Raw genomic sequence first — 57,671 nt, forward strand, 5'->3', positions numbered from 1 at the left:
ACACTGTGTTGACGCTTGTTTCACGCTCGTCCTTTACTCGATAACGCTCTCGGTCCCGTTGCTCCAGGATCTGCTGATCCAGCGCCTCCAGTACCTGCTTCATCGCACGAGCGAATTCCTCCTGCATTTTCCGGAAAATCCATTGCTCAATCTCTTTCATCGTCGGCATTATTGTGGTAAAGTGGCTCACAGGAGCTTCCTCCTTCTTGGTGTGTTGTGCGTCAAACATCACTTTACCAAGGGAGAAGCTCTTTTTCTATATCCGCTTTTTCCAATTCCTACACCCACAGAGATTTTACACTATCTCCATAATAAGACTGCAGCAGCGGGATCAATCCCAGTGGATTCTTCCGCAGATCCTTGGCGCTAAAGAAGATGCTGCCGCTGATTTCAGGAATCTGCCGGTTGTATTCGAGCTGATTGATGATTTCCTGCGCGGTGGACCAGCCGATCTCCGGCGTTCCCAGCTTATACGGCGCATGACCGATGTACAGTTTCACGTTCGTCCCTCTTACCTCCCCGGCCCACCAATCGGCAAGCAGGTCATAACGAACCTCCTTGCGCGTCATGCTCCAGTACAGTTGGGGAGCGACATAATCGATCCACTCATTCTTAATCCAGGTCCGAACGTCGGCATAGGTGCTGTCGTATGCCGTAACGCTGGCTTTCGTATCCGAGCCGGTCAAATCGGTTGACTTGTTCCGCCAAACTCCGTAAGGGCTGATGCCAAAAGAAACATTCGGCTTAGACGCTTCAATCCGTTGGCCTAATTTCTGAACGAACTGATTGATATTGTCCCGGCGCCAGTCGCCTTTCGTGGCTATTTTCTTGGAGTTGTAAGACTTAAATGCAGCATCATCCGAGAACTTCTTCGAGGCCGTCTCCCCGGTCGGATAGAAATAATCGTCCAAATGAACTCCGTCAATATCGTATCCGTTCACAACTTCCATAATCGCTTTAATCACATGTTCACGGGCTTCCGGAATCCCCGGATTAATATACAGCTTGCCGTCAAACTTCACGATCCATTCCGGATGTTGGTTGGCGACATGATTCGCCGGAAGCTTGCTGGCATCACTGCCTGTGCTGGCACGGAACGGATTGAACCAAGCGTGGAATTCCATGCCGCGGCGGTGCGTCTCTTCAATCAGGAACTGGAGTGGGTCGTATCCCGGATCCTTGCCGGCGGTTCCCGTCAAATAAGAGGACCACGGCACCAGGGACGACGGATAAATCGCGTCCGCAGACGGCCGCACCTGAACGAACACTGCGTTCATTCCCATCGCTTGCACTTCGTCTAACAGTTGGACGTATTCGGCTTTCTGGGCATCTACCTTGCCGTACGAGCTTTTGCTCGGCCAGTCGAGATTAGAAACCGTGGATACCCAAACACCGCGCAACCCATTCGATGTATCCACAACCGGCGGCTGAGGCAGATCGGTTTGCGGGTCCTCCCCGCCTTCACCTGGTTCCGGCTGAGTTACTTCGGAGCCGCTCGACAGTGTGATCGTACGGGTCTGCTGATTCCAATTCACAGAAATGCCAAGTTGTTCGCTGACAAAACGCAACGGCACCATCGTCCGGCCGGAGCTGATTTCCACAGAAGCTTCCAGGTTGATCGTGCTCCCGTCAACTTGGACTGCAGGAGAACCTAACGTCAGCACGAGGGTAGTGCCGTCTTTTTGAATCGTCGCGGTTTTATCAACTTGGGACCAGGCTACCTGGGCTCCCAGGTTCTCACTGATCACCCGAAGCGGAACCATGGTGACATTCGCCCCAGGCTTAATGTATGGCGAAGCATCGGTGGATAACACCTCACCATCTAAAACAATCCGAATGTCGGTTGCGGCTGCGGCCGCCGGCGTATTCCCGGAATAAGGCCATAAGATGAGCAACACTAGAATAGGAATAAACCATTTGCAAAATTTCATCAGTATCCTCCACATCATCGTTATGTACGGACGAACCGTGCTACTTTCTTAAACGTCATGCGGAGGTCAAGAGTTGCGCTCTTCGGACAAAAAGAAAGAAGCATCTGCCTTCTCTGAAAAGACAGATGCTTCTTCTAGGATTCGTTGATCAGTTCCTGATGGACCTTCTCCAGGTCGCGAATTCGATTGCTGTCCCGTTTGAAATATTCCACAAGCGTCGCAATACGCGTGATCGAATCCCAGCTCAAATGATGTTCGATTCCTTCAACGTCTTTATAGATGTTCTCGTGATCAACGCCGATCATCCCAAGAAACTCCTCCAGCAAGTGATGCCGGTCTACGAGCCGTTTCCCGATTTTCTTCCCTTTATTGGTCAGGACAAGGCCCCGATATTTCTCGTAGATCAAGTATTCATCCTTGTCCAATTTCTGAATCATCTTCGTAACGGAGGAAGGATGAACCTCCAAACCTTCCGCGATATCGGACACGCGGGCGTATCCTTTCTCGTCGATCAGTTTGTAAATACGCTCCAAATAATCTTCCATACTGGGCGTTGGCATCTATCGATTCCCTCTTTTCCATGAGTTGACGCGGACAAACCTGTACGCATGTTAAACATTACTCTGTTAATGATACATGTTATGATTGTCCGTTGGCAAGTGCGCATCGGCACACTTTCCTTCGTCTTCCCCTAGAACTTCAACCATTCAGGCGTAATTTGCTGCAACCAAATCGTGATTTGCGCCATACGGTTTGTGAACAGCAATACGCCCATCAGCAGCATCAGCGCGCCGCCGATCTTCATCATTATGGCAGAATAACGGAGAATCCATTTGGTTGATCCGATAAAGAACGCCAAGATAAAAAAAGGCAAGGCAAACCCAAGAGTATAGGCGGTGATCAGTCCAATCCAGGTTCCCGGCTCCGTAACGGCTAAGGCGATAATCGCCGCCAGAATCGGGCCAACGCAGGGCGACCAGCCCGCGGAGAAGCCGATGCCAAAAATAAACGAACCGATGTATCCGGCCGGTTTGAATTTCAAATTCATCTTCCGTTCCCTGAGTAAAAACTGCGGCTGGAAGATCCCCATCAGAAACAAACCCATACAAATGATCAAAATGGCGGATAATTGCCGAATGAGCCCGCGATATTGATTAAAAAATTCGCCAAACAGTCCAGCGCCAAAGCCCAATGTATAGAACACAACAGAGAAGCCGAGGATGAACGCCAGCGTATGCGTCATCGTCCGGAAGCGAACGTCCCGTTTGCTTTGCTCCGTCTTCAATTGCTGCACGGACATCCCGGTAATATAGGACAGGTAAGACGGATATAAAGGCAGGCAGCAAGGCGAAATAAAGGAAGCAACCCCCGCGCCGAAGGCAATCCCGAGATGGATGTCAGCCATAAGTACCCCCTATGTACCCTTGCGGGCTAGGCAGAAAATCCCCGTTTGCCCAGCAAAGTAAGTATCAGCATGCAGATCAGCAGCAATACAATCGTCGCACCCGGAGCCAAATTCCAGACCCCCGCCACAATCAACCCGGCGATCACCGCGATTTCCGCAATGACGACGGAGAATATCACGGACATTTTAAAGCTGCGGGCGATGAGCAGGCTGCAGGCCGCAGGAATCGTCAGCAGCGCCGAAACGAGCAAGGCGCCAACGATTTTGATGGCGGTGCTGATGACGAGTGCCGTCATCACCGTCAGCAGCAGATTCAACAGCTTCACCGGAATCCCGCTTACTGAAGCGGCATCTTCTTCAAAAGTTAGCAGGAAAAATTCCTTGAAAAAGGCAACGACAACGATCACCACCACCAGGGTGACGCCAAAAGTTACATATAAATCTGTTGTATCCAGCGTATAAATGCTGCCAAACAGATAGCTGACCACATCCGTATTGTAACCCATCCCCAGCGTAAAGAACAGAGAGGCTAGTGCAACCCCGCCTGACATGATAATAGCAATCGACAGTTCGGCATAACCTCGGTACGCTTTACGCAGCTTTTCAATTGCAAACGAGGCGACGACCGCAAAAGCAAGGCCAACCCCCACGGGGTAGACCCCAAGCAAGAACCCTAACGCCACCCCGGCGATGGTCACATGAGCCAGCGTATCACCAATCATCGAAAGACGACGCAGCACCAGAAAGATTCCGATCAAAGGTGCGGTCAACCCGATCAGCAGGCCGCCGGCCAGCGCTCTTTGAAAAAAATCAGCGGACAATATCTCCAAAATAAACAACTCCTAAACCAACGAATGCTGCAGATCCGGGATCGCGCAGTCCTGCTCGTGCGAGTGGCGCACGTAAAATTTAATTGCCCCGCATTGCTTGCGGGGTTCCTGCCCCAGCTTCCCTTCAATCATGCCGATATCATGGGAGACCATCAGAAACGTCATGTGATGGTGGGCGTGCATATGAAAAATCAATTCAAAAAAGTCGGCTTGCGTCTGGGCGTCAATGCCGACAGTAGGTTCGTCCAAAACGAGCAAATCGGGCTTGTTCACAAGCGCCCGCGCCAAAAATACCCGTTGCTGTTGGCCGCCGGACAGCTGACCGATGCGCTTATGCTGGATATCCCCGATCCGCATCACTTCCAGCGCATCATCACACATCCGCTGATCCTCACGACCAATTCGGCGGAACAGCTTCCTGTTATTGTAGAGACCGGACAACACCACTTCGCGTACCGTCGCCGGAAACAGAGGATTGAAGGCGTTCTTCTGCGGCACATAGCCGATCCGCCCCCAATCGCGGAAGCGCCGGATCGGCTCGCCGAACAAGCGAATTTCCCCTTCGGTAGGCTGCAGCAGACCCACCATCATCCGCAGCAGTGTGGTCTTCCCCGCCCCGTTGGAACCAATCACGCCAACAAAATCCCGCTCGCGAACCGCAAAGCTGAAGTCGGAGATCACTTGTTGTTCCTGGTACGCGAAGGAAACGTGGTCAAGCTCGATTACACTATCATGACAAACGGCATCCTGTGCCGTAGTTGCGTCGGATTTCATTTATTTAGCGTCCTTCCGGTACATATAGTTTCTTCTTATTGTAGAGCTTGAATCAGATTTTGCAAATTTTTCTCCATCAACGTAAAGTAATTATCGCCAGCTTGGGCTTGGGCTTTCGTCAAGCCTTCAACCGGATTAAGGACCAGCGTCTCCACACCGGCTTCAGAAGCCAGCGTTTTGGCCAATTTATCCGAGACAAGCTCTTCGAAAAAGATATAACGAATGCCCTTCTCCTTCACCAGCTTTGACAAGGCCACTAAATCTTGAGCCCGCGGCTCAGCCTCCGGCGACAGCCCCATAATCGCATGTTGGGTTAATCCATAGTCCCGGCACAAATAGCCAAAAGCTTGGTGAGAAACAACGATTTCCTTCTTCGGCAATGAGGATAGCTGCTCCATAAACTTAGCATCTAGCGCCTGCAGCTGACTCAGCAGCTCCTGATACCGCGACTCATAAGCCGCTTGGTGCTGCGGATCGACCTCAATATAGCTGTTCTTAATATTCTCGGCCATGATCATCGCCGATTTCGGACTGACCCAGGTGTGCGGATCTACATGGTGAGGCTCCGTTTCCTCATCATGGTCCGAGTGTGCTTCCCCATGTTCGGCTTCCTCGCCATGCCCGTGACCATCATCGCCCTCGGCTTCGATCAAATCAATGCCATGGCTGATCTCCACCGTTTTCACTTTGGCATCGGCACCTAAGCCTTTCAGAAAGTTCGGGACCCAGCCCTCCAACCCTGCGCCGTTATACAAAAACAGCTGAGCTTTCGATGCATTTAAAATATCCTGACTGCGCGGCGTCCAATCATGCGGCTCAACGCCGGTCGGCAGCAAGTTGATGACATTCGCTTCTTCGCCGCCAATCGCCTTGGCAAATTCATAGATCGGATAAAAGCTAGTGATTACGTTCACCTTGCCCTCAACGATTGTCCCGCTGCTTCCGTTCTTCCCGCAGCCAGCTAGAACCAGCAGGAGCGTAAGCAACATTGCCGCTGCGACGAAGCCTCGCTTGAATCTATGTATAAACATCATGACTCCCTCTCTTAATCGTAATGATTACCAACAAGGATTATAGGGCCCTCCTCTTGGAATGTCAACCTCTATTATTCTTCCTATAAGTTGTGCACAACAAACAAAACCGCCAGAGGAAGGTTCCTCTGGCGGCCTGGATGACTTGCGGTGAGCATACCGCAAGTCATCGCTTATCCGTCTGATTATTTTACGATCGCACCGTTTGGCATCGTATCCGGCACCGTGGCCAGCGTTAGCTGATCACCTTGCGAAGCGGCAAGGATCATGCCCTGCGACAGCTCGCCGCGCAGCTTCACCGGCTTCAGGTTCGTCACGCAAATCACTTTGCGTCCAACCAGCTCCTCCGGCTTATAGAACTTGGCGATACCGGACACAACCTGGCGCTGCTCATAGCCCAGATCCAGCTGCAGCTTCAGCAGCTTGTCGGCCTTCGGCACCGGCTCGCAGGCAAGCACCTGCGCAACCCGCAGCTCAACCTTCGCGAAATCGTCAATGCCGATTTCGTCCTTCGGCTCCGGCTTCTCCACTGCCGGTGCCGGCGTCGACGCCGAAGCGGCAGCCGGGGCGGCAGCCGGGGCGGCAGCCTCAGCCGCCGGCGTACCCCCGGTCATCGAGTTCGAAATAAACTCGATTTCCTGCTCTGAGTCGAGCCGCGGGAAGATCGGCTCGCCTTTGACGAGCTTCGTTCCGGCCGGGATCAGGCCAAACGTCTTGGCGCTCTCCCAGGTCGTCAGCTCCCCGGGAGCGATGCCGAGCTGCGCCCAGATCTTCGCCGGCGCCTGTGTCAGGAACGGCTGCAGCAGGATCGAGGCGATGCGCAGCGACTCGGCCAGATGCGCCATGACCGAAGCGAGCTCGCCTTTCTTCGCTTCATCTTTGGCCAGCACCCACGGCTGCGTCTCATCGATGTATTTGTTCGTTCGGCTGATAAACGCCCCAATATGGGTGAGCGCCACGGAGAACCCCATGTTCTCCATAACCTCCTCTACCTTGCGGACCGTATCCAGCGCCGCTTGCTCCAGCTCCGCATCAAACGCCGTGGCGTTTGGCTCATAAGCCGGCACCTCGCCGCCAAAATACTTCTCTACCATCGCCACGGTACGGTTCAGCAAGTTACCAAGGTCATTAGCCAGATCGGAGTTCACCCGCTGTACGAAGCTTTCCGGCGTAAACGAACCGTCCGAACCGAACGGCACCTCACGCAGCAAATAATACCGGGTAGCATCAAGCCCGTAACGGTCGATCAGCACGTTTGGATCCACGACGTTGCCCTTGGATTTGGACATTTTCCCGCCCTTCATCAAGAGCCAGCCATGGCCAAACACCTTCTTCGGCAGCGGCAGCCCCAGCGCCATCAGCATAATCGGCCAGTAAATCGTATGGAAGCGCACGATTTCTTTCCCCACGAGATGAACGTCTGCCGGCCAATACCGCTCAAACAGCTCTTGATTGTCCGTGCCGTAACCAAGGGCCGTGATGTAGTTGGACAACGCATCGATCCACACGTACACGACATGCTTCGGATCGCCTTTGACCTTCACGCCCCAGTCGAACGTTGTGCGCGAGACGGCCAAATCCTCCAGCCCCGGCTTGATGAAGTTGTTGATCATCTCATTCTTGCGGGACTCCGGCTGAATGAAGTCGGGGTTTTCCTCATAGAACTTCAGCAAACGATCCACATACTTGCTCATCCGGAAGAAATAACACTCTTCCTTCACCAGCTCTACCGCATGGCCGCTCTCCGGGCTTTTCCCGCCGATCACTTCGCCTTTTTCATTGCGGATGACATCCACCAGCTGCGATTCCGTATAATACGTCTCGTCAGGAATGCTGTACCAGCCTTCATATTCCCCTTTGTAAATATCCCCTTGCTTCAGCAAACGGTCAAAAATCGCCTCCACGACCTGCTTATGCCGCGGCTCCGTTGTGCGGATAAAGTCATCGTAGGAAATGTCCAGCTTCTCCCACAGCTGCTTGATCCCCGCCACGATCCCGTCTACGAACTGCTGCGGGGTTTGGCCTTTTTCCTTCGCTTTCTGCTCGATCTTCTGTCCGTGCTCATCCGTCCCCGTCAAATAGCGGACATCAAAGCCGCGCAGCCGCTTGTACCGCGCCATGGCATCCCCCGCCACCGTCGTATAGGCATGGCCGATATGCAGCTTATCGCTTGGATAATAGATCGGCGACGTAATGTAAAATGTTGGTTTGTTGGACATCGCGATTCATCTCCTTTTATTTCATGACAAATACAACAAAAAAACTCCCGCCCCATATGGGGCGGGAGAGTTCTCACGCGTTACCACCCAATTTCCCCGCTCCTTCACAGGCTGCGGGCTCCGTTGGTCGAAATTCGACCGTCCGTTAACGCCGGACTCTACGCCATCTCCTTACCGAAGCGCTGCGCATAAAGCGCACGCTGCTCGGCTCAAAGACGGTTCCTCCCGGACCATATTCCAAAGACGCTCCAGACCGGTTTGCAGCTCCCCCGGCTCTCTGTGGCTGGATCCAATCCTTGTACTCATCCGTTCACTGGAAAGTATTGAGGTTGAGGTTGTTCATTTCAAACTTTATATTAAAAAAATTTCCAAACCGTGTCAAGCCGCGCTGGAGTTGGTCTCGCACAAATGCGATTAGGCCTGTCCGCCGCTCAGCGGAGGCGTGCCTTGCTCTCCCCCGCGCTTCTTCTCTACCTTAGGGGGAACCGGATCATAACCGCCCGGATGAAACGGCTGGCATTTCACGATCCGTTTGGCCGCCAGCCAAGACCCTTTCAGCGGGCCATGGACCTCAATCGCCTCCAAAGCATATGCCGAGCAGGTCGGATAAAACCTGCAGGTTGGCGGCTTGAGCGGCGAAATAAACTTGCGGTACACGTGGATCGGCGCCTGAAACGTTTTGCGGACGAGCCCCATCTCAGTGCACCTCGTGTTGCTCCGGCGCGGCATCCTGCGGCTTGCCGTCCGGCCGGCAATTTTTGCAATACCCAAATACCTCAAACTTATGCTTCACAACCTGGAACTGCTCCGGCGCATCGGTCAGCGGCATCGGGCAGAAATGAATCGGATACGTCTTCTCACATTGCAAGCAGATCATATGATGGTGATGATGCCCTTCACTGCTGCAGCTGGCTCGGAACTTCAAACCGTCCTCAAATACGACCTGCTCCAACACCCCCAGCTCCTCCATCACCCGGAGGTTCCGGTACACGGTATCAAAGCTAAGGCCGCTGTATTCCTTACCCATATATTCATAGACGTCCTTAGGGGTCAAATACCCGTCCCGCTCAGCGAACAGTTTGGCCAAGCTTTTGCGTTGGTCGGTAATCCGCAGTCCCCGGCTGGACATCACTTTTATAATCTCCTCGGTCGACAGCATGTGACATTCCTCCCGTCTGCACCTTCGTTCCATGCGTCTCTTCTAATAATGCCCCAAATTCACAGCAGCGTCAATTCGACGGGATCCAACTCCGCGAAACGTAAAAAAGCCCCTTTGCCTTAAAGAAGGCAAAAGAGCGTTAGCGTCTATCTCAACTGTTCAAAATAAACCGGTTCCACTTCTGCTGCCAAGCGACGTCGGACCAAAAGGGATGATGAGGAGCGCAATTGGAGCAGAGCACCATGCCCCAAAAGCCGTGCTCCATCCCTTTTCGTATGGCGTATTCCGCAATAGCTTTGCCGATCGGACCTTCCTCAAATTGGGCGAACAGCGGCGTATAGCCGACATATCCTTCGCCTATAACAACCGGAATGTCGTGCTTCTCTGCCCAATCCGCGGTTTCCTGAAACCGTTCGTCCACCTTCTGCAGCATCGCCTGCTTATGTGCGCCGTAATGCTCATACAAGTATAAATCCCATTTCACCGGGTCGCACCAGTCATGGACGTACATCAGCTTTAGTCCGACCGGATTTTCATGCATTCGCCATTCCTCGCCGACGGGCAGCCGGTAGTCCTCGAACGGCGGAGCGTCATCTCTTAGTAAAGATTGCACCAAAGCATTGGGAAATTCGAGATCCGGGTTACGGATCCCCGTCTCCTCCATCAACTGCTGCAGTACACCGTTAATATACATGTGAAAATGGGCAACCTGCTCGTTATCCGGAACACAGTCTTTGGAATAGGGCTCGTTCAGCGTGTAGCAGCCGGTGATCCGAAGATCGGCATGCTGTTCCTGTAAATAGGCAAGTGCCTCCTCCACATAGGACTTCGTATAGCGGATCAGCTTGCCTAGCTGCCGGGACGAGATGCCCGCCTCCAACGCCATCTGACTCAACCGTCCAAACTCGATCTCGTTGTGCAGTTCCACGTAAGCGATACGGTCTCCGAGTCCGGCTGATTTGACGAAATGAATTAACTGATCCATCGACCGAGCCAAAGCCATGAATCGCTCCTGCGGCGGAATCGCCTGCAGCGCTTCAAATAGCTCCGGTGTTCTCAAGAAGCTGGGGCTCTGTTGATACTCCCAAGAAGAGAGGATGATAAACATGTCGTATTGCTTCGCCAGACGAAACAGATTTAATAAATGCTGATGACCGTCGATTTCCGCGCCGCCTTTGCAGTTATACCAGCGTGTCCTCACTCCCACTTGACCAAGATTGGAGAAGGCTAATCGGCCAGGACGCGGGCCGTCTGCCGTAAATAGCAGGAATGGCATCGCACAGATTCGAATCGTATTGTAGCCCCTTTCCACCGCCTCCTTGAAGCACTGCTCCAGATCGTGAAACGGTTCCCCCGGCATCGTCATCGTATACCAAGAGAAATCCCACATCGTAATCGTTAGTTTGCGGGGAAGATGCGCGCTGATCTTGTTCATGCGATTCACCTCTTAAAACCTCTTAAATTTAGAAGCTTGATTTCGGCGGTTCCGTTTAGCTCTTATCCTTTCACGGCCCCTGAAGTAATCCCTTTAATGAATGAGCGGCTGCCAAACAGGAAGATGATGAGAACAGGCAAAGTCGACAACCCCAGCGCCGCCATCCGAGCGCCATAATCGGTCCGGTGGACAAATCCTAACGTTGAAACAAACAGCGGGATCGTATAGTTTTCACTGTTATTGATCGTCACTAACGGCAGCAAGTAGTTGTTCCATGACCAAAGAAACACCAGCGTCGACAACGTAGCCAGTCCCGGCTTAACTAACGGAATAACGATGTTAAAGAAGATCCGCGGCTCCGAGGCCCCGTCAATTCTCGCGCACTCGATGACTTCATTGGGTACCGTATCCTTGATAAACTGCACCATGAAAAAGGCGCCAAACGACCATGCGCTCCAAACCAGAATGACGGAGAGAAGCGTGTTGCCAAACCCCAGTGTACGCATCTCGATAACGTAACCGATCAACCCAACCTGGCTGGGGACCATCATCGTAATGATAATGAAATAGCGAAGAAAATTCCTCAACTTAAATTGGTATTTAGCGACCGCATAACCGATCATCGTAGCCGTGAAGACACCGATAACCACTGCGGACACCGAAACGATCATACTGTTCAAGTAAACCTGCACGAAGTTGGTCTTAAACACAGTTTTCAAGTTCTCCAACAAATAGTCGGAAGGAATCAACGGCAAGCCTTTGAAAATATCTTCAGAATAATACGTCGACATCATCAACATCACATAAAAAGGGAACAGCGATACGAGGGTAACTATGCTGAGAAACCCCCATTTTACGACCTTCATTCCTGGTCCCCCTTCCCCATGGAGATCTTATAGCTGACGATGGAGAACACAACGATCAGCATGAACAACGCATAAGCGATCGTCGCACCATATCCAAAACGAACATTCATAAACGAATCGTTGACGAACTTCCAAATGATCGTCAGCGCCGCGTTGTCTGGACCGCCGACCTGGCTCGCCGTCCAGCCGCCGTACAGCAGCTTCGGCTCGTCAAACAACTGCAGGCTTCCGATAATCGAAGTGACAATGAGGAACACAGAGATATTTCGGAGCAGCGGCAGCGTGATGCGCGTAAAGGTATGAAATGCTGTAGCTCCATCCACCTTCGCTGCCTCGTAGACATCTTGGGAAATGGCCGTCATCCCCGCCAAATAGATCGCGATAAAGTAACCTAAATTTCGCCACACGATCATAATCGCAATGATGATTCGGGACAGCCAGGGGTCCTGTAACCAGTAAATCCCTTCCTGAAGCAAGCCCATCTTTACGAATAAGGCGTTGATGATCCCAGTCTGCCAGTCGAACATAAAAGAGAAAATAAAGCCAATAGCAACAGGCGTCGTAATATATGGCAGAAAGTTCGCCGTTTGAAACAGCATTCGCCCTTTGACCATGTTAAAAATGAGATAAGCCAACAGCATGCCGGTAAAGATCAAGGTCGGTAACGACATCAGCATGATGACAACCGTGTTGAAAATCGATTTGTAAAACAACGGATCTTTTGTAAACAGCGTCACATAGTTGGTGAAACCAACAAACCGTTTCTCGCTGACACCATTCCACTCGTGAAAACTGAGGAAAAACGAATAGATGACCGGATAAAACTGAAACGCCAAGTACAAAAGCACGAACGGAAGCGAAAACAAGTAGGGCCACAGCCGAAGACCAAGCCGCTTCCTCGGCTTGCTGTTAACGACCGTTTGGGCATTCATCCTAGTAGGTCCCCCTTTCAGGAATCGATTGGGGTGAGAAACAGGATGTTCTCTCACCCCGGCGATTCTCCCGATTAGTTAATCGTTGCCTCAGGGGCCTGATTTTTGACGGCTTCCTTGAATTGCTCCAGAGCGACGTCTACACCGATGCTCGTATCCTTCATCCATAGCGGGAATAACGAGTTAAATGCCGTCTGCACAATCGAATCATATTTCGTTTGGGTCGACCCCGTCACTTCTGGCACGATATCGTCGTAGAACGTCAAGCTCAGGTTTTGATTAAAGAACTGATCGAGCTCCGTTCCGGCTTCAAGCCAATCGCGATGCTCATCGAAGAAGCTCTTGATCCCCGGCATATTTCCCAGCTTCTTGTAATTCGTCTCCATTCCTTCAGAGGACAAATAACAGAAGTAAATGTAAGCCCAAGCCGCTTCCTTGTTCTTGCTGTTCTTATAGACGCTGACAGAAGTTCCTCCGTACGTAAAGCCGCCTTCCGGCGCGGCCATCAAGCCCCATCGCCCGATGCCGTCTGGATCATTAGCCTGCACATTCCATTTGGGACTCCACGGCGCCATCGGGTAGAAAATATTATCGCCTTTTGCAAACGACGCGTTCCATCCCGGGGTATACCCCTCGTATTTACCAAGAATCCCGGCATCTCGCATGGCGAACAGCTTTTCGAACGGTACCTTCATTCGCTCCGTTAACTCAATTGTGGATCCATTGATGTATGGCTGTTCGGTCTGCCCTTTCAACACGCGGTAAGCGTCGTCGAAACTGGCGATCATCGTCACCGCACCACCGCTCTTTTCTTTGACTTCAATTCCTTTTTGGATGAAGGCATTCCAATCCGGCAACAGCGTAGACAATTCGTTTGGATCGTCGGTGCCCAGGTATTCCTTGGCCAGATCTCTCCGGTATCCGAGTCCAGCCGGTGTAATCGATTGATCGACGCCCACCAGCTCGCCTTTGGTATTCGAAAGAAGCGGCGGTAAATAATCGAGCAGTTGGTCCTTGGAGAAGTGATAAGGAGCTTGCTCTAGATTGTCGAGCACATCAAGATCAAACAACTGTCCGCGGAAGTTCATTTCGCCCAATATGACATCAGGCACCTCGGAGCCGGATGCAATCCCGCTTTGCAGCTTCTGCATGTAGTCGTTATTGTTAACGACGGTGTACTTCACTTTGACATTCGGGAAGACTTTGTTAAATTCCGGCACCATCGTGGTCAGGAAGGCTTCATCCCAGTCCCATACGACGATTTCACCTTCGATGTTTGTGGGGATCCCGCCGAGCGTCGGAGCTTCCCCTTCGGCGTTGGCGGAAGTGCCACCTGAATTCGACGACGGCTCACTTGTGTTCCGATTGGCGGCAGAATCGTTCTTCGCACAACCCGCCAATATCGCCGTGATCATCATCGCCAACACCAAGAGCGTCACCCAACTCTTTTTCAGACGTCTGTTCTTCAAATTAACCCCTCCCACATTCTTTTTGTATCCGCTTACAGTGCGATCTTATCATCGCTGGCAATGGGGTTAAAATCTCACAACCCGGTTATTTTACGCATAAATCGGCTGTCTTCCGCAGTGGAGTCCCCGTCCTCAATCGTGAAAGGGAGACGTATCCGCACTTCCGTTCCTTCGCCCGGAAAGCTCTTGATCTTGAGGCTGGCCGGCGGACCATAATGAAAATTCAATCGTTCACGAATATTAGAAAGTCCGATTCCTGTGGAGCCATTCTGGATGGGGGGGACCTTTAGGTCTTTGCGGATACCGATACCATTGTCGATGACAGATACCTCGATAAACCGATCCGATCTTCGAGCAGAGATCCTAATCCAACCGTCCCGTTCGGAGGGGAAAATCCCATGATATAGCGCGTTTTCAATAAGCGGCTGCAGCATCATCCTGAGGACCATGCAGGGCAGCAGCTCCTCTTGAATGTCCCATTCGATCCGAAACCGTCCGGGATAACGGCAGTCCTGGATGGCGGCGTATTTTTTCACCAATTCGATTTCATCCTCCAGGGTCGTGAACCAGGCATCATCGCCGATTTTGATCGTGTTTTGCAAAAGATAGATTAATGAGGCGGTCATGTCGGCCACCTCCTTCGTTCGCCCAGCATGGGCTAAATAAATCACAGTGTTTAACGTGTTATATATAAAATGGGGGTTCATCTGGGACAACAACAGCTGGATCTGCATGTTCCGTTTTTCCTTCTGTTCCTGCACATGCGATTCGATCAATGATTTCAAATCCTTCATCATTCGGTTAAATCCAAGCCCCAGCAGTTCCATTTCATCTCCGCTCCGGATCTGCAATTCAGTGTTCAAATCGCCTGCGGACACTCGTTTCATCGCTCGAACCAGCTTCGAGATCGGCCGGGTCAGTTGCACGAGCAGAGGAAGCAGAATCATCATCACCACGATGAGGCTTACCGCCACAATCAGCGTGTAAAAAAGCAACAACTTGTTAATCCGCTCGTACAAGCGTGATTTGGAGATCACCGCAACTTGTTGCCATCTCTCCCCTACGGTATCGTCAACAATTTCGATATATTTTCCCCCTTGCGAATCGCTATCGGTCCAAGGTGTCACTTCAGGGTTGCTGTCGAACAATGGAACGCCGTTTTGATTTAATAGAAGCAGTCGTTCAAAATCTTTGTTGCTCTGTTCAAATAAGCTCGCGAGATCTTTTTGATTGAAATCCAGCACAAGGTAATACCGTTCGTCACCATCGTCCTTAAAGTTCCTGTAATCCACAACATAACTAATCACCTGCTGCCGACGGTTGAGAAAAATAAAATCATGGGGATCGGAAAAACGCGATTCGCTGCGCCCCATCCGGTAAGCGGCAAACCAAGCCTGATTCAGATACTCTTTATAGTAGCTGTCATACCCTTGGTAATTAGAAAACACCTCGCCGTCCGGCCGAATAATCATCACATTTAGCAAGCTGGAATTCATCACGGGAAACAGCTTCAGCTTCTCTCGAACCTTATTTTTCTTGAAGTAACTTTGCTCGTACGTATCGTATGGATCCTTGACCATCAACGCATTCATCTCGGAGTCGCTGATGATATATTCCGCGGTTTCACGTAATTGCTCTTGCATCCGATTGATGAATGAAGACGTCTGTTCCAGCTTCGTCGTATTATCTCGAACGGCTTGTTCCCGCATAATATCCTTAACATACGAATAAGTGACCCAACTGCTGATGAGTAAGGACGAGGACAGGATCAGAGCGCATACGGCAATAATTTTGGTGCGGATCCGAGCACGCATTTTAAATCCGGATAAGTTACTCATGGTGAACTTGCTTCCTTTCCGAATACTCCAGCGGATGCTGTCCAGTCACTCGTTGAAACACTTTACTGAAATAATGGCTGTTGCGGTATCCCACTTTTTCCGCCACCTCATACAGCTTGTATTGTCCTGTCGCCAAACAACGCTTGGCTTTCTCCATGCGGACCTCCGTTATATAGTCCAGGATTGTACGGCCGGTTTCGTTTTTGAAGCAATGTCGCAAATGATCGCCGCTGATGGCAAGATGCTCAGCAATTTGTTCGGCGCTTAAATCTTTGGCATAATGTCGGTGAATATATTGGATCGCTTTCCTGACCTTCACTGAATAGACATCCCCGTGCTCGTCCTCCATCACCGCTCGGAACTGGTTTTTAAACCAACGCGCAATGCCGGTCACCGATGTCCACTCATCCGAGCCTTCAATCTCCCTGTATGGTTCATCGCGAAAGGGCGGCTTTCCCTTGCTCGTGCGAAGCTGATCCAGCTCCTTGGACAATTCGTTGCAAACGATTCGCAATTTATCAAGGCGGGCCATTTTCTTGACACGGGTAAACATGTTGTCGATCTCCTCTTCAATTTCGGCAAGGCGATGCGCCTCAACACCATGATGGAGTTGCTGGGTCCACGCTGCCCAATCGGTCTCTATGGCCTCCAATGCAAAGACAGTGTCTTCCTTGTCTTCGGTAAACATAATCACGCTGTCCATCCCGGTAAAAATACGCAGATCCAACGCCTTCTCCGCCCACGTCGCAGCAGCAAACAGCTCAGTTACCTCCTGAAACACGGTTGAGCACGCAGCAGATACCGTTCTCCCACTAGAAGCAATCTGCTCGGAAAACCTTTGTTTCAAATGCGTGCTCCTCTGAAAAAGTTCCTCATGCTGTTGTCTCCGGCTAACCATCCCGTCAAATCCAAGCAAAACCCCAATCCGGGTTCCTCCCGCCGCAATGGTCGTAAACGTCTCAATCCAGCGGTATTCCGCTCGGTCCATAGCCTCCCATGACATTTGAATCCCCGCATCTTGTGGAACTACAGGCCGCCCCACAACCGGATAAGGGGTATCCAACTCGATAGCGATGTACACATATTGGGATCCAAACAAGGCCATATAATTAGCAAGCGCTTTCAATTCTTCGTGAGAAAGTTCTTTGCCTGCCTTCACCTGCTCAAGCAATGTCTTGCTCATTTTTCTTTGCATGGCCTTATCCTTATTGATCGTATCCTTCAGCTTCTCCAGCTCCAGCGTTAAGGTCTCCGGCGTTAATTCGTGCTTGACCCAGTAATCATGGACACCAATCCGCAGCGATTGCTTAACATATTCGAATTCCTTATAGGAGGTAAGAATTACGATCTTGGCTTGACTGCCGGCTTCCACCAGCCTCTCGCTTAGGATCAAGCCATCCATGCCAGGCATCCGAATATCCACAAAAATGAGATCCGGTTTCAGCTTAGCCGCCAATTCCAACCCCTTCCGCGGATGAACAGTTTCTCCGGTCACCTTAAACCCCAGCTCTTCCCAACGAATTAAACGCTTCAAGTGTTCGATGGCCAATATTTCATCATCGACGATCATCACCTTCAGATGGTTCACAGTTACCCCCTCCTTCTTCCCTGCTTTCTTTCAACTTACAGGAGAACGCGAATTCACACAATTGATTTCATTCTCAATTTGATGGAGAATCTTCCGATTTTGGACGAAAAAAAACACGGCGCTTCCGCGCCGTGCCTTAAAGTTCAGTTCGTGTTTATTCGCTTTTCTTCTCCGGCAATTGTTGGAACAGCAGGTTAACGGACAAGTTGCTGCCCGGAGCTGCCGTGAACACCAGATCTACGGTTTGCTCGCGCTCGCCGGTCCGGAACAGCACCGCGTTCTCGTTAGGTGCGCTGAGCGAGCCGGAAGAAGGTAAGCCTACAATATCTCCGTTGACCATAATTGAGCCCATATAATGACCGCCGCGCGGGTTAAACGTGATCAGCGTGTTTGGCGCAACGCGGTAGAGCTTAACCTTGTACAAGACGCCAAAGTTTCCAGCGTTCATGCGATATTCCCCGGTAGGACCGTCCCATCCAATCAAGAACGGATCGCTGGAATTGTCGCCGATAAGCAAACGGGATGGCGTATTGCCAATCAGGTCGGTCACTACAATATTGCGCGTAGCTTCCGTATAAGTACCACGGTTATGGATGTCAGGTTTTAAGACGCTGAGATAAGGCAACGTCTTAAATGGATCTTGATCCTGACCGACCATAATGACGGTGTAATTTAAGGTATGGTCGCTGTACAAATCCGCAAACAGGGAGATGACATCCCCTTGCTTCATCGCCGTCGCGCTCAGCTCGTTCAGGATGATCTTGCTTTCCCCTGGAGCAAACCAAGTATCCTTGTATTTGCTGCCGGTTTGCATCGATTCGTAATAGCGCGCAACCGAAGCTTTCCCCGCAGCCGTTGCATAATTGCTTGGGCCGCCAAAGCCTAAATTGCTCTGAGTCAAACGGGTCGTCTCGCTATTGTTGTTCGTCGCGATGACGTACATTTTCACCGGCATCCCGGTCGAGTTGGCGTGATGGATCATGAAACGTGTATTCCCAATCGCCGATTCCTTATACAGAATCCCTTTAGAATATACCGTTTCCGGGCTGTTGCTGCGGATCAATGTGACCGCATCCGATGTGAATGCGTATCGGATCCGCTCCCAGCTTGGGACCTGGGTTCCGTCGAACGTATATTCTTCCCCAACCGGAATGAACAGCTTGTTAAATTCGTCCCGCGTGTAGAGCGTCTCGTTCGTAATCGTAATCGTCTTCTCGACGGTCGAATACAAGCCAAATTTATTGACAACCTTCAGGCGGATCGTCATTTGACCTGGAGTAAAGAACGCCAGTTCTTTATTTTCCCAAATCCGCTCGGTGATGCCAACTTCATCCGTACTTAGATCTGTATACGTAATTAATTCACCCATTTTATAGGTGTCTTTGTCCGTCGTAAAGTTAGCCACCGGTGGAGTATGCGGCTTGTCTACATGAATGGTCAGCGTAAACGGATTACTCCATTGGCCGCTGGAATCCTGCACCCGGTAAGTCACCGTATAATCCCCCGGCGTCATGAAGATATCCTGGCGTCCAATCCATTCCTCGTTCACGATCGGAAGCCCGATAGGCGAGGTCGCATTGGTGATGTATTGAACCTGGGTTTCGCCCGCAATCACTTCATTGTTGCCGATACTAAACGAAGCAACCGGCAGTGTGTTCAGATTCACGATCACTCGTTTGCCTGCCGCATCATAGGAATACGAGATGTTTAACGCCTTCGTGATCGCCGTTAACGGCACCATGAAGTTGTTTTCCACAGAATAGGATTTCCCCCGCATCGTCTGCGTCACACCGTTAACTTTATAATAAGTCGTATTCAGCTTAAAGCGCAGTTCGTCGTTCCCCCGCTTAATGATCGTTTCTTTTGTTGTATTGTCAAAAGACAGCTGGAATCCGGCACGCTCCACAATTGCCCGGATCGATATGTAAGATACGCCGTCCTTCACTTCCATTGGATATGGGGCAAGGTATTCTTTCCCGTTCTGATACATCTTATTGCTGTTCACCATTAGAATCAGTTGACCGGAGTTACTTTGGCTCATGCTTGGGTCTGCAGGCGGCGTCACCGGACTAGTTGGCGGGATCATCTCATCCCCGGTTTCCGTCCCTTCCTGCCCGTCTTCTGGAACCGTATCCCCCATCGTTCCATCGGTTGTCCCTTGATCTGCAGGCAGATCGCCAGGCTGTACCCCATCGTTTGTTGTCCCGTTCACATCTAGCTGTTGCATTTCGGCCGAAGGTTCCAGACCGTTTCCTTGCCCGATTTCCTCTGCGCTGGCTGGAAGCACCATAGCTACTTGCGATGCAACCAACATCGTGGTGATCAACAATCTCTTAAATTTCATGCCTAAACTCCCTTACTCTCCCATTTTGTGTTTCTCCCTTTAACTCACACTGTATTAAACGCATAGATAAAAGAAAAGTTGCTGACAATTAAAAACAATATATTCGCAAAATATCCACAAACTCCGTCGCTCGTTGCCCGATTTTACTTATTTTTGACAAATCCCCGTAAAAAACGCCCGGAAATCACTCCCGGGCGTTTCTATGAGAAGATGGACTAATCCTGATTTAAGCTGACGGGCAATACTCCCTGCGGCTGCAGCTCACCGACCAGCACCTTGGCTACGGCATCCAACGAAAACGGACGATTTTCATATAAGCAGAGATAGGTCTCAATCTCAGGAAAGGCGTTCAAGTCATAAGGATTTCGCGTAGATATGACGATCAGACGTTTGCCCGGGAGCTGCTGAAGGCGCTGGACGAGCTTCTGCTGGCCTTCAGGAATCTCTCCCTCCGCTGTGTAGGTCGCCACAACGATTTGGTCGACCTCTTCACTTTGTTCCAGCACCGCGGCAATCTCTTCTTCGCTGGGCTGTGTGCCAATGACCGTCATGCTCACCTGAGCATGAAGCGGCCGCAGCGCGTCCGCCAGCGTATATTGATGCACCGCTGGCTCATCGACCTCGGTGCGGTGCCGCAGCTCCGGCCAGACGACCAGCACCGGCTGGTCGCTCTTGAGCGGCAAGCGGCCCGCTCCCTTCACGAGCGTCACGCTGCGCTCAGCCGCTCGGCGCAGCAGCGCAGCGCTCTCCGCCTCCGGCGTCAGCGGCGCTGTCGTCGCGGTTGCAGCGGCTGCCGCCTGCGCCGCACTGCCGATCCGCTTCGCCTTGAGCGCCAAGATGCGCTCGAGCGAGCGGTCAAGGCGCGCCTCGCTGATCCGGCCGCTGCGCACCGCTTCGGCCACCCGCTCGATCGCCGCACGCTGTTCAGCCAGCGTATGGCTCACGAGCACGAGGTCCGCGCCGGCTTCAATCGCTTGCACCGCACCCTCGGCGATGCCATAATGTCCCGCGATAGCCTGCATCTCCAGGCAATCGGTGACGATCAGCCCGCCGTAGCCCAGCTCCTCTCGCAGCAAGCCGGTCAGCACCCGATGCGACAATGTGGCTGGCGTCCCTTCCGGCTCAAACGCCGGAAAGATCACATGCGCCGTCATGATCGCATCCACGCCCTCGGCAATCGCCTCCCGGAACGGGACCAGCTCAACCTGGTACAGCCGCTCCTTCCCGTGCGGGACGCTGGCTAAGCCGCGGTGGGAATCCACGGCTGTATCCCCGTGGCCGGGGAAGTGCTTCGCCGTCGCGATCACGCCTTCGGCTTGATAGCCGCGAACCGCCGCGGCGCCATGCACGGCCACCTGGTCCGGCCGCTCCCCAAACGAGCGGACGCCGATCACGGGATTGGCCGGATTGTTATTGACGTCGACGCACGGCGCAAAGTTGAAGTTGATGCCGAGCTGCAGCATCTCCTTGGCTGCAAGCCGCGCCACTTCCTCCGTGAGCGCAGGGTCATTCGCCGCCCCAAGCGCCATATTGCCGGGAATCCGGCTCATCCCTTCATGATCCAGCCGAGCGACCATCCCGCCTTCCTGATCGATCGAGATAAACAGCGGAAGCTCCGGTTTGCTGCGCGGCAAGCTTTGCAAGCTCCGCGACAGCTCAGCGAGCTGCTCCACTGAAGCAATGTTCCGGCGGAAATATACGACGCCGCCCACATGGTACTGCTGCACCAGCGTCCGAATCTGTTCGTCCGGCACCAAGCTATGGAATCCACAAATAAATAACTGCCCGACTTTCTCCTCTAACGTCCATGCGGTTAAGTCCACGAGCCGTCCTCCTTGTTGAATTCTCCATTTCGTTTTAAGATACGTTTGATTCCTTCTGTCGGTAATCCGACGGCGTCATGCCGGTGTACTTCTGAAAGACCTTTGTGAAATATCGCCGTTCCTGATAACCGATGGAGCTGCCGATTTGAGCGATCGAACGTTCACTGGTCCGAAGCAGGCATTTCGCCATTTCCATTCGCTGTTTGGTCAAATACTCAACAAATGTTTCGCCAAAATGATTCTTAAAGAGCAAGCAAAAGTAACTGCTGCTAATGCCCAGATAGTCGGCGATGTCTTCAATTCCAAAGTCACGGCCGAGATGGTTCTGGATATAATTTTGTGCAGACATCATCAGCAGTTCCGAGGACTTCTTCGCGGACAGGGAGCTGCGCGCATGCTCGATGAGCGAAACGATAATGGACAGCAGCTCCTTCAAACTCATCGGCTCCCGCAGCCGCTTCCATAACCCTTCTTCCTGTTCCCCTGGGAGCATCTGCAGCTCGCGCATTTCACGCAGCAAATGGATTAGCAAATAGTGCATCAGCTTCTCCGCCGCACACGCCTGCCGTTCATCCAGACCTCCGATATACGATTTCAATTCCCCGGCAATGCGTTCCAAGACCTCGCCGCTCCCATTGCGCAATCCGGTTCCCAGCTGCTCGATCCAGCCCCATTGCACTTCCATCGCGTCCTGATCCGGAGCAAAATCGTCCGTTGGCAGCGCATCCGCCTTCACGAAACCTTCCTGCGCCGCTCCCAAAATCAACCGATGCTGCAAGCGATGGTACACCAGCGATATTTCCTGCAAACCATGAGGTCCTGCCGCCATGCACATCCGAACAGGAAGCTCCTCCTTGCTGCGAATGAGCTGTCGGATCCGCTCAAAGCCCGGCATCAGCGTCTCCTCGTCAACCGTCCGATCCGCTGAAGGGGACGGGAACACGAGGCACCATTCCCCCTCCCGGATCTGCAGCACAGTTAAGCTTGGCAAAACTTCGCCAAATACATCCTTCAGCGCATGCTTGATGTGCAGATTCCACGCTTTTCGTTCATGGAGCGTCCAGGCGATGGATCGGTGCGAATAACCTTCCAGATCCAAGAGCAGCATGGCGTAACGCCGCTTCGCTTCACCGGCGTCCTCGTCGTCCCACAACAGCCCTTCCGCATCTGTCTCCTGTCCGAGCAAGGAATGTAATAGGAAGTTTTCATTGGCCAGATCAACCACCTGGTTCATCCGCTGCTCCTTGTTCAGGTTTTTGCGCTTCTCGCGAATCTGTTTGGCGATCCCCCGAACCGTCTCCTCCAGCTCAAAATAATTGATCGGCTTGCAAATATAATCCTTCACGCCGTAACGTATTGCAGTTCGAGCATACTCAAATTCCTGATACCCGGTCAACAGCAAAATTTCGCAAGGAATCTCCCGCTCCCGGAGCTCCTGCAGCAGTTGAATGCCGTCCATCACCGGCATGCGGATATCGCTTAAGATCAAGTCGGGACGATGCTGCGAAGCCATCTCTAACGCTTCCTTACCGTTCTTGGCCAACAAAACAACTTCAAACCCCATTTCCTCCCAAGGCAAAACCTTCGACAAGTTCGTGAGTATATGAATTTCGTCGTCAACCAGCAACGCTTTTAATTTCATCGTGATCCCCCGCCTCATATCTTGGTATCACACATTGAATCGTCGTCCCGTACCCGGGCTGCGAGCAAATAAACAATCCGTATCTGCTGCCATACTGAAATCTCAGCCGATCCGACACGCTGCGAAGTCCCAAGCCCCGACGTTCATGGTTCGGGTAGGGTGTCAAGGACCGATATGCCGGATCGTCCAAATCCGCATATTGAATCTTCGCCAACTGCTCATTGGTCATCCCAATTCCGTTATCTTCAACCCGCAGCAGAATGCGATCTTCCTCCATTTTCCCCGTGACCGTGATCCTGCCTTTATAATCGATGCCCTCAAACCCGTGCTGAATACTGTTCTCCACAAGCGGCTGCAGCGTAAGCTTCAACAGCAGGCAGTTCATCATTTCGTCCGGAATATCGATCGAATATTCGAACAACTCCTCGAATCGGAACTTCTGAATTTCCAAATAGCTGCGCAAATGCTCGATTTCAAGGCTGAGCTTGATCTCTTCTTTGTCTTGAATGCTAATCCGTAAAATATTCGCCAGCCGTAGCACCATTTCGCTGACCTTGCGCCCTTCGTTTTGGACGGCAAGCACGTTAATCGACTCCAACGTATTAAATAAGAAATGCGGCTTAATCTGAGCCTGCAACACGCGCAGCTCGGCATTGGCCTTCAGCCGTTGCTCCCGTTTCACTTGCTCAAACAGCTCATTGATTTTATCCATCTGGTTGTTGAAGCCCTTCTGCAGCAGAAGCAGCTCATCATCGCCCTTCTCGTCTACCCGAGCTTTCAGGTCGCCGCTCTCCACCTTGCGCATGAATCGGACAATCACACCGATGGTCCCTGTGATCCGATTCATAAAGATCAAATTAAATAACATCGCCGTCAGCAAGCACACACAAATAATGGCAACAAACCATTTGGCAAAGGTCGTAACCTCCTGCGACAAATAACTCCAGGATGTAACCGAAACGAGGCTCCACGGATAATCCTGTAATTTATAAATGGAGATGACGCTCTCTTGGTTGTTAAATTTCCCTTTAAAACTCCGATACCTCTCGTCGCTTTCCCATTTCAATTTCTTTGGCAGATACGCCTTGATTTGCTGGCCATCCAACTCCAAATGATAATCGTACAGAATCAGTCCTTTGTCATTCACCAGCATAAACCGGGTATCGCGCATCTGACTGCCCAGCTTCAGGTTCTGAAAAATCTTCTCAAACTCCCAATTCTTGATCTGCACCACCAGCACGCCAACCCGCTCCAGGTTGCTAAGCTCTTTGATTAGGCGGATTTGCGTAAACACGTTGTCCGATCCGGTTAATTCCGGATATTCGTGGGGAGCGATCCATTTCGGCTGGCCGTTCAGGGCCATCACTTCGTTATATAAAGGATGCTCCTTGAATTTTTCATAGGGCAGCGTCTCGAAATTTTCCTTATTAAAGATCGCGATGACATTGGATTTCCGGCCTCCATGGATGTTGTACAAAAACGCGTAGTCAATGGCCGGATGGCTGTACAGCAGAGAACGGAAATTTCGCTGATTGGCGTTCAGCTCCAGCTGGGTCGTGGCCGTCAAATCCTGGGAATCCGGATCCTTGGCGGATAAAGCAGCTTGAAAAACCCCTTTGGCAATCCCGTTATCCGTGACGTTATCCATCTCCTGAAAGACGTTCTTAATGCTGTAGCCGATGGCCTTCAGCGAATATTCCGCCTGCTGGCTGTATTTCTTCTCAATCGAATTAAACGTAATCCAAAACGTGATAATGCCTAATATAAACAATGGAATGATGACTAACCCCAAAAAGGCGGTAAACAGCTTAATGCGCAAATTCATCGGCGGCAGCTCCCAATTGGTAAGACTAACCCTATTCTACCACGCCACGATCTAACCTTTAACGCTGCCAGCCGTAACGCCTTCAATTATTTTTTCTTGAAGCACTGCATAGATGATCATGACCGGCAGTACGCTGAACACGATGCCAGCTGACATCTGCGCGTAGTTGGTGTTGTACGCATCACGGAATCCGACCATCCCAACCGGGAGCGTGCGAAGTTCATCCTTGGACAGGAAATAGTTTGCCAGCAAAAACTCGTTCCAGTTGCCGAGGAAGTTAATGATAAACACGGTCACGATTGCCGGCACCGTTAGCGGCAGCATCACGCGAAAGAACACCCCCGCAGAGCCTAATCCGTCCATAACGGCAGCTTCTTCAATTTCACCCGGGATCGAGCGCATAAACGCCGCTAGAATAATGACCGAAAACGGAATCGCGTTCGCCACATAAGGCAAAATCAAGGCCATGTGCGTGTCGAGAACGTTCAGGTTCCGCATCATGCTGTAGATCGGCAGCAGCAGCGAGTTGTTGGGGATCAGCATCCCCAGCAGGATGAGCTGGAATACGACCGCACTGAGCCGGTTGAACCGCATGCGGGTCACGGCAAAGGCCAGCATCGCCGCAAACAGAATCGACAAGCACGCCGATAATACACCGATATATAAGCTATTGAAAAAATACGTGCTGATCTTGGCGTTCACCCAAGCATTAATGTAATTGTCAAAAATAATCGACGACGGTAACCCAAACGGATTGGAAGCGATCGCTTGGTTATCGGTTTTGACCGAAGAGAACAACACGAACAGAAACGGATACAAAATGATGAGCAGATACGCCATCAGGAACAGATGCGGGATCGACTTTTTCAGCACTCTCATCAGTATTCAATCCTTTCTGTGCGTCGAACGACCAGGATTTGGTACAAGGCGGTAATAATGATCGTAAAGGCAAAGATCAGCACGGCGATGGCGTTGCCAAATCCGTGACGGAAGCTGGTGATCGCGTAGCGGATCATGTACGTTGCCATGACGTCCGTTGAGCCGGCCGGCCCGCCTTTGGTCATAACTAGTACGATATCGGCCGCTTTCATGGCGCCGGCCACCGACAGCATCACGACGACACTAATGATCGGCATGATCAGCGGAAGGGTAATTCGGATCGCCCGTTGGATGCCGCTCGCTCCATCAATCGCCGCGGCTTCGTCCAGTTCACGCGGGATTGCCAGAATCGCCGCCAGCACCATTACGATATAGAATCCGGTCCACTGCCAAGCATTCGTAATCAGGATGGAGAGCATGGCCCAATTTTTGTCCGACAGCCAGTACACCGGGGGAATGCCAAAGATCCCAAGCACTTGGTTCATCAGCCCGAAATCAGGATTATAAATGAACCCCCACAAGATCCCGATGACGGCGGTGGACATGATCGACGGCATAAAGACCGCTGTCTTATACAGTCCCTTCAGCTTCTTCACATTTGCGATTAAGAGGGAGAAGAACACGATCAGCGGAACCTGAATCAGACAGGAGAACAGAATGAAGTACACATTGTTGCGCACCGATTTCCAGAATGCTTGATCCTTGAAGGCCATCTCATAATTGTCCAAACCAATATAGGTCATATGCTTAGAAATGCCGTTCCAACTGGTAAAGCTGTTGTTGATGGCGTTAAAGATCGGATAGATGAAAAAGGCAACAAACAAGATCAATGCCGGGAGAACAAATAAGCTGTAAATCAGAGGACTTCTGAGCGCTTTATTCATGCCTATACCTCCGTAGTTGGAAGCAAGGGCGTCCCCAGAACCGCTGCCGGCGGGTGACGCCCTTGTTCATGATCAAACTTGAGATTTCACAATTATTCCGCCGCAGCATTGGCTGCATCTTGCGCGGCCTGCACATTCTCCAGCATCTTCGCCGGGTCGATTTCGCCGCCGATGATTTGCTGAATGCCCATGCTCAGCGCCGTATTCACTTCCGCTTGTACGAGCGCGTCAAACGCTGGGAAGGAAGTGCCGATCTCGCTTACCGCTGCAAAGATATCCTGCATCAGCGGGTCGTCGGACGCCGTCTTCATTTGCTCCAGATCCATCTTCATGGCTGGCAGTACGCCGTCTTCTTTCAAACCGCGCAGTTGCATTTCTTCCGTCCACATGTTCTTGATGAATTCCTTAACGGCTGCCAGCTTGCGTGGATCCTCCGCAACGGCACTGGAGAAGCCATAACCGTTGTTGGCATCCTGCATGACAACAACCGGATCCCCTTCATTTAATGGCGGCATGTTGAAGAAGCCGATTTTGCCAACCATGTCGCCAGCTTGAGCCGGATCACGGAATACGGAGTTCGCCCAGGAGCCGTCCATCATCATGATGGCCTCGCCTGTAATGACTTGGTTTCTCATATCCGCGTATTCAAAGCCGAGCTCGCCTTTCTTAAAGTAACCTTTTTCAACCCATTCCTGATGTTTGGCAATCGCCTTGACCATATTCTCGTCTGTCCATTTCGTTGCGCCTGTCTTGAAGCCATAAGTGATCTCCGGACCGGCATAATAGGACCACAGGTTATTGGTCGTCATCAGCGGAATCCAAGCATCCTTCGAGGATTGTGCAAACGGAATTTTGCCGTCCGCCTTAATTTTCTCGGCGATTTGCTCCAGTTCCCCAAGCGTCTTCGGTACCGTCAGCCCTTTGGATTCAAAATACTCTTTATTGTAGAAATACCCTTCGATAGAACCCCCGATTGGCAAGCCGTATACTTTGCCGTCAAGGGTAAACGGATCTAGTGTCGTAAATTTATCTTTGATCCCCAATTCTTCGATGATTGGCGTCAAATCCAGCATCAAGCCTTCCTTGGCATACAGTTGGGCATCCGGACTGCCAAAGACGTCGAAGATTTCCGGCGGTTTGCCAGCAGCCATTTCACCCCGCAGCTTCTCTTTGCGGTTCACTTCGGAGTCTACCGCATCCAGCTTGATCGTTAAGCCCGGTACAGCAGCTTCCGTCTTCTTAACGACGTCCTCCAGCATCGCCAGGCGGAACTTCTTGGATTCGCCAACCTGGGTGTGACGGATCGTGATCTCAAACGGATCGTTGTTCGTTTCCGTTTCGGTCCCCGCATTTGTGCCCTGACTATTCGACGGGGCAGGGGCAGCATTGCTTCCGTTGTTGCCGGATTTGCCGCAGCCGGCGAGCAGCGCGGATGCAACAAACACAAGAGACAGCAGCAGCACCAAACTCTTCCTCATGTTAGATAGACCCTCCTCAAACTCATTTATGTGATACACCCTCATTATAGAAAGCGTCATTCCCTTTGATAAGGAGGACATTTTTCTATAAAGGGGATAATATCATCTAAAAACCAAAATGAAAACGGTTAAACCTAACGTATAACGAGAGGTCTAACCGTTTGTATTCGAGATATTGTATTTTCGTGTAAGGATATATAACATATAATTCAAAGTTTAGCTGCTGTTTGCTGCTCACCTTCGCGAATCAACCGATAAGCTCGTTCGATCTCTTCATCCGTGGGCGAAGGTACACCTTCCAGCGGGTAAGCCCAACCGAGCTCCTGCCATTTGTATACGCCCATTTGGTGGTAAGGGAGAATTTCGAACTTCTCTACCCCCTTCAGGCTGCCGATAAACCGCCCGAGCTCCAGCAAATCTTGTTCATCGTTGTGGATGCCGGGCACATATACGTGACGAATCCACATTTTCCGATCATGATCCGACAGCCAGCGAGCCATCTTCAACATTCGATCGTTAGGTTTGCCCGTCAGCTTGATGTGCTTCTCGTTGTCGATATGTTTTAAATCCAACAGGACCAAATCGGTGACATCCAGCAAATCTTTGATCTTGTCGCCCTCGTTATAGCCGTTCGTATCCAGCGTCGTATGAAGGTTCCAGCGCCGCTTCACTTCCCGGAACAATTCCGTAACAAACGGCGCCTGCAGCGTCGCTTCGCCGCCCGAAACCGTCAGCCCACCGCCCGATGTACGATAGTAGTTCAAGTATGGCTCGATTTCAGCCAAAACTTCTTCAACCGTCATCTCCTTGCCTTCCGTCAAACTCCAGGTGTCCGGGTTATGGCAATATTGGCACTGCAACAAGCAGCCTTGCATAAAGAGGACGAAACGAATCCCCGGTCCATCTACGGTTCCGAACGTTTCTAATGAATGTATGCGACCTTTAAGCATCTTCGTCACCCTTTCCCTAAATCGCTCCCGATAATGGAATGGGGAGAAAGGCGATCCAAGCCCAACTCCCCATTTTATCGTTCAGCTTCAATTGTTGCTGCTAGTCAGCAGGTTATTACATTTTGCCGTGGAAGGTCCGGTTGATGACATCCAATTGTTGCTCACGAGTCAACTTGATGAAGTTTACCGCATACCCCGATACACGGATCGTTAATTGCGGATAGTTCTCCGGATGTTCCATAGCGTCAAGCAGTTGTTCACGGTCAAAGACGTTGACGTTCAAGTGATGCGCGTTGCTGCCGAAGTATCCGTCCATCATCGATACAAGGTTCGATTGGCGAGTTTCGATTTCTTTACCCAATGCCTTCGGCACGATCGAGAACGTATTCGAGATGCCGTCCAAGCTGTGCTCATATGGCAGTTTCGCTACCGAGCTCAGGGAAGCTAACGCCCCTTTCTTGTCGCGGCCGTGCATCGGGTTCGCCCCTGGTGCGAACGGTTCGCCAGCTTTACGTCCGTCCGGCGTGCTGCCTGTTTTCTTACCATATACAACGTTCGACGTAATTGTCAACACCGATTGAGTTGGCAGCGAGTTACGATACGTTTTATGCTTGCGGATCATGCTCATGAACGTTTCAACCAACTCTACCGCAATTTGGTCAACGCGGTCGTCGTTGTTGCCGTAGCAAGGGAAGTCGCCTTCGATTTCGAAGTCTACTGCAATGCCGTTTTCGTTGCGGATCGGTTTCACTTTCGCATATTTGATCGCGCTGAGCGAATCGGTTGCCACGGACAAGCCGGCGATACCGCAAGCCATCGTACGAAGAATGTCACGGTCGTGCAGCGCCATCTCGATCCGTTCGTAGCAGTATTTATCATGCATGTAGTGGATCACGTTCAGGGTGTTGACATACAGCTTAGCCAACCATTCCATCATTGGGATGAAGCGTTTCATTACTTCGTTATAGTCGAGATATTCCGAAGTGATCGCTGGATATTCCGGACCCACTTGGACGCCGGATTTTTCATCCTTACCACCGTTGATCGCGTACAACAGAGCTTTCGCCAAGTTCGCACGAGCGCCGAAGAATTGCATTTGTTTCCCGATTCTCATCGCGGAGACGCAGCAGGCGATCCCGTAATCGTCACCGTAAATCGGACGCATCAGATCGTCGTTTTCGTATTGAATCGAGCTCGTTTCAATCGATACCTTCGCACAGTATTTCTTGAAGGCATCAGGCAGTTGCTCCGACCAGAGCACAGTCAGGTTTGGTTCTGGAGCCGGTCCCAGGTTGTACAGCGTATGCAGGAAGCGGAAGCTGTTCTTCGTTACAAGCGTCTGACCGTTTACGGACATCCCGCCGATCGATTCCGTTACCCAAGTTGGGTCACCGCTGAACAGTTCGTTGTACTCTGGCGTTCTCAAGAATTTCACGATGCGCAGCTTCATAACGAAATGGTCAACCAATTCTTGGGCTGCTTCTTCAGTCAGCGTTCCTTCAGCCAGGTCGCGTTCAATGTAAATATCGAGGAACGAAGATACACGTCCGAGGGACATCGCGGCACCGTCTTGTTCTTTGACCGCTGCCAGATAACCGAAGTACAGCCATTGGAAAGCTTCCTTCGCATTGTTTGCCGGTCTGGAAATGTCGAATCCGTACATTTCGCCAAGCTGTTTCAATTCACCCAAAGCGCGAATTTGTTCAGAAATTTCTTCCCGCAAGCGAATCACATCTTCATCGATGACATCCACTTCAAGGGATTTCAGTTCTTGTTGTTTTTGCTTGATCAAGAAGTCTACGCCATACAGAGCAACGCGGCGATAGTCCCCGATGATCCGACCGCGGCCGTATGCGTCAGGAAGGCCAGTGATAATCCCGGCTTTACGGGCGGCTCTCATTTCCGATGTATAAGCATCAAATACCCCTTGGTTATGGGTTTTACGAATCGTTGTAAACAGGTTGACGATCTCAGCTGGCAGATCGAAGCCATAAGCTTTGCATGCATTGATAACCATGTTGATCCCGCCGAATGGATGGATCGTGCGTTGGAACGGGGCCGAACCCTGAACGCCAACGATTTGTTCTTTCTCTTTATCCAAATATCCAGGAGCATGGGAAGTAATCGTCGACGGCGTATTCACGTCTACATCCAGGACCCCTCCAGCTTCCCGTTCTTTCACGGACAGCTGCGATACGATATCCCACAACGCTTTCGTGTTCGCCGTAGCGCCTTTCAAGAAGGATTCATTTCCTTCATAAGGATTCACGTTGGATTGGATGAAATCGCGCGTATCCACTTCCTTCATCCATTTCCCAGCTTTGAAGCCTCTCCATGCGTTTTGTGCCTTCGTTTCTGTTACTTCTCTTTCGATCACCGACATCTTGATTCCCTCCATTTATATATGTGGTCGCGGTTGAAGGTCTATCCCGCGCCTCATGATCCCTAAAATTTGTGATACTTTTCACAACTTAGACAATTATGGTACCCGGCCCCGAAAGACCGGGTTCCGCTCACTTATTTCTGAGGGATCATTTATACTGTAATCATAGCTCTTCCTAACCAAAAAGATTGTGACAAATATCACATTGAGTGATATTTGTCACCTTTTTTACCCGCCTGTTCACTTATTCTTCAAATCTACCATAGAAGGCATCGCGATAAATCTCAGCCAGCTCGCTGACCAGCGGCAGCTTCGGATTCGCCGTCGTACATTGGTCTTCGAAGGCACGGTCCGCCAGGTAATCGACGCGCGATTCGAAATCCTTCGCATCGAAACCAAGCGCTTGGAACGATTCCGGAATGCCCAGCTTCTTGTTCAGATCGCGCACCGCTTTGATCAAGCTCTTCACGCCTTCTTCCGTCGTGCGAGCCGGCAGACCCAGAATGCGGGCGATTTCTGCATAACGTTCATCGGCAACGAAGTTTCTGTATTTCGGCCATGCCGCGAATTTCGTTGGTTTCTTCGCGTTGTAGCGGATGACGTGCGGCATCAGAATCGCATTGGTACGTCCATGAGCCGTACCGTATTGACCGCCCCATTTGTGCGCCAAGCTGTGGTTGATGCCAAGGAATGCGTTGGCGAACGCCATCCCTGCGAGCGTCGAAGCGTTGTGCATTTTCTCACGGGCCAGCTTGTCACCGGTCAGTGCCGATTTCTCCAGGTATTGGAATACCAGTTGGATCGCTTTAATCGCCAGACCGTCTGTGTAGTCGTTCGCCATAACCGAGACGTAAGCTTCGATCGCATGCGTCAGTACGTCCATTCCGGTATCTGCGACTGCAACTTTTGGCAAGCTGTATACGAATTCAGGGTCGATAATCGCGACGTCCGGCGTCAGCTCGTAATCCGCCAACGGGTATTTCGTATTGCCGTTGATTTTATCCGTGATTACCGAGAACGAGGTCACTTCGGAACCGGTACCCGACGTTGTTGGAATCGCCACGAACTTCGCTTTTTGGCCGAGACGCGGATATTTGTAGATCCGTTTGCGAATATCCATAAATTTTTGCTTCAGATTGTGGAAGTCGGTATCCGGGTATTCATAGAACAGCCACATGCCTTTGGCTGCGTCCATCGGCGAACCGCCGCCCAGCGCGATAATGCAGTCCGGCTGGAATTTCGCCATCAGCTCTGTACCGCGTTGTACAGTCGTGGTCGATGGATCAGGTTCAACGTCCGAGAACACTTCGATGGCGACTGGCGTTTGGCGTTGACGCAAGAAATGTTCGACTCTTTCCACGTAGCCAAGCTTCACCATCATCGGGTCAGTCACGATCATGACGCGGGAGATGTCCGGCATCTTCGCCAAGTATTGCGTCGAGTTTTTCTCGAAGTAAATTTTGCTAGGCACTTTAAACCATTGCATGTTCACGGTACGATGATTCACCCTTTTCACGTTGATCAGATTCACGGCCGTTACGTTCGACGAAGTCGAGTTGCGTCCATACGATCCGCAGCCCAGTGTCAGCGACGGCAGGTTCGTGTTGTAGATGTCGCCGATACCGCCTTGCGAAGAAGGTTGGTTCACCAGGATCCGGCAGGTTGGCATCCGTTCGGAGAATTGTTGAATCACTTCATCATTATTCGAGTGGATGACCGAGGAATGACCCATACCGCCAAATTGCACCACTTCCAGCGCACGCTTAATGCCTTCCTCTGCATTTTTCACTTTGTAGCAAGCGAGTACAGGACTCAACTTTTCTGCAGACAATGGGAATTTCGGGCCAACGCCTTCGATCTCGGCAACGAGAATTTTCGTTCCGGCCGGGACGTCGATGCCGCACATTTCCGCGATTTTTACGGCCGATTGACCAACGATCGCAGGGTTCACCGCACATTTTTCAGCGTTGATCGCGCCTGCGGTCAGCTTCGCAGCTTCTTCTTTATTTACAAAATAGCAGCCGTTGGCGATCATTTTCTTCTTCACTTGGTCAAAGATCGGTTCTTCGATAATTACCGCCTGTTCAGATGCGCAAATCATGCCGTTGTCGAACGTTTTGGACAAGATCAGGTCGTTAACCGCTTGATCCAGGTCGGCGCTCTTCTCAATGAAGCAAGGAACGTTACCAGGGCCTACGCCGAGGGCCGGTTTACCGCAGCTATAAGCCGCTTTAACCATCGCGGAACCGCCGGTAGCCAGAATGCAAGCTACGTCCGGATGATTCATCAGCGCGTTCGTGCGATCCATGGAAGGATCTTCGATCCATTGGATGCAGTCCGCAGGTGCGCCGTGTTTAACGGCCGCTTCAAGCAATATTTTAGCGGCTTCTGCACTACATTTTTGCGCGGATGGATGGAAGCCGAAGATGATCGGATTGCGTGTCTTCACGGCGATCAGCGCTTTGTAAATCGTAGTCGACGTCGGGTTCGTAACTGGAGTAATCCCCATAATGATCCCGAGTGGCTCGGCGATTTTTTGGAAGCTTTCGTAAGGATTGTCTTCGATGACGCCAACTGTTTTTTGGTACTTAATGCTGTTCCAAATATACTCCGTTGCAAACATGTTCTTGATGATTTTATCTTCGTAAACGCCGCGTCCCGTTTCCTCGATCGCCATTTTCGCCAGATACATATGCTTGTCGAGTCCAGCCAAAGCCATCGCTTGCACAATCTTGTCGATCTGCTCCTGATCCATGCTCATGAAAGCTTCGGAAGCTTTCTTCGCTTTGTCGATCAACGTTTGAATATACTCTTGTGCGGTTGGCTGAGCTTTCACAGCCACTTCGTTTTTAACAGCCATCTCTCTCATCCTCCTAAATTTTTGGATTAGGGATTTGCTTGCACATGGTGGACTAAGTTTTATATTGTGAAAAAATTCACTTATGAGCGAATCCCTATGAAGCGTGTGTGCTTCTCTTTATGTCTTGATCATAGCACAGGCTTTTTGTTTTGTATAGTGAATTTTTTCACATACTTTAAAAAAGTTGAAAGTTTTTCACTTGCCACGATAAATTTTTCATATATACTTTACATTGTGTACATAGTGTCTCTTTGAAATACTTATCGAATGCTGCGAACGCCAGTTTATTATTTTGCACCGTTTTTAGCGTGAATATCCGATTCGACATAGTGAAATTTCTCACAATGTTCACTTTTTCGGGCTTTAAAGCCCCCAAAAATTATAAAAAACCAGTTATAATTAATTTAAAATTTTCAGAAAAATTTGGAGCACAAAGGGGAAATCGATGATGAGTGAAATTGTGAATGCCACCCTGCCCCGCGGCAATACGAGCTGTTTTTCAGAGCAAAACTTCAATCGCCTTCTCGTTACGATGAAAGACAAATCTTATCCCGAGGGGACACATTTGTTCTGGGAAGGAGACTATTCCGATAAACTGTTCTACATCAAGCGCGGCCGCGTGAAGTTGACGAAATCGACAGATGAGGGCAAAGAGTTGATCCTCTACATGTATGGTGTCGGCGATATGGTTGGGCAAGCCGATCCGTTCTTCAGCTCGAAGCATAGCTTTACCGCCGAAGTCATCGAAGACTGTGAAATCGGCATTATTGAGCAGAAGGACCTGGAAATCATGATTTGCCAGCATTGCGATTTCGCCATCGATTTCATGAAATGGATGGGCATCCATCACCGTTTGACGCAAACCAAATTCCGCGATCTGATGATGTACGGCAAACCGGGCGCTTTGTGCTCGACCTTGATTCGCTTGAGCAATACGTACGGTGAACCGCACGGAGATGCAATTCTGATTAATAAGAAGATCACCCATACTGACTTGTCCAACATGATCGGGGCAACGCGCGAAAGTGTCAACCGAATGCTAAGCGACCTGCGCAAAAAGGAAGCGCTGGACTATGAGAACGGGATGATCGTAATCAAAGACCTGGTCATGCTGCAAGATATTTGCCACTGCGAGCTGTGCCCGAACGAAATCTGCCGTATTTAACCGCCTAGTACTCGCCCTATATACGGCGTTAGTTCCGGTGTATTGAACCGTCCCATGATTGGAGGGCGGTTTTTTTGCTTTCTTCCCATCGCGTAAAAAAATCCCCCAATCCTCTTCGCTACCCAATGAGGTTGGGGGATACTTATGTGGTTATGAGCCCTGTGCTTTCTTGCGCATGGGCGAAATGAACCAATATGCCATTGCGACGAATACCGCACCGCCCCCAAATCAAACTTGCCTCATGCTTCAAAAATAGCGCGGCGACCTTCCGATCACCGCGCTGTCGATAGCCGCACTACGCTTGCTGCAAAGCAGCAGCGGCAATGTAGACCTGTTCGTCCTCCACCTTGACCGGGAACATCGTGACCTGCCCGGTATCCGGTGCTTGAACGAGCCCGGTGGTCAGGTCGATTTTCCAATCATACAACGGATCATACAGATAATGACCCGATACGATCCCCTCGGCCAGCGGTCCGCCCTTTGGATGCGGATTTTGGTTCAGCGCCGCAAAAATCCGGCCATCCGATGTTCGGAACACGGCAATTTGCAGGCCGGCCACTTCCACGACACGCCCGATTTGCAGCAGAAAATCCTCCAAGGCACCAACAGGATAAAACGTTTCGCCCTTACTCTCCATACTCATGCACCATGACCCCTTTCTCTAGGACGCTGTATTACAGCTGGCTGCTCACTTCTAACGAGTGATACAATTTGCCAAGCTGTTCGTTGTCGTTCAGCACTTTTTTCCATGGATCGGATACTTGCTTCAAAGCAAATTCAATCCGTTCCATCAGCGCTTTGCGGTTCTTCACATCGTCAACGATAACCGAGCGGATATGCTCAAGGCCCATCCGTTCCACCCATTCCGACGTTCTCTCCAGGTAGTTGCCGGTTTCACGGTAGTACTGCATCAGCGCGCCGCACACTTCAATCAATTCCTCATCGGTTTTCACCTTGCACAGCGAGTCCGCCAAGCGCGGCTTGATCCCGCCGTTGCCGCCAATGAAGACCTCCCAACCGCCGTCATTGCCAACGATCCCGATATCTTTGGTGCACGACTCGGCGCAGTTACGCGGGCAGCCGTTAACCGCCATCTTAAATTTCGCCGGGAAGTCCAGCCGCTCGAATTTGCGCTCCAGCAGCGCGCCCATACCCATTGAATCCTGGGTGCCAAAACGGCAGAACTGCGAACCAACGCAGGTCTTTACTGTGCGCAACGATTTGGCATAAGCATAACCTGACGGCATATCCAGCTCTGCCCACACCTTCGGCAGGTCCTCTTTCTTCACGCCGATCAAATCCAGCCGTTGTCCGCCCGTGACCTTGACCACCTTGACATTGTATTTCAACGAAACATCGGCGATTTTCTTCAGATCTTCCGGCGTTGTGACGCCGCCGTACATCCGCGGCACCACGGTATACGTGCCGTCCTTTTGAATGTTGGCATTCATCCGTTCGTTGACGAAACGCGAAGCTTTTTCATCTTCATGGGTATCCGGGTAGATCATGCCTAGATAGTAGTTAATCGCCGGCCGACACTTCGAACAGCCTTCCGGCTGCGTCCATCCGAGCACATTCATCACTTCTTTGGTTGTCTGCAGCCCTTTCGCTTTAATCTCGGCAACGATCTCGTCCCGGCTAAGCGTAGTGCAGCTGCAAATCCCCTGTTTCGCCGATTGGGTAAAGCCATCGCCAAGCACATATTGCAGGATCTGCTCGACGACCGGTTTACAGCCGCCGCAAGATCGAGTCGCTCCGGTGCTCGCTTTAATTTCGTCGACCGTCGTCATCCCTTGATTTACGATGCAGTCCACAATCGTGCCTTTCGTCACCCCGTTACAGCCGCAGACGATTTCCTCATCGCTCATCGTTTCGACCGATGCCTTCTTCTTGGTGCCGCCGCAGCAGCCCCCGCCCATCAGCGATTCGTACAACTCATCGGTCATCTCCGCGCCTTGCTTAATCAGCTTCTGCAGCTCAGCCGAATCTGTGATATCCCCGAACAGCACTGCCCCAACCAGCTTGCCGTCCTTCAGCAAAATTTTCTTATAGGTGCGTTTCCACTCGTCCTTGCTGACGATCACCGTATGCTCCGGTCCATCGATAAATTCACCGGTGGAGAATACATCCACGCCGGAAATTTTGAGCTTGGTCGATACGACCGAACCCTCATAAGGCGCGGTATCCACGCCGCTGATATGCTTCGCCAACACCATCCCCTGCTCGAACAAAGGCGCAACCAGACCGTAAAAAACCCCGCGGTGCTCCGTACATTCCCCCACAGAATACACACCTTCAAGCGAGGTTTGCAGATAGTCGTTCACGACGATCCCACGGTTCACTTCGATGCCGCTGGCTTTAGCAACCGCAACATTAGGTCGAATTCCCACAGCCATAACGACGAATTCCGCCTCCAGCTCCGTCCCGTCGGCAAAGCGCAGGCCGCGAACCCGATGGTCGCCAAACAGCTCCGTCGTTTGTGCGCCCATCTTAAATTGGATCCCTTGCCGCTCCAACTCTGCTTTCAACATGCTCGCTGCCTGATGGTCTAACTGGCGTTCCATCAGATCTTCCATCAAATGTACAACCGTCACGTCCATCCCCAGTTGCACAAGGCCTTTGGCCGCTTCCAATCCCAACAGTCCACCGCCAATGACAGCCGCCTTCTTGTAGGTCTTCGCCGCCTCCAACATTTGCTTGCAGTCCGCGATGTCACGGAAGCCAACGACCCCTTCCTTATCGCTGCCTGGAATCGGCAAGATCAGCGAATTGGAGCCCGTTGCGATCAGCACTTTATCGTACGGGACGCGCAACCCATTATCGGCGACGACCTCTTTGGCTTCGGCATCAATCCGTTCCACTGCAGTTCCGAGATGCAGGGTGATCCCGTTCTCTTTGTACCAGTTCAAATCGTTCAGCACGATATCGTCCAGCGTTTTGCTGCCTTCCAGCACATATGACAGCATAATTCGATTGTAGTTCGGATGCGGCTCGCTTCCGAATACCGTAATGTCAAATTTCGTAGTCAACTTCAGAATTTGCTCTACCGTGCTGATTCCGGCCATTCCGTTACCGATAACAACTAGTTTCTCTCGTTCCATTCCCATATCTTTAAAATGCCTCCTCCAATAAACACCTGGGTCTCATGCAACTTGGCGATAGTTAAAATTTGAAGTGCTCCCATGCTCCCAGTATACTTTTCAAATAAGGAGGACTTTGTGATTCCATTCACATTAATTGTGAAAATTTTAACATACTTTTGTCATAACTTTTTCAATGTTCTGTAAAAAAATCCGCTCTCCCGGATGATCACCAGGATTACGGATCTCTAAGTTACATCGTACTTCTATTGCGTCGTCAAGGTAATCTCCACGTAGTCTTGCGGCTTTAATCTCATATCCAGGCCATTATCCAGCAGCTTCTTCCCATTCACTTTCAGGATCCATTGCTCGTCCTGCTTAGGGGTATAGCCGCCGACGGAGATAATTGATTTATGGTTAGGGTTAAACTGTACCAATCCACTGTGCTTCAGGAGATCTCGAACGGTGGTGTTATCACTGTATTTATGGACAAAATATTGCTTCTGACTGCCCCCGTCGATAATCAACAGCAAGGACGCCAGCGGCGAGATCGCTTCATAGCTGTCCACCGTCTTGACGTAAACCAGCAGCTTGTCACCCATTTGCAGCTCCTGATCCCAGTTGGTAGAGGCCAGCTCCTTATCATTTAGCCGGGTCCCCCATTCCAACGCCGAATCCAGCGACACCTCCCCCACCGATTGAATGGCGGACTGGTCCTCTGTAAATTTGACAATCCCGCTGCTTGCCAAGGCATGACGTACCGTTAACCCGTCGATATAATCAAAATGCAGGTTACGCGTCACATCAGGGATAAAGGTGCCTCCATCAATCATTAATGTGATATCGTGGGGGTGTTCTACTTCTGTTGTCTGCGTCTCCGCTGGTGTCGGTTGATCCATAATCTGGCCGCGGGCGCACGCCGACGCGATTATGATTATAGTCAGTCCTGCCATACATCCAACGAACCATCGCCATCTGTTAAACATAGCCGCCCTGCCTTTCTCCTCATCATTTTCCCAACTTCGGCCAGATCGTATTCCTTCTTCTTAAGCATACCGGACAAAGTGCAGGTTCTCAAATTTCAGGCTCCCTGATGGATATTGGCAAAAATAAAAAGGCCCCGTCATCGGAGGCCTGTTGTATGTTCAGATGTCTTACTTAAGTACGTCGTGATCAACGTAGCGTTCGCCGTTCATTTCGCTGATCAACTCAATCGCGACCTTCGCGCCGTCGCCCGCGGTAATGATCGTATGCACGCTTACCCCGGCAACCGTTCCTGCTGCCCAAATGCGCGGAATGCTCGTACGGCCTTGGCCATCCGTAGCAATCACCGTTTTGATTCGAGGTTCGCGGCCTTCCTTCAGCTCCAAACCGATAGCGCTTGCAAGGTCGGTTAACGCGCCGGTGGCCAATATGATATGGGACGCTTCATAACTGCGGCCGGATTCGGTCTTCACCGTAACCGTTGAACCACCGTTCGTATCGATGTCAGTCACTTTCTCTTCAATGAACTTCGCGCCGAATTTCTCCGCTTGCTCCCGGCCGACCTTCAGCAAATCGGGTCCGGAAATGTCCTTCGCACCGTAATGATTCTCGATCCATGCCCGTTTGGTCATACTGGAGTTGCTGTCCAGAACGAGCGTTTCTTTACCTGCCTTCGCCAAGAAAAGTGCTGCACTAGCTCCTGCAGGTCCTGCTCCAATAACAATTACATCAGCCACACGTACACCTACTTTCTATGATATTCCATGCCGCCCGCTCGCCGGTAACGGCATGTTCGTTGTTTATTTAATCCACTCTTCCGCCCAGGACTGCACTTGTTCCATAACGGGACGAAGCGCCCGGCCTTTCTCCGTTAGTTCATATTCAATCCGGACCGGCGTCTCAGGATAGACATGGCGAACCAGGATTCCTTCACATTCCAGATCCTTCATCCGCTCGGATAACATTTTATCGCTCATGGAAGGAATCTGATTCGAAATATCCTTAAATCGCTTGGGACCGTCCATCAGCGTTTTGATGATCAGACCGTTCCAACGTTTGCCTAAAAACGAAAATGCCGATTCAAATCGCGGACACATTGCCTGGGAATGCTCATCCATAAAATTCACCTCGTTATCATCGCCGACCTAAGGGCTGAAAGCTTACAATTTGTTAGTATATTTCATAATAGCATATTTATTGGAGGAAAGTAAGGGGGATGCCCGGTCATTTAAAAAAACGACCGCCTAGGCGGCGGCCGCTAGTATAGTATATTACGCTGGTTGTAACTTATACCCACCACATTTCGCCGGCAGAATCTTCCACCAACACCTGCTGGAGATTGCGTACCGCCTTCGTGAACCCTTCGTCGATCGACATCAGGCCGTCTTCATGCTCGATGCTGACAACATAATCGTAGCCATACAAGCGAAGGGCACTGATAATGTCCGCCCAGGTTTTCAAATCATGGCCATATCCTACTGTACGGAACTGCCAGGCCCGATCCTGCATCGTCGTATAAGGCTGCATATCCGTAAGCCCGTAACGGTTTACGTTCACCGGATCAATCGTCGTGTCCTTGGCGTGGAAATGGTGAATCGCCCCAGCCCGGCCAAGGATCGAGATCGCCTGCACCGGATCAATTCCCTGCCACCACATATGGCTGGGGTCCAAATTGGCGCCGATGGCTTCCCCAGCCGCTTCGCGTAGGCGAAGCAGCGTGGCCGGCGTATGCACGGAGAACCCGCCGTGCAGCTCCAGACCGATCTTCACATGATGCTCTGCGGCATAACGGCCCATTTCCGACCAATACGGAATCACCTTCTGGTTCCACTGCCAATCGAGGATCTCCTGGTAATCGTTCGGCCACGGTGCAACCGGCCAGTTCGGATATTTCGCGTCCTCGTGATCGCCGGGACAGCCGGAGAACGTATTTACCACCGGCACCTCCAGTAATTCAGCCAATTGAACGGTCTTGACGAAAGCGTCATGGAACTCTTGCGCCACCGCCTTTTGCGGGTGCAGAGGATTGCCGTGGCAGCTGAGCGCACTGATCGTTAACCCCCGCGATTCCACCGCCCGTTTGAACTCCTCCCGCGCTTGTTTATTTTCCAACAATACATCGGGATTACAATGCGCATTGCCAGGATAACCTCCAGTCCCGATCTCTACAGCTTTTAGCCCCTGTGCCGCTGCCTTATCCAGCGCCTGCTCCAAGGGGAGCCCTCCGAACAATACGAGAAATACGCCTAATTTCATCTCCGGTCCCTCCCGTGATTAATCAAAATAAACCGTTTTACCCGTTCTCGCCGACTCGTAAATCGCTTCCAAAATTTCCGTGACAACCAACGCTTGCTCCGGTTTCACCAGCGGTTCCTTATCCTCGAGAATCGCTTGTACCCAAGCTCTTGCTTCACGAGTAGCTTCGGTCTCCTGTTTCCCCTCGAAGAAGGCAACGCCGCCCGAGCCCAAATCAATCTTCGTTTCATACAGGCGACTCAATTTCTCCCCATTGATCCGTAGTCCGTTGGTCATGTCCGCGCCGCCTTCCGTTCCGCACAGCAGTGTTTTGGCTTCGCCGATATCCACGATGTTCAGCGCCCAGCTTGATTCCAGAATGATTGTCGCGCCATTCTTCATCGTAATGAAGCCAAATGCGGAGTCCTCCACTTTGAACTCCTCCGGATTCCATGGCCCGAATGCATTCGCTGCATTCTCGCGGCTGCCAAGCTTGTGGAAGACAGAACCGGTGACGCTCTTCGGCTCATAGTTGTCCATCAGCCACAAGGTCAGATCCAGAGCGTGCGTACCGATATCAATCAATGGACCGCCGCCTTGCTTCTCCTCATCGAGGAAGACGCCCCAAGTTGGCACGGCCCGGCGGCGAAGCGCCAGCGCCTTGCCCAGATAAATGTCGCCGAGCTCACCCTTTTCGCAAATTTCCTTCAAGTATAAGCTGTCGCTGCGGAAGCGGTTTTGATAAGCGATCGTCAGCTTCTTGCCCGTACGCTTCGCCGCATCCAGCATTTGACGCGCCTGTTCTGCCGTCTTAGCCATCGGTTTCTCGCACATGACATGGCGGCCGGATTCCAGTGAAGCAACCGTAATTTCAGCGTGGGAATCGTTTGGCGTGCACACATGTACGACTTCGGCATCGCTTTCCGCCAGCAACTGACGATAATCGGTGTATACCTTGGCATTCTCGCCACCGTATTGGGCAGCAGCCTTGGCTGCGCGTTCTTCGATGATATCGCAGAATGCGACCATCTCCACCTCAGGCTGCTGGGCCAGGCTTGGCAAATGTTTACCGTTCGCAATCCCGCCGCAGCCGATAATAGCTACTTTCAACGTTTTAGACATGAAGTTTACCTCCTTTTTGCGCATAGTCACGCACCCATTCCATGCTTGTCTGAATGCTCGTGAGCGAATCTCCGGCACAATGGTCCTGCTCGACGATTAACCATTCCACCCCCGCATCAATTGCAGCATCACCGATCTCCGTAATGGCAATTTCCCCGCGGCCAAGCTCAACCGTATCCGGTGAACCGTCTGCCTTCTTGACCACGTCCTTCCAGTGCACCAGCGGAAGCCGCCCCTTATATGTAGCGATATAATCCAGCGGATTCGCTCCAGCGAAGGCAACCCAGCAGGAATCGAGCTCCACCTGCAGCAGATGTTCAGGCACTTGCTCATAGATGGCGTCAAGCACCGGCTTGCCATCGTGTTGCAATGTCAGCTCAAAATCATGATTATGATAGCAAAGCACTAAATCTTCCTCTTTGCACTTTTCACCGAATATTTTCAAATCTTCGATGATTTCCGACCAACGGTTGCGGTCTTCCTCCGCTAAATAAGGAACGATAATATAGCGGCTGCCAATCGCTTTATTAAACGCCAATTCCTCGTCGATCGCTTCCTTCAATCGGGTATAGGGCGTATGCGCACCAATCGCCGTTAATCCTGTCTCCCGCAGAATCTCCTGTACTTGCTCTACGGTACGTCCATAAAAACCGGCAAACTCGACACCTTGATAACCGAGCTCCGCCACTTTGCGCAAGGTTCCTTCAAAATCCCGTTCCAAATGATCTCTAACCGTATACAACTGCAAACCAAGTTTCGTCATGGGTTCATTTCTCCTCTTCATCATAAGTAAGTCCCTTAGAGCTCTACAGGGCTCAACAGGATATGCCGGCCTTCATTCGAGGACCGGGCAACCGCATGCATCGCTTCCAGAACATGATAAGCCAGTTTCCCGCTGGCTCGATGCTCCCGGCCTTCCTGCATCGCTTGCACCATTTCCTCAATACCGCGTCCCCGCTCGTTATCTTCGCTGGCAAATACCGGCGGCAACGTCTCCCAAGTCTCTTCTCCGGCCCGACGAAGCTTCACCTCGCCGGTAAACCAGTTCGGATCTGGGACTTCCAGCGTGCCTTCGGTGCCATAAATCTCCATCCGCGGCAGCATGCTCCCGCCTCGCACATCAAAGCTGGTCACCAGCGTACCGATCGCCCCTCCCACGAAATCCAGCGAAGCACTGTAATGGGTTGGCGTATGAACGGGGATCCGGGTGCCCGCTTTCGGTCCCGAGCCGATCGTCCGCTCCGGAATCTGACTTCCCACCGAACCGCTGACCCGGCGAATCGGTCCCAGCAATTGGACTAGCGCCGTCAGATAGTACGGCCCCATGTCAAACATCGGCCCGCCGCCATCGACATAGAAAAACTCGGGATTCGGATGCCAGCGTTCCGGCCCGCCGCTGACCATAAACGCGGTAGCTGCCACCGGACGTCCAATCAACCCGTCATTAATCGCCTTGCGGGCCGTTTCCAGCCCGGCGCCAAGGAAGGTATCCGGGGCACAGCCGACGCGGAGGTTGCGTGCCGCAGCCAGCTCCAGCATTCGTCTGGCGTCCTCCAAGCGGATCGCCAACGGCTTCTCCACGTAAACGTGCTTACCGTGCTCCAGAGCCGCAATGTTAATCGCTGCATGGGATGAAGGCACCGTGAGATTCAGAATCAGGTCGATTCTAGGATGCCGTAACATTTCTTCAACTGTGAATACGTTTTCAATTCTGAATTCCTCGGCCCGCTCGCGCGCCTTCTCCGGAAACTGGTCGGCCAGCGCCACAACCTTCAGCCTGTCGCTCTTCGCCAAATGACGGAGGTAAGCCGGACTGATGTTGCCGCAGCCGATAATGCCAATCTGGATGTCTGTCATTTTGGTCACTCCTGCCAAGCAGATGTTTGTCAATTTGATGCGCTACCCATGTACCATGGTATTTCAAATTGCTCCAATGTAAAATGAATAATATGATTGAAACATGAACAATCTGGTCATTTTTTTCGAGAACCCTGTGGAGGACACCGATGAACAAAGAGGTAAACCTGCAAATTTTACATGCCGGCTATTCGTTGCACCGCAAGCCGTTCCACACGACCCAGCCGAACGGGCACGAAAATTATCTGATCCGCCTGCAGACGTTAGGCAAATGCCGTACGCGGTTAAACGGGCGGCTGGAGTTGCTTGAGCCTGGGGATTTGCTGCTGTTTGCCCCCGGGGACCCTTACGAGCTGAAAATCGAAGCCGAAACGAACGGAACAGGCGAACCGGTGGTTTCCAGCGGAGATTACCATATTTTTTTGTCCGGGGAATGGATCGAGTCCTGGTGGAACCGCCGGCCGCTTCCGCACCGCTTGAAGGTTCCCCTGTCCGAAGGGATGGTTGGGGCCTTCCGGCAGATTATGCTGGAGCAGCGCCGCATCTCCAACCCGATGCCGGAAATCTCCGAGTACTACTTGAAGATTCTGTGCCTGGAGATCGAACGGAATTTGCTCGAGCAGCCGCAGCCCACCTATCCTACCTATCTTGCCCACCGTCTGAAAAATTATATCGAAGAAAACGCCTCCTCCCCATTTAAGCTGGAGGACGCTGCAGCCCACGTCGGCATCAGCGTGTCGCGGGCGGTGCATCTGTTCAAGCAGGCCTTTGGCACCAGCATGATTCAATACACGCTGGAGGTGCGGCTGAACATGGCGCGCGAGCGGATTATTTTCAGCCCTCTGTCGCTGGAGCACGTTGCGGAAAGCTCCGGTTTCCCCAGCTACAACTACTTTCATAAAGTGTTCCGCAAGCGGTTTGGCATGTCGCCTAAGCAGTTTCGTTTATCTGCCCGGGAGAACAACACTTAACTCCGGAGCCAAAAAATCGCAAAAAAACAACGCCGCGACGGGCCAAATGATCAGCCACCTGCGGCGTTGTTTGCATGCGTTTTTCCTTTAACTTCCGTTTGTCTGCGGCATCGCTTTCGCTTGGTGAAGCCGCGCTTTGCGCTTCTTCATGAATTTGCCCAGCAGCACGACAGCGGCGATGATGAGCAGCTCGAAGCCGTATTTAATCCAAGGGCTGGCGAACCAGTCATGAATCAGCGGTTCTTCGACGATCATCTTGGATGCTGTCCAAGCCAGCACGGCTGCCCCAATCGTAATGACGATCGGAAAGCGTTCAGTCAGCTTCAAAATCATCGTGCTGCCCCAAACCATAATCGGTACGGATACGGCCAGACCGATAATGACCAGCATGGTGTCCCCGTGCGCCGCGCCAGCTACCGCAAGCACGTTGTCGAGGCCCATCATGGCATCGGCGATGATGATCGTGCGGATGGCCGCCCACATCTGGTTTCCGGCCTTGATCTCATGACTTTTCTCCTCAATCAGCAGTTTATAAGCAATCCAGACTAATGCAAGCCCCCCGGCAAGTCGTAAACCCGGGATGTTGAGCAGCTGCACGACGAGCAGTGTCATGATCACCCGGATCAGAATCGCCCCCAGGGTCCCCCATACGATAACTTTCTTCTGATCCTGTTGCGGCACATTGCGGGCGGCAAGCCCAATGACGATCGCGTTATCCCCGGCTAAGACGAGGTCGATCAGGACGATGGATAATAAGGCCATCCAAAATTCCGGTGACAGTAAGTCCATGTTCTCTCCCCTTTCTAAATGTTCCATGCAACGGATCTATTTTTTCTGGATAACGGCCTCGCCATTCACGTCAATTGCCGCTGGCCTGCAAAGGCTGCGAGACGGTACAATCGGACGTTCGATATGGCTGGGACTACGGGAAGATCCCACCGTTCCAAAAAAAATACGCCGTGTCCGTATTGGGCACGACGCATTTACGCATCAAAAAAGACCTTTACCCAATACTCGCTACGGGCAAAGGTCTCGCTAACAACTCTTCGTTGCCAATAAAGCCGGGGTATGTATAACTCCCGTAATGACGACTTTATTGTAACAGCTACTCCCCTTTGGGAACCATGCATGTTTTATTGAGTTATATTATAGCACGCACTTTACGAGAGAACCAGCCTTTTATGCTATCATTTTGGCTTTGTGCCAAAACAAGTTATAATAGTGATGAAATGGAGGGATCCCAAATGAGTCCATCATCAAATTCCAATCTCAAATTAGCCACGTTTGCCGGAGGCTGCTTCTGGTGCATGGTATCGCCATTCGAGGAACTGCCCGGCGTTCACGGCATTATTTCTGGATATACCGGCGGTCATACGGTGAACCCTACGTACGAGGAAGTTTGCGCCGGGAATACCGGGCATTACGAAGCCGTGCAAATTACGTACGACCCGGACATCTTTCCTTACCGCAAGCTGCTGGAGTTGTATTGGCAGCAAATTGATCCAACGGACGAAGGCGGCCAATTCCATGACCGCGGCGATTCGTACCGGACCGCGATATTTTATCATGATGAGCAGCAGCGTCTGGAAGCGGAAGCTTCCAAGCAAGAGCTTGCGCAAAGCGGCCGCTTCGATAAACCGATTGTCACCCCGATTCTGCCGGCAGCCCCATTCTATCCTGCCGAGGAGTATCATCAGCAATACCATAAGAAGAATCCGGGACACTACCGGCTGTATCGCAAAGGCTCCGGCCGCGAGGATTTCCTGGAGCGCCACTGGTCCGGCCCTGCCGATCGGGAAGAGCTGAAGCGCAAGCTGACGCCGATCCAATATGAGGTCACGCAAAATAATGCGACCGAGCGTCCTTTTACCGGAGAGTATTGGGACCATGAGGATGAAGGCATTTACGTCGATGTCGTTTCCGGCGAGCCGTTGTTCAGCTCCCGTGACAAATACGATGCCGGCTGCGGTTGGCCGAGCTTTACCCGCCCGATCCGGAGCTATCACATCAAGGAGAAGACCGATACCAGCCATTTCATGATTCGCACTGAAGTGCGCAGCCGGCTGGGCGATTCCCACCTGGGTCACGTCTTCGAGGACGGTCCGGAACCAACAGGACTCCGCTATTGCATCAATTCGGCAGCGCTCCGCTTCGTGCCGAAGGCCGATTTGGAGAAGGAAGGGTACGGCGAATATCTGTACCTGTTTGAAGATGAGCCCAAATCGCAAAAGTAATACCTGAAACAAGAAACAGGCAGCCCCTCTCGGCCGCCTGTTTCTTGTTATTTATGAAGAACAAGCTATTGCTCGCCTGGATCGGTTCCCGCCTTCTTCCGGGCGCGAAACCTCCGCACCTTCATCAAATTGCCGCACGTCTTGTCTTCACAGTATTTCTTCGTCCGGTTACGCGTGTCATCGTAAAAAAACCAGCGGCAATCCGGGTTATCACACAGGCGAATTCTTGACGTTTCCCCGTGAAGCAGCGTTTCACCGAAGCTGGCGGCAATCTCTGCCCGCACATGGCGCCAGTCCTCCGTCACTGGAACATATTGCAGCCGGATGTCTCCCGGTTCTCCGGACAACCTGCGGGTAACCAGATCCTGCGCCAAATGTTTATTGAGCACCTGCCAATCCGCCTCCTCCATCTTACCGCCTCCCGCCAGTTTGACCGTTAAGGCATGCAGGCGTTCCCGAAAATGACGCATGGCCAAGACCTCTTCCGCCGGCATCGGCACAGGAGCAGTCAATTGCCATTGATTAAGGAACCACTGCTGCCAGTTCAGCTTTTCCAGCCGATCTTCGCTGCGTCCGCTTCCCCGCCAGTCATGCCACTCGCTGTTCAAAAAATCACTCCATAATGTTTCCACTTCGAAGCCCCCAAATCCGTAACGACCTAATCAATAAATAAATGGTTACATTTCTCATTTCTTCTGCTACAATATCATTGTAACCCTTGAAATCGTAATTAGCCAGTTACAATGATAAGGAGGAAATGGAATGAGCATTACCCCCGTCGATTTACTCGTTGTGCAAAAGGACAATACTTGGGATGTCGAGGAATGGATCGTGCCGTTGTCGACAGCATTGGAGGGATTGACCGCCGAGCAAGCTGCTTGGGCTCCTCCGGGAGGCGGAAATACGATCTGGCAAACCGTCAATCATATCAACTACTATAACGGGCGGATGCTCAGCCGTTTGAAAGGAATCGAACCAGGCCCCCGATTCGAAACGAACGAAGAGAGCTTCAACGGTACTGGAGTTCAGGACGAAGCGGCCTGGGAAGACGTGCTCGCTGAAACGAAACGAATTCAATTGGAATTGCGCGAAGTGATCGCTTCCTTGACCGCTGAAGCCCTGGCGGCACCTTATGTCAATACGGGCGAGTCGTACGGACACGAACTCTCCCGCTGGATGCTGCATGATGCCTATCATGCCGGACAAATCGTATTGATCCGCCGGCAGCAGGGATCTTGGAGATCCTGATCCATCAAAGAGAAAACGGCCCGAGCCTTAAGCTCGAGCCGTTTTCTCTTTGATTGGATGGTAAGGCAGCCGCATCGGCGTAAGCTGTCCCTGACCGTAATGGACGGTCCAGGTAATCACTTTGCCGGCGATCAGCACTGCCAATATGGTAAACATCGTTTCTTTGAATGGTAAATATAACAATGAGACCGTCAGCACGACCGCATCCATGATAATAAACATCGTACCGATCTTGATGCCGGACCACTGGCTTAGAAGCATGGACAAGATATCGTCCCCGCCGCTCGCTCCGCCGGCCCGCAGCACAAGTCCCGCACCGAAACCGGTGAGAAGACCCGACAGTAATGCGGCCAACGGCAGGTTGCCGTGCAGGTTCATCGACAGCGGCGAAAATTGCTCGCACAACTCGTAAACCAGCGAAAACGTCAATGATGCCACCACCGTATTCAGCACGAACCGATGGCCCTTCAACCACCAGGCAAGCACCACGATCGGCAAATCGAGTGCGATCATGGTCAAGGCCGGAGGCAGGTTAAACAAATATTTGCCAAGCAACGCCAGGCCAACAAATCCGCCTTCCGACAATCCGTTCTGAAAATTGATGTGGTAATACGTAAACGCCAATAAACTAGATCCTGCTAACATCATTAATAACCGAGTACCGTACGTCTGCCATCTTGCTATTGTCCTCATTTGGAATCCCTCTTATCGTAGTTTGGTTGACCATTCGGCAACACCCTACGGAGTGAGTCCATGAGGAATTCATCCTTCGCATGATTTCACGCTTCCTTCGTAGGTTTGTCGCCGAAATACCGACTAGCTACGAAAGGAGCTAAGTGTAAGAGAGATCACAACGTTTCCAAATCGTCCTTTGGGATTTCGTCCTTCGGGGACTCATGGTATCCTGATCCTTTCTGTTAGAATTTCTTCTATTCATATTATACCACAAAACGAATCATGACTCCACGGGACAGGCGACAAGCCAATTTATTTCCTTGGATTGTGTGATAGATGTCATTGCATTTTAGTAACAGTTCACACATTGGCAATTTTCGATGTGACGAAAGTCACCTTTTGACCATTCAAGCCTTCCTATACTGAGGTGGAACGAAAAATCAAGGAAAGAGGGTTCCACCGATGCTTGATTCAAAGACGATCGAAATCATTAAATCTACCGTACCTGTTCTCGAAGTTCATGGACAAACGATTACGAAAACCTTCTATCAGACCATGTTCAAAAATCATCCCGAGCTGCTCAACGTGTTTAACCATGCCAACCAACGCCAAGGCAAACAGCCTACCGCGCTGGCGAATGCGGTGTATGCCGCTGCGGCGCACATTGACCGTCTGGAAGAGATTCTTCCGGTCGTTCGCGGCATTGCCCAGAAGCACCGGGCGTTAGGAATCCAGCCGGAGCAATACCCGATTGTTGGCGAGAACCTGCTCGCCGCCATCAAGACGGTGCTGGGTGACGCCGCCACCGAGGAAATCCTTGATGCTTGGGCTAAGGCATATGGTGTCATTGCGGACGTATTTATCAGCGTAGAAGCGGAGATGTACCGCGAAGCCGAGCAAAAAGAAGGCGGTTGGCGCGGATTCCGCCGCTTCATCGTTGACCGGAAGATTAAGGAGAGCGACGTGATCACCTCCTTTTATCTGAAGCCGGAGGACGGCCAAGCGATTGCCGCCTATGAGCCGGGGCAATACATTACTGTCCGTGTGAAACCGGAAGGCCAGGAGTTTACCCATCTGCGCCATTACAGCCTGTCCACGGCACCGGGCAAGCCGTATTACCGGATTTCGGTGAAACGGGAGGATGCTGCGGAGGACCGCCCGGCGGGCATTGTCTCGACCTATCTGCATACCCAGATCGAAGAAGGCGATGTGCTCGAACTTAGCGCGCCGGCCGGCGATTTCACATTGAATCCATCGTCGAACCTGCCGCTTGTGTTGCTCAGCGGCGGCGTTGGTCTTACGCCGATGGTCAGCATGTTGGAAGCAGCGCTGCAAGGCGAAATCAAACGCGATATCGTCTATGTCCACGCCGCTCGCAACGCGAAGCACCATGCGATGAAGGAGCATATTGCCGAGCTCGCACGGACCAACGACAATCTGCGTGCCTACACCGTATATGAAACGTCCGAAGCCGGCGAAGGCTGCGACAAAACCGGCTATATCGATCTGCCTTGGCTGAAGACGATTACGACAGCTGACAGCGACTTTTACTTCTGCGGCCCGGTTCCCTTCATGAAGGCGGTTCGCCGCGCCTTGAAGGAATGGGGCGTGCCCGAAGAGCGGATTCACTTTGAATTTTTTGGACCGGCTGGCACCCTGGACGAATAAGCGGCATACCAAAAGCGCGGATAACCGGAGCAATCCCCGGTTATCCGCGCTTTTGTTCGTGAAGCCGTTTCTTATGACCGTTCGTGACCATGGCTGCGCAGCAGCCGGTTCACCGTCTCTCGCCGCACGCCGATCAGCTGTCCGATCTCTTCTTGAGTCAAATAATCGGTCAAAGGTACGCCATGAGCATGCTGTCCCAGCCATTTCGTCAGCAGCTCCAGACGTTCAGCCGGCGTCCCTATCGTCAAATGGTCAAGCCGCTCCTGCATGAACCGAACCTTCTCCTGCAACAGCTGCGCGACCTCCAGCGGCTTCTTCGGATCCTCCTGAAGCTCGCGATACCATACCTGCGCAGGGATCGCTTCAACCTCGCTGCGCATGAGAGCGATCGCCGTCCCGTGCACCTCTTTCGGGGTAATCAAGGAATGATGCGGTACCGTTTCCCCCGGGTACAAAATATTAAACAAAACCATGTTCCCGTTCGGGTGCAGACGCGTTACCTTAAACAGCCCGCTCTTAATATGGTATAGAAAAGAACCATCGTCCCCTTGACGGAACAAGATTTCGCCTTTATGTAGGATCATGCCAATCTCTCCATTTCCACAACTGCCAATTAGTTTTATTATAGCAAAAACAGAGAAGACTGTCCTAACCAAGATCAAAACAAAGGCTGTCCCCGTCTATTTCTATGGGGCAGCCTTCTGTTATTACGGCCCATTGAGTTTACGATGCCAAGCTTCATAGCTGTGAACGGCAATGCCGGCAAACGATCCGTGCCTTTTCCCCAGCTCCTCTAACCTTTCCATTTCCCGGTCCAGCGAAGCAAGCGGCAGATCATGGAAGGAGACGCCGGGCCCTTCCCGGCTCTCGCCCAGCTCGACGCCCACCCAGACCCGTTTCTTTTGCCGATCCGCTTCATTTAGCGTCCGCTGTGAAATTTCATAGATGCGGCCTGCAGCATCCCGATAGGCCATAATCGCCAAGTAATCGAACTGATCAACCATCCAGTCGCCCAGCGGCAGCTTCAGGGCTCCGCTCGGGTGATCTATCCGATCCAGCCAGAATGGAACGGCCGCACCGATCGCAAGATCGTTATATCTCGCCTCTTCAGTCCAGATACGGATGCCCTCCATCCATTGCTCTACCACGGTTTCTTGATCGTTCCGCCAACGGTCCAGCAAATAGGGCTCAACGTCCAGTTGGACGCCCGCAAACCGCTCCTCCGGCTTCCCTTCCCGGTTGAAGTCGATCACCCATTTCAGAAACGCCTCGGCTTCGCCCCGATGCTCCCGCAGCGCCCAATCCGGATGACCGCTTAAAGCATGCACCTGGATACCTGCCTGGGAGGCAGCGCGGATGAAGCTGCGGTAACTGCCCTGCTCTACCCCGCTGCCAATTTGCAAGAAGATTGTATTCACGCCCTGCCTGCGGACGAAGTTCAGCAGCTCGTCCGGTTGCTGTTCGATCACCTTCGTTTCCCAAATCCAGGTTGCCTTCGCTTGTGAACCTGATGGCCGGATAAAAGCCAATAACATAAACAAAGCCAATAGCAGCATTCCGCCAAGCACCAGCAGGGTCGGCCGCTTGCTTCCCGACAACGCCCGAAGGCGGACGAAGATCGGTTTATTGAGTATCAAGACTCGTATCCTTAACCTACGATCAACGCTGGGGACTCTTCCTGAACTTGTGCAACCGAGTGGCCGATCTTATACACATGCGGCAGCGGATAATCACGGAACGCATTGCGCGTGTCCACGATTGGCACGCCGAGGTGAGCGATGCCTTCATAATCGAAGTTGCTGTGATTCGTCACCAGGACGATGCAGTCGTAGGCTTTGAATCGATCAAGGTCGTATTCGACGCTGTGCACCACGCCGCCGGATTTTTCACGGAAGCTTGTCGCATACGGGTCGTAATAGTCCACCTTGGCGCCGCTGTCCTTAAACAGCTCGTATACGGACAATCCCGGCGATTCGCGCAGGTCGGCGATGTCCGGCTTGTACGCCATGCCAAGGATCAGGATGCGTGATTTTTTAATCGATTTGGCATATTCATTCATGATTTTGGACGTTTTATTCACGACATAATAAGGCATGTTGTCGTTGGTCGACTGCGCCAGCTCGATGAATTGGCTGTAGAACCGGAAGCCCTTCGCTTTCCAGCTCAAATACATCGGATCCAGCGGGATGCAGTGACCGCCGATGCCTGGTCCCGGATAGAACGGCATAAAGCCAAACGGCTTGGTCTTCGCCGCGTCGATGACTTCCCAAATATCGATGCCCATGCGGTCGCACATCATAGCCATTTCATTCACAAAAGCGATATTCACGCTGCGGAACGTGTTCTCCAGCAGTTTGGACATTTCCGCCACTTTCGGCGAGGACACAGGAACAACCGTTTGGACATATTGGGAATACAGTGCCGTCCCCAAATCCAAGCAAGCCTTGGTAGTTCCTCCGATGACTTTCGGGGTGTTGTAAGTATTAAATTTCGGATTGGACGGATCGACCCGCTCCGGCGAGAAGCAGAGGAAGAAGTCCTCACCTACTGTATAGCCCAGCTTCTCCAGCTCGCGTTGAATCAGCTCTTCCGTCGTCCCCGGATAAGTTGTGCTTTCCAGCGTAATCAGCATGCCTTTTTTCATGTACCGCTTCAACTGATCCACCACGGTGACGATATAGGAGGTATCGGGATCCTGATTTTCGCTCAGCGGCGTCGGCACGCAGATGCTGACCGCGTTAATTTCGGACAGTACCGCGTAATCCGTGGTTGCCTGGAATCGCCCTGTGGCCATCACTTCGGCCAGCGTTTCGGACGGGATATCGTGAATATACGATTCTCCGCGGTGGATTTTCTCGATTTTTGATGTATCCAGATCGATGCCCACCACTCGGAATCCTTGCTTCACCATTTCCACTGCCAGCGGCAAGCCGACATAACCTAAACCCACTACGCCCAGTACGGCGGTTTTCGATTCAATCGCATTCATCAGCTTCTGGTAATGATTGTTCACAGGTTTCTACCTCCATTATGTTCTCTGTATTGGAATCAGATGTTATTGGATGCAACGGCGAATTCGCGCGTCGAGTTCAACCGGGGAGAACGGCTTGGTGATATAATCGTCTACCCCGTTTTGGAAGCATAAGCTGATCGTTTTCTCGACCCGCTGCTCCGTTAGCACAACGATTTTAGGCATCTGCTCGTTGCCGACCTTCTGAATTTGATGGATATACGGCAGTCCATCGATCCCGTACAGGTTCAGCTCCGTCAGCACCAGATCCGGCTTCCAATCGGCAATCAAGTCCAGGGCGGTCAAGCCGTTATCGGCTGTCATCGTTTCATAGCCCTGCATATTCAGCCGGATTTGAAGGAATTCGCGTACCGCCGGATCCCCTTCCACGATTAGGACTCGGCTTTTGACAACCAGCATGTCAGCCTTAGTAAAAATATAAATATCATCGGAGTAATTCTGTTTGGCTTTTTCCTCGATTTGACTCAGCACCTGCGGGGTAATCGCTGCCTGCGAAGTGAAGCTGGCCAGCGCCATCCGCGGACGGTAATCGGCAATGCGCTCCTGCAGCTGCTGCTTCAGGCGCAAGCCTTGATAGTGAACGGCATCCAGTGTCAGGCCTGGCAGCAGTACCGCCACGCTTCCTGGCTCATCCCCGCTCCATACATCAAACTGAAGTCCAGGTTCAGACTCCAAAATTCCCCGCACCTGGGATGCCACGTAAGAGGGGCCGCCTGCGGAATAAATGAATACCACCCCGTTTACCTCGCTGGCTGTTTCCCTCACGCGTTGCCCCATGCCGGCGTATAAGCCGGATTGTTCCGTTTGGTTATGCAGTGCTGTCAGGTTTGACATCATTCATTCCCGCCTTTCTTCTTCCGTAAGTTTATCCTTAAGTTTGGTTACTTCTTGGATCCAAGCCTTCCTTTGCCCTATCATCTCCTTTCCGGCAACCGCCGCAAAGCGGGGGAGGGAGCTCTCCGTTCCCTAGGCTGACTTGGCCGGCTTGGCTGTTTTGGCAGCCGAATCTCCTTTGTCCTGCCAGCTTTGACGGGTCATCGTCCCCCAGGAGTTGTTATTGCGCATAAACTGGATATGTCCCTGGATGCGCCACAATCCCCCGAGCTGCGCGTAACCGAAAAACTTTAGCGCCGAGAACAACAACAGCTTGCACAAATCCGACAGCTTGTCGAATCGTTTGAACGCCAGTTCCTCCAGTAAGAGCGCCCCGATACTGAGCACGTAACCGCTGAGGAAGTTGATCAGCCAGAAGATCGCAAGAATCCGCCAGTGCGTCATGTCCATCAGCGTGTACCCAATCAGGGCGAGCAGCCCCGTGATTTTAAAATAAGGGTTCAGCGCTTCAAAAATAATGTTGTACGGCATCGTCAGAAGCCCCATCACCTTGTATCTCGGATTAAAGGCCATGTCGTAGTTCTCGATCATGTTCTTCAGGTTCCCGCGGCCCCAACGCTTGCGCTGGTTCGACAGAATCCGGTACGTGTCCGGCGCTTGTGTCCAGCACACCGCTTCCGGACAGAAGGCGATACGGTACTTCAGCTTGTTCTCCAGCATGTACCGATGAAGTTTAATGATGATGTTCATATCCTCGCCGGGATACCCGCCGCGATAACCGCCGACGGCGATAACGTAATCCTTGCGGAACAGGCCAAACGCTCCAGAGACGATGATCAGCCCATTGATTGAACTCCAGCCGATCCGGCCGCCGAGGAACGCCTTCAAGTATTCCGTGGCCTGGAACATCGGCCAGATTTTGCGAGGCAGCGAAACCTCTTTCACTGCCCCGTTCTCAATCACGCAGCCGTTGGCAATCCGCACGTCGCCGCCTATGGCCACCGTTTCCTCCGGATTTTCCATATACATCCGAGCCATCCGGATCAACGCGTCCTTCTCCAGCAACGAGTCGGCATCAATCGAAGAAATGAGCGGATAATGCGCCAGGTTGATGCCGGCATTCAACGAATCGGCTTTACCGCCGTTCGGTTTGTCGATGACGTACAGATGCGGGTACTTCGGATTGTGGTACACCGCCGTAATCGGCTGACAGTCGATCGTGTGACGAACGTCTGGATTCTCTAGCGGCATCAGCTCAAATTCTTCCCGCAGCACGCCCAGCGTGTTATCCTTCGATCCGTCGTTAATAACGATAACTTCATAGGTCGGATAGTTCAGGGTCATCAAGCATTTCACGTTCTCAATAACCGTGAGTTCCTCATTAAAGGCAGGCACCAGCAGCGAGACCGGCGGTACCAGTTCAGAACCGGACAGCGTGTTGTATTTCGAATAGGCCGCCCGGCGGAAGATCGTCAGAATTTGGCGGAACGAGAACGTCATAATCGAAAAATAAATCAAGTTAACCGACATGACGTAATACGTCGCAAACAGACCATAAATCAGCAAAATATCTCTAAGCAGTGGTCTCCCTCCTCTCAAGCGCAAACGCATAACGCCCCAGCGCCGGGACTTGCCCCGGCATTTCTTGGCCGCGCATCGCAGCCATCGCCACCTTCACCAGATCCGGGTTGTCTTCCTTCATCAACTGAAGGAGAAGCCGGCTGGTGTCCAGCCGCGTCTCCATCAGAATGTCAGCGGCGAGATGGTGAATCGGTTTGCCATGACGCAACAAATAGACCAGCATATCTCTGAGCTGCTGCTCATGCTCCGCGCTCTTGGCAATTGAGCGGGCAATGACGATGCTCAGCGGGCTGTATTTCTGATCCTTCAGCATCGTGAGCAGCCGCGGCACCGCCTCCGCCGCCCGCATCCCGCCAAGCCGGTAGGCGGCGGCGATCCGCCGGCCGTAGAACAAGCTGTCGAGCAGCTTCAGGTCCTGCTGGACAAAGCCAGCGTTGTAAC

49 protein-coding genes (1 of these 49 running past the window's edge) are annotated in these 57,671 nt (G+C 51.8%); 5 read left to right on the forward strand and 44 right to left on the reverse strand.

The genetic code is table 11. The features are described from left to right. From M891_RS24850 to adhE, 26 genes are all read right to left on the reverse strand, one after another. On the reverse strand, positions 1-190 hold a 190-nt coding region (locus tag M891_RS24850), incomplete at its 3' end, for a UPF0236 family transposase-like protein (RefSeq protein WP_198032015.1). A gap of 88 nt (positions 191-278) precedes the next feature. Beyond that, positions 279-1,931, reverse strand: coding sequence for a family 10 glycosylhydrolase (locus tag M891_RS0106565; RefSeq protein WP_028538261.1), 1,653 nt, complete (start codon positions 1,929-1,931; stop codon positions 279-281). 134 nt (positions 1,932-2,065) lie between these two features. Further along, entirely contained in the window at positions 2,066-2,491 is a 426-nt protein-coding gene (gene mntR, locus M891_RS0106570) for a transcriptional regulator MntR (protein WP_016311688.1), read from the reverse strand. Positions 2,492-2,622: 131 nt separating this feature from the next. Further along, a complete protein-coding gene (locus M891_RS0106575) occupies positions 2,623-3,336 on the reverse strand; it encodes a cytochrome c biogenesis CcdA family protein (RefSeq protein ID WP_028538262.1) in 714 nt (237 codons plus the stop codon). A 26-nt stretch (positions 3,337-3,362) separates the two neighbouring features. After that, complete coding sequence (locus M891_RS0106580) at positions 3,363-4,166, reverse strand: metal ABC transporter permease (protein ID WP_028538263.1); 804 nt, start codon at positions 4,164-4,166, stop codon at positions 3,363-3,365. 12 nt (positions 4,167-4,178) lie between these two features. Continuing rightward, the gene (locus M891_RS0106585) at positions 4,179-4,940 is read right to left on the reverse strand and encodes a metal ABC transporter ATP-binding protein (protein ID WP_028538264.1); all 762 of its coding nucleotides are present in this window, start codon (positions 4,938-4,940) and stop codon (positions 4,179-4,181) included. A gap of 35 nt (positions 4,941-4,975) precedes the next feature. Then, a complete protein-coding gene (locus M891_RS0106590; RefSeq protein ID WP_028538265.1) occupies positions 4,976-5,971 on the reverse strand; it encodes a metal ABC transporter substrate-binding protein in 996 nt (331 codons plus the stop codon). A gap of 185 nt (positions 5,972-6,156) precedes the next feature. Then, positions 6,157-8,190 (reverse strand): methionine--tRNA ligase, encoded by a 2,034-nt coding sequence (metG, locus tag M891_RS0106595; RefSeq protein WP_028538266.1) that lies wholly within the window; start codon positions 8,188-8,190, stop codon positions 6,157-6,159. A 414-nt stretch (positions 8,191-8,604) separates the two neighbouring features. Then, positions 8,605-8,886, reverse strand: a complete 282-nt coding sequence (gene yidD, locus M891_RS0106600; RefSeq protein ID WP_028538267.1) for a membrane protein insertion efficiency factor YidD — start codon at positions 8,884-8,886, stop codon at positions 8,605-8,607. A 1-nt stretch (position 8,887) separates the two neighbouring features. Further along, positions 8,888-9,349, reverse strand: coding sequence for a Fur family transcriptional regulator (locus M891_RS0106605; RefSeq protein WP_016311681.1), 462 nt, complete (start codon positions 9,347-9,349; stop codon positions 8,888-8,890). Positions 9,350-9,500: 151 nt separating this feature from the next. Beyond that, a complete protein-coding gene (locus tag M891_RS0106610; protein WP_028538268.1) occupies positions 9,501-10,784 on the reverse strand; it encodes a cellulase-like family protein in 1,284 nt (427 codons plus the stop codon). Between the two features lie 62 nt (positions 10,785-10,846). Continuing rightward, a complete protein-coding gene (locus M891_RS0106615; protein WP_028538269.1) occupies positions 10,847-11,650 on the reverse strand; it encodes a carbohydrate ABC transporter permease in 804 nt (267 codons plus the stop codon). Beyond that, positions 11,647-12,582 carry a carbohydrate ABC transporter permease gene (locus M891_RS0106620; RefSeq protein WP_028538270.1) on the reverse strand — a complete coding sequence of 312 codons (936 nt, stop codon included), beginning with the start codon at positions 12,580-12,582 and terminating at the stop codon, positions 11,647-11,649. The genes M891_RS0106615 and M891_RS0106620 overlap by 4 nt, the downstream gene beginning before the upstream one ends. A 74-nt stretch (positions 12,583-12,656) precedes the next feature. After that, complete coding sequence (locus M891_RS0106625; protein ID WP_028538271.1) at positions 12,657-14,051, reverse strand: ABC transporter substrate-binding protein; 1,395 nt, start codon at positions 14,049-14,051, stop codon at positions 12,657-12,659. Positions 14,052-14,125: 74 nt separating this feature from the next. Continuing rightward, positions 14,126-15,889 (reverse strand): sensor histidine kinase, encoded by a 1,764-nt coding sequence (locus M891_RS0106630; RefSeq protein WP_028538272.1) that lies wholly within the window; start codon positions 15,887-15,889, stop codon positions 14,126-14,128. After that, positions 15,882-17,477, reverse strand: a complete 1,596-nt coding sequence (locus M891_RS0106635) for a response regulator transcription factor (RefSeq protein WP_028538273.1) — start codon at positions 17,475-17,477, stop codon at positions 15,882-15,884. The genes M891_RS0106630 and M891_RS0106635 overlap by 8 nt, the downstream gene beginning before the upstream one ends. A 154-nt stretch (positions 17,478-17,631) precedes the next feature. Beyond that, positions 17,632-19,821, reverse strand: coding sequence for a stalk domain-containing protein (locus M891_RS0106640; RefSeq protein WP_028538274.1), 2,190 nt, complete (start codon positions 19,819-19,821; stop codon positions 17,632-17,634). A 215-nt stretch (positions 19,822-20,036) separates the two neighbouring features. Next, positions 20,037-21,644, reverse strand: a complete 1,608-nt coding sequence (gene nagZ, locus M891_RS0106645) for a beta-N-acetylhexosaminidase (RefSeq protein ID WP_028538275.1) — start codon at positions 21,642-21,644, stop codon at positions 20,037-20,039. A gap of 34 nt (positions 21,645-21,678) precedes the next feature. After that, on the reverse strand, positions 21,679-23,286 hold the full coding sequence (locus M891_RS25985; protein ID WP_028538276.1) for a response regulator: 1,608 nt from the start codon (positions 23,284-23,286) through the stop codon (positions 21,679-21,681). Then, entirely contained in the window at positions 23,261-25,111 is a 1,851-nt protein-coding gene (locus tag M891_RS0106655; protein WP_028538277.1) for a cache domain-containing sensor histidine kinase, read from the reverse strand. Before M891_RS0106655 ends, M891_RS25985 begins: the two co-directional genes overlap by 26 nt. A gap of 51 nt (positions 25,112-25,162) precedes the next feature. Further along, a complete protein-coding gene (locus tag M891_RS0106660; RefSeq protein ID WP_016311670.1) occupies positions 25,163-25,990 on the reverse strand; it encodes a carbohydrate ABC transporter permease in 828 nt (275 codons plus the stop codon). Then, positions 25,990-26,874, reverse strand: a complete 885-nt coding sequence (locus M891_RS0106665) for a carbohydrate ABC transporter permease (RefSeq protein WP_028538279.1) — start codon at positions 26,872-26,874, stop codon at positions 25,990-25,992. Before M891_RS0106665 ends, M891_RS0106660 begins: the two co-directional genes overlap by 1 nt. Positions 26,875-26,966: 92 nt before the next feature. After that, a complete protein-coding gene (locus M891_RS0106670; protein ID WP_028538280.1) occupies positions 26,967-28,352 on the reverse strand; it encodes an ABC transporter substrate-binding protein in 1,386 nt (461 codons plus the stop codon). 209 nt (positions 28,353-28,561) lie between these two features. After that, positions 28,562-29,302: a pyruvate formate-lyase-activating protein gene (pflA, locus tag M891_RS0106675; protein WP_028538281.1), complete on the reverse strand. Its 741-nt coding sequence runs from the start codon at positions 29,300-29,302 to the stop codon at positions 28,562-28,564. A 115-nt stretch (positions 29,303-29,417) separates the two neighbouring features. Further along, positions 29,418-31,685 carry a formate C-acetyltransferase gene (pflB, locus tag M891_RS0106680; RefSeq protein WP_016311667.1) on the reverse strand — a complete coding sequence of 756 codons (2,268 nt, stop codon included), beginning with the start codon at positions 31,683-31,685 and terminating at the stop codon, positions 29,418-29,420. A gap of 244 nt (positions 31,686-31,929) precedes the next feature. Beyond that, positions 31,930-34,545, reverse strand: a complete 2,616-nt coding sequence (gene adhE / locus M891_RS0106685) for a bifunctional acetaldehyde-CoA/alcohol dehydrogenase (protein ID WP_016311666.1) — start codon at positions 34,543-34,545, stop codon at positions 31,930-31,932. A gap of 448 nt (positions 34,546-34,993) precedes the next feature. On the opposite strand from adhE, the gene M891_RS0106690 reads away from it, so the two are divergent. Continuing rightward, the gene (locus tag M891_RS0106690; RefSeq protein ID WP_028538282.1) at positions 34,994-35,710 is read left to right on the forward strand and encodes a Crp/Fnr family transcriptional regulator; all 717 of its coding nucleotides are present in this window, start codon (positions 34,994-34,996) and stop codon (positions 35,708-35,710) included. A gap of 295 nt (positions 35,711-36,005) precedes the next feature. On the opposite strand, the gene nirD is transcribed toward M891_RS0106690, so the two are convergent. The 9 genes from nirD to M891_RS0106735 all read right to left on the reverse strand — a co-directional run bounded on the left by nirD (position 36,006) and on the right by M891_RS0106735 (position 44,988). Next, complete coding sequence (nirD, locus tag M891_RS0106695) at positions 36,006-36,353, reverse strand: nitrite reductase small subunit NirD (RefSeq protein WP_028538283.1); 348 nt, start codon at positions 36,351-36,353, stop codon at positions 36,006-36,008. A 31-nt stretch (positions 36,354-36,384) separates the two neighbouring features. After that, positions 36,385-38,817 (reverse strand): nitrite reductase large subunit NirB, encoded by a 2,433-nt coding sequence (gene nirB, locus M891_RS0106700; RefSeq protein ID WP_028538284.1) that lies wholly within the window; start codon positions 38,815-38,817, stop codon positions 36,385-36,387. A gap of 239 nt (positions 38,818-39,056) precedes the next feature. Next, positions 39,057-39,776 carry a hypothetical protein gene (locus M891_RS0106705; RefSeq protein ID WP_139816693.1) on the reverse strand — a complete coding sequence of 240 codons (720 nt, stop codon included), beginning with the start codon at positions 39,774-39,776 and terminating at the stop codon, positions 39,057-39,059. A gap of 168 nt (positions 39,777-39,944) precedes the next feature. After that, positions 39,945-40,511 carry an FAD-dependent oxidoreductase gene (locus M891_RS0106710; RefSeq protein WP_009225302.1) on the reverse strand — a complete coding sequence of 189 codons (567 nt, stop codon included), beginning with the start codon at positions 40,509-40,511 and terminating at the stop codon, positions 39,945-39,947. A 63-nt stretch (positions 40,512-40,574) separates the two neighbouring features. Beyond that, positions 40,575-40,892 (reverse strand): winged helix-turn-helix transcriptional regulator, encoded by a 318-nt coding sequence (locus tag M891_RS0106715; RefSeq protein WP_009225301.1) that lies wholly within the window; start codon positions 40,890-40,892, stop codon positions 40,575-40,577. Positions 40,893-41,061: 169 nt separating this feature from the next. Beyond that, on the reverse strand, positions 41,062-42,030 hold the full coding sequence (locus M891_RS0106720) for a sugar phosphate isomerase/epimerase family protein (protein ID WP_028538286.1): 969 nt from the start codon (positions 42,028-42,030) through the stop codon (positions 41,062-41,064). A gap of 18 nt (positions 42,031-42,048) precedes the next feature. Beyond that, complete coding sequence (locus M891_RS0106725; protein ID WP_016311659.1) at positions 42,049-43,131, reverse strand: Gfo/Idh/MocA family protein; 1,083 nt, start codon at positions 43,129-43,131, stop codon at positions 42,049-42,051. After that, a complete protein-coding gene (locus tag M891_RS0106730; RefSeq protein ID WP_028538287.1) occupies positions 43,124-43,894 on the reverse strand; it encodes a sugar phosphate isomerase/epimerase family protein in 771 nt (256 codons plus the stop codon). Before M891_RS0106730 ends, M891_RS0106725 begins: the two co-directional genes overlap by 8 nt. Before the next feature lie 35 nt (positions 43,895-43,929). Then, positions 43,930-44,988, reverse strand: a complete 1,059-nt coding sequence (locus tag M891_RS0106735) for a Gfo/Idh/MocA family protein (RefSeq protein WP_036699567.1) — start codon at positions 44,986-44,988, stop codon at positions 43,930-43,932. Between the two features lie 149 nt (positions 44,989-45,137). On the opposite strand from M891_RS0106735, the gene M891_RS0106740 reads away from it, so the two are divergent. Continuing rightward, entirely contained in the window at positions 45,138-45,959 is an 822-nt protein-coding gene (locus tag M891_RS0106740; RefSeq protein WP_009225296.1) for an AraC family transcriptional regulator, read from the forward strand. 87 nt (positions 45,960-46,046) lie between these two features. Here the strand turns inward: M891_RS0106740 and M891_RS0106745 are convergent, their stop codons facing one another. Next, positions 46,047-46,748: a TerC family protein gene (locus M891_RS0106745; protein ID WP_028538289.1), complete on the reverse strand. Its 702-nt coding sequence runs from the start codon at positions 46,746-46,748 to the stop codon at positions 46,047-46,049. Between the two features lie 455 nt (positions 46,749-47,203). Here M891_RS0106745 and msrB point away from each other — a divergent pair, with 455 nt between their 5' ends. Continuing rightward, a complete protein-coding gene (gene msrB, locus M891_RS0106750) occupies positions 47,204-48,193 on the forward strand; it encodes a peptide-methionine (R)-S-oxide reductase MsrB (protein WP_028538290.1) in 990 nt (329 codons plus the stop codon). A gap of 65 nt (positions 48,194-48,258) precedes the next feature. Here msrB and M891_RS0106755 read toward each other — a convergent pair whose 3' ends face one another. Beyond that, positions 48,259-48,825, reverse strand: coding sequence for a CGNR zinc finger domain-containing protein (locus tag M891_RS0106755; protein ID WP_028538291.1), 567 nt, complete (start codon positions 48,823-48,825; stop codon positions 48,259-48,261). A 130-nt stretch (positions 48,826-48,955) separates the two neighbouring features. Between M891_RS0106755 and M891_RS0106760 the strand changes: the two genes are divergently transcribed. After that, the gene (locus M891_RS0106760; protein ID WP_028538292.1) at positions 48,956-49,441 is read left to right on the forward strand and encodes a DinB family protein; all 486 of its coding nucleotides are present in this window, start codon (positions 48,956-48,958) and stop codon (positions 49,439-49,441) included. Positions 49,442-49,468: 27 nt separating this feature from the next. Here M891_RS0106760 and M891_RS0106765 read toward each other — a convergent pair whose 3' ends face one another. Next, positions 49,469-50,134: a YitT family protein gene (locus M891_RS0106765; protein WP_028538293.1), complete on the reverse strand. Its 666-nt coding sequence runs from the start codon at positions 50,132-50,134 to the stop codon at positions 49,469-49,471. 444 nt (positions 50,135-50,578) lie between these two features. Between M891_RS0106765 and hmpA the strand changes: the two genes are divergently transcribed. Further along, the gene (gene hmpA / locus M891_RS0106770; protein WP_028538294.1) at positions 50,579-51,784 is read left to right on the forward strand and encodes an NO-inducible flavohemoprotein; all 1,206 of its coding nucleotides are present in this window, start codon (positions 50,579-50,581) and stop codon (positions 51,782-51,784) included. A 71-nt stretch (positions 51,785-51,855) separates the two neighbouring features. Here hmpA and M891_RS0106775 read toward each other — a convergent pair whose 3' ends face one another. The 6 genes from M891_RS0106775 to M891_RS23440 all read right to left on the reverse strand — a co-directional run. Then, entirely contained in the window at positions 51,856-52,368 is a 513-nt protein-coding gene (locus M891_RS0106775; protein WP_009225289.1) for a Crp/Fnr family transcriptional regulator, read from the reverse strand. 123 nt (positions 52,369-52,491) lie between these two features. Then, entirely contained in the window at positions 52,492-53,421 is a 930-nt protein-coding gene (locus M891_RS0106780; protein WP_028538295.1) for a hypothetical protein, read from the reverse strand. 11 nt (positions 53,422-53,432) lie between these two features. Then, entirely contained in the window at positions 53,433-54,773 is a 1,341-nt protein-coding gene (locus M891_RS0106785; protein WP_036645319.1) for a nucleotide sugar dehydrogenase, read from the reverse strand. Positions 54,774-54,839: 66 nt separating this feature from the next. Further along, positions 54,840-55,649: a response regulator transcription factor gene (locus M891_RS0106790; protein WP_028538296.1), complete on the reverse strand. Its 810-nt coding sequence runs from the start codon at positions 55,647-55,649 to the stop codon at positions 54,840-54,842. Positions 55,650-55,781: 132 nt separating this feature from the next. Then, positions 55,782-57,179 (reverse strand): glycosyltransferase family 2 protein, encoded by a 1,398-nt coding sequence (locus M891_RS0106795; protein WP_036624697.1) that lies wholly within the window; start codon positions 57,177-57,179, stop codon positions 55,782-55,784. A gap of 43 nt (positions 57,180-57,222) precedes the next feature. Continuing rightward, positions 57,223-57,671 carry the 3' portion of a hypothetical protein gene (locus tag M891_RS23440; protein ID WP_016311645.1) on the reverse strand. Its footprint extends 307 nt past the window's final position, so only the last 449 of its 756 coding nucleotides appear in the window; its start codon lies beyond the right edge, outside the window; its stop codon occupies positions 57,223-57,225.

Origin of the sequence: Paenibacillus sp. J14 (assembly GCF_000518465.1) — a bacterium.
GTDB classification, from domain to species: Bacteria; Bacillota; Bacilli; order Paenibacillales; family Paenibacillaceae; genus Fontibacillus; species Fontibacillus barengoltzii.

Excerpts from the sequence above, each read along its gene's own strand:
- M891_RS0106785 (WP_036645319.1), bottom strand. The coding sequence starts at position 54,773 with ATGAATGCGATTGAATCGAAAACCGCCGTACTGGGCGTAGTGGGTTTA.
- M891_RS0106735 (WP_036699567.1), bottom strand. The coding sequence starts at position 44,988 with ATGACAGACATCCAGATTGGCATTATCGGCTGCGGCAACATCAGTCCG.
- msrB (WP_028538290.1), top strand. The coding sequence starts at position 47,204 with ATGAGTCCATCATCAAATTCCAATCTCAAATTAGCCACGTTTGCCGGA.
- M891_RS0106730 (WP_028538287.1), bottom strand. The coding sequence starts at position 43,894 with ATGACGAAACTTGGTTTGCAGTTGTATACGGTTAGAGATCATTTGGAA.
- M891_RS0106715 (WP_009225301.1), bottom strand. The coding sequence starts at position 40,892 with ATGGATGAGCATTCCCAGGCAATGTGTCCGCGATTTGAATCGGCATTT.
- M891_RS0106690 (WP_028538282.1), top strand. The coding sequence starts at position 34,994 with ATGAGTGAAATTGTGAATGCCACCCTGCCCCGCGGCAATACGAGCTGT.
- M891_RS0106590 (WP_028538265.1), bottom strand. The coding sequence starts at position 5,971 with ATGTTTATACATAGATTCAAGCGAGGCTTCGTCGCAGCGGCAATGTTG.
- mntR (WP_016311688.1), bottom strand. The coding sequence starts at position 2,491 with ATGCCAACGCCCAGTATGGAAGATTATTTGGAGCGTATTTACAAACTG.
- M891_RS0106640 (WP_028538274.1), bottom strand. The coding sequence starts at position 19,821 with ATGAAATTTAAGAGATTGTTGATCACCACGATGTTGGTTGCATCGCAA.
- M891_RS0106705 (WP_139816693.1), bottom strand. The coding sequence starts at position 39,776 with ATGTTTAACAGATGGCGATGGTTCGTTGGATGTATGGCAGGACTGACT.
- M891_RS0106760 (WP_028538292.1), top strand. The coding sequence starts at position 48,956 with ATGAGCATTACCCCCGTCGATTTACTCGTTGTGCAAAAGGACAATACT.
- M891_RS25985 (WP_028538276.1), bottom strand. The coding sequence starts at position 23,286 with ATGAAATTAAAAGCGTTGCTGGTTGACGACGAAATTCATATACTCACG.
- M891_RS0106745 (WP_028538289.1), bottom strand. The coding sequence starts at position 46,748 with ATGGACTTACTGTCACCGGAATTTTGGATGGCCTTATTATCCATCGTC.
- M891_RS0106775 (WP_009225289.1), bottom strand. The coding sequence starts at position 52,368 with ATGATCCTACATAAAGGCGAAATCTTGTTCCGTCAAGGGGACGATGGT.
- M891_RS0106630 (WP_028538272.1), bottom strand. The coding sequence starts at position 15,889 with ATGAGTAACTTATCCGGATTTAAAATGCGTGCTCGGATCCGCACCAAA.
- pflA (WP_028538281.1), bottom strand. The coding sequence starts at position 29,302 with ATGCTTAAAGGTCGCATACATTCATTAGAAACGTTCGGAACCGTAGAT.
- M891_RS0106740 (WP_009225296.1), top strand. The coding sequence starts at position 45,138 with ATGAACAAAGAGGTAAACCTGCAAATTTTACATGCCGGCTATTCGTTG.
- nirB (WP_028538284.1), bottom strand. The coding sequence starts at position 38,817 with ATGGGAATGGAACGAGAGAAACTAGTTGTTATCGGTAACGGAATGGCC.
- metG (WP_028538266.1), bottom strand. The coding sequence starts at position 8,190 with ATGTCCAACAAACCAACATTTTACATTACGTCGCCGATCTATTATCCA.
- M891_RS0106620 (WP_028538270.1), bottom strand. The coding sequence starts at position 12,582 with ATGAATGCCCAAACGGTCGTTAACAGCAAGCCGAGGAAGCGGCTTGGT.
- pflB (WP_016311667.1), bottom strand. The coding sequence starts at position 31,685 with ATGTCGGTGATCGAAAGAGAAGTAACAGAAACGAAGGCACAAAACGCA.
- M891_RS0106795 (WP_036624697.1), bottom strand. The coding sequence starts at position 57,179 with ATGTCGGTTAACTTGATTTATTTTTCGATTATGACGTTCTCGTTCCGC.
- M891_RS0106665 (WP_028538279.1), bottom strand. The coding sequence starts at position 26,874 with ATGAATAAAGCGCTCAGAAGTCCTCTGATTTACAGCTTATTTGTTCTC.
- M891_RS0106610 (WP_028538268.1), bottom strand. The coding sequence starts at position 10,784 with ATGAACAAGATCAGCGCGCATCTTCCCCGCAAACTAACGATTACGATG.
- adhE (WP_016311666.1), bottom strand. The coding sequence starts at position 34,545 with ATGGCTGTTAAAAACGAAGTGGCTGTGAAAGCTCAGCCAACCGCACAA.
- M891_RS0106725 (WP_016311659.1), bottom strand. The coding sequence starts at position 43,131 with ATGTCTAAAACGTTGAAAGTAGCTATTATCGGCTGCGGCGGGATTGCG.
- M891_RS0106655 (WP_028538277.1), bottom strand. The coding sequence starts at position 25,111 with ATGAATTTGCGCATTAAGCTGTTTACCGCCTTTTTGGGGTTAGTCATC.
- M891_RS0106720 (WP_028538286.1), bottom strand. The coding sequence starts at position 42,030 with ATGAAATTAGGCGTATTTCTCGTATTGTTCGGAGGGCTCCCCTTGGAG.
- M891_RS0106790 (WP_028538296.1), bottom strand. The coding sequence starts at position 55,649 with ATGTCAAACCTGACAGCACTGCATAACCAAACGGAACAATCCGGCTTA.
- nirD (WP_028538283.1), bottom strand. The coding sequence starts at position 36,353 with ATGAGTATGGAGAGTAAGGGCGAAACGTTTTATCCTGTTGGTGCCTTG.
- M891_RS0106670 (WP_028538280.1), bottom strand. The coding sequence starts at position 28,352 with ATGAGGAAGAGTTTGGTGCTGCTGCTGTCTCTTGTGTTTGTTGCATCC.
- M891_RS0106765 (WP_028538293.1), bottom strand. The coding sequence starts at position 50,134 with ATGAGGACAATAGCAAGATGGCAGACGTACGGTACTCGGTTATTAATG.
- M891_RS0106565 (WP_028538261.1), bottom strand. The coding sequence starts at position 1,931 with ATGAAATTTTGCAAATGGTTTATTCCTATTCTAGTGTTGCTCATCTTA.
- M891_RS0106660 (WP_016311670.1), bottom strand. The coding sequence starts at position 25,990 with ATGAGAGTGCTGAAAAAGTCGATCCCGCATCTGTTCCTGATGGCGTAT.
- M891_RS0106585 (WP_028538264.1), bottom strand. The coding sequence starts at position 4,940 with ATGAAATCCGACGCAACTACGGCACAGGATGCCGTTTGTCATGATAGT.
- yidD (WP_028538267.1), bottom strand. The coding sequence starts at position 8,886 with ATGGGGCTCGTCCGCAAAACGTTTCAGGCGCCGATCCACGTGTACCGC.
- M891_RS0106575 (WP_028538262.1), bottom strand. The coding sequence starts at position 3,336 with ATGGCTGACATCCATCTCGGGATTGCCTTCGGCGCGGGGGTTGCTTCC.
- hmpA (WP_028538294.1), top strand. The coding sequence starts at position 50,579 with ATGCTTGATTCAAAGACGATCGAAATCATTAAATCTACCGTACCTGTT.
- M891_RS0106605 (WP_016311681.1), bottom strand. The coding sequence starts at position 9,349 with ATGCTGTCGACCGAGGAGATTATAAAAGTGATGTCCAGCCGGGGACTG.
- M891_RS0106615 (WP_028538269.1), bottom strand. The coding sequence starts at position 11,650 with ATGAAGGTCGTAAAATGGGGGTTTCTCAGCATAGTTACCCTCGTATCG.